This window comes from Chromobacterium sp. FG22 (genome assembly GCF_057809415.1).
Genome location: NZ_JBMDJX010000017.1, coordinates 1 through 57,671 on the forward strand (window position 1 = coordinate 1; position 57,671 = coordinate 57,671).

47 protein-coding genes (1 of these 47 running past the window's edge) are annotated in these 57,671 nt (G+C 64.7%); 25 read left to right on the forward strand and 22 right to left on the reverse strand.

The features are described from left to right. From dnaX to hrcA, 3 genes are all read right to left on the reverse strand, one after another. Positions 1 to 1,165: DNA polymerase III subunit gamma/tau (dnaX, locus tag ACODSD_RS16375; protein WP_488877836.1), on the reverse strand; the 1,165-nt coding region annotated here is incomplete at its 3' end. Between the two features lie 73 nt (positions 1,166 to 1,238). Beyond that, positions 1,239 to 2,249, reverse strand: a complete 1,011-nt coding sequence (gene mltB, locus ACODSD_RS16380) for a lytic murein transglycosylase B (RefSeq protein ID WP_488877837.1) — start codon at positions 2,247 to 2,249, stop codon at positions 1,239 to 1,241. Between the two features lie 131 nt (positions 2,250 to 2,380). Next, complete coding sequence (gene hrcA, locus ACODSD_RS16385; protein ID WP_107799013.1) at positions 2,381 to 3,403, reverse strand: heat-inducible transcriptional repressor HrcA; 1,023 nt, start codon at positions 3,401 to 3,403, stop codon at positions 2,381 to 2,383. Between the two features lie 310 nt (positions 3,404 to 3,713). Here hrcA and recA point away from each other — a divergent pair, with 310 nt between their 5' ends. The 4 genes from recA (at position 3,714) to alaS (ending at position 8,401) form a co-directional block, all read left to right on the forward strand. Further along, complete coding sequence (gene recA / locus ACODSD_RS16390; protein WP_043591738.1) at positions 3,714 to 4,766, forward strand: recombinase RecA; 1,053 nt, start codon at positions 3,714 to 3,716, stop codon at positions 4,764 to 4,766. A gap of 8 nt (positions 4,767 to 4,774) precedes the next feature. Further along, positions 4,775 to 5,230, forward strand: coding sequence for a recombination regulator RecX (gene recX, locus ACODSD_RS16395; RefSeq protein WP_235089538.1), 456 nt, complete (start codon positions 4,775 to 4,777; stop codon positions 5,228 to 5,230). Positions 5,231 to 5,232: 2 nt separating this feature from the next. Next, entirely contained in the window at positions 5,233 to 5,691 is a 459-nt protein-coding gene (locus ACODSD_RS16400; RefSeq protein ID WP_107799011.1) for an SRPBCC domain-containing protein, read from the forward strand. A 76-nt stretch (positions 5,692 to 5,767) separates the two neighbouring features. Further along, on the forward strand, positions 5,768 to 8,401 hold the full coding sequence (gene alaS / locus ACODSD_RS16405) for an alanine--tRNA ligase (RefSeq protein WP_488877838.1): 2,634 nt from the start codon (positions 5,768 to 5,770) through the stop codon (positions 8,399 to 8,401). A 409-nt stretch (positions 8,402 to 8,810) separates the two neighbouring features. On the opposite strand, the gene ACODSD_RS16410 is transcribed toward alaS, so the two are convergent. Then, on the reverse strand, positions 8,811 to 9,581 hold the full coding sequence (locus ACODSD_RS16410; RefSeq protein ID WP_107799009.1) for a sulfite exporter TauE/SafE family protein: 771 nt from the start codon (positions 9,579 to 9,581) through the stop codon (positions 8,811 to 8,813). A gap of 307 nt (positions 9,582 to 9,888) precedes the next feature. On the opposite strand from ACODSD_RS16410, the gene ACODSD_RS16415 reads away from it, so the two are divergent. The 7 genes from ACODSD_RS16415 to kdpE all read left to right on the forward strand — a co-directional run bounded on the left by ACODSD_RS16415 (position 9,889) and on the right by kdpE (position 18,644). Next, a complete protein-coding gene (locus tag ACODSD_RS16415) occupies positions 9,889 to 10,080 on the forward strand; it encodes a hypothetical protein (protein WP_146176613.1) in 192 nt (63 codons plus the stop codon). Between the two features lie 452 nt (positions 10,081 to 10,532). Continuing rightward, entirely contained in the window at positions 10,533 to 10,622 is a 90-nt protein-coding gene (gene kdpF, locus ACODSD_RS16420) for a K(+)-transporting ATPase subunit F (protein WP_019103745.1), read from the forward strand. Between the two features lie 2 nt (positions 10,623 to 10,624). After that, positions 10,625 to 12,448, forward strand: a complete 1,824-nt coding sequence (kdpA, locus tag ACODSD_RS16425) for a potassium-transporting ATPase subunit KdpA (protein ID WP_488877839.1) — start codon at positions 10,625 to 10,627, stop codon at positions 12,446 to 12,448. 22 nt (positions 12,449 to 12,470) lie between these two features. Further along, positions 12,471 to 14,591: a potassium-transporting ATPase subunit KdpB gene (gene kdpB / locus ACODSD_RS16430; protein WP_304502854.1), complete on the forward strand. Its 2,121-nt coding sequence runs from the start codon at positions 12,471 to 12,473 to the stop codon at positions 14,589 to 14,591. 20 nt (positions 14,592 to 14,611) lie between these two features. Continuing rightward, positions 14,612 to 15,184: a potassium-transporting ATPase subunit KdpC gene (gene kdpC / locus ACODSD_RS16435; protein WP_488877840.1), complete on the forward strand. Its 573-nt coding sequence runs from the start codon at positions 14,612 to 14,614 to the stop codon at positions 15,182 to 15,184. A 53-nt stretch (positions 15,185 to 15,237) separates the two neighbouring features. After that, entirely contained in the window at positions 15,238 to 17,928 is a 2,691-nt protein-coding gene (locus tag ACODSD_RS16440) for a sensor histidine kinase (protein ID WP_107799006.1), read from the forward strand. 20 nt (positions 17,929 to 17,948) lie between these two features. Next, positions 17,949 to 18,644, forward strand: coding sequence for a two-component system response regulator KdpE (gene kdpE / locus ACODSD_RS16445; protein ID WP_488877841.1), 696 nt, complete (start codon positions 17,949 to 17,951; stop codon positions 18,642 to 18,644). A 52-nt stretch (positions 18,645 to 18,696) separates the two neighbouring features. Here kdpE and ACODSD_RS16450 read toward each other — a convergent pair whose 3' ends face one another. The 9 genes from ACODSD_RS16450 to ACODSD_RS16490 all read right to left on the reverse strand — a co-directional run bounded on the left by ACODSD_RS16450 (position 18,697) and on the right by ACODSD_RS16490 (position 31,856). Beyond that, positions 18,697 to 19,365: a response regulator gene (locus ACODSD_RS16450; RefSeq protein ID WP_107801745.1), complete on the reverse strand. Its 669-nt coding sequence runs from the start codon at positions 19,363 to 19,365 to the stop codon at positions 18,697 to 18,699. Positions 19,366 to 19,434: 69 nt separating this feature from the next. Further along, positions 19,435 to 21,369, reverse strand: coding sequence for a type IV pili methyl-accepting chemotaxis transducer N-terminal domain-containing protein (locus ACODSD_RS16455; protein ID WP_107799005.1), 1,935 nt, complete (start codon positions 21,367 to 21,369; stop codon positions 19,435 to 19,437). A 10-nt stretch (positions 21,370 to 21,379) separates the two neighbouring features. Further along, on the reverse strand, positions 21,380 to 22,354 hold the full coding sequence (gene moaA / locus ACODSD_RS16460; protein WP_235089544.1) for a GTP 3',8-cyclase MoaA: 975 nt from the start codon (positions 22,352 to 22,354) through the stop codon (positions 21,380 to 21,382). 237 nt (positions 22,355 to 22,591) lie between these two features. Continuing rightward, on the reverse strand, positions 22,592 to 24,571 hold the full coding sequence (locus tag ACODSD_RS16465; protein WP_235089545.1) for a methyl-accepting chemotaxis protein: 1,980 nt from the start codon (positions 24,569 to 24,571) through the stop codon (positions 22,592 to 22,594). Positions 24,572 to 24,714: 143 nt separating this feature from the next. Continuing rightward, positions 24,715 to 25,041 (reverse strand): YMGG-like glycine zipper-containing protein, encoded by a 327-nt coding sequence (locus ACODSD_RS16470; protein WP_107799002.1) that lies wholly within the window; start codon positions 25,039 to 25,041, stop codon positions 24,715 to 24,717. A 204-nt stretch (positions 25,042 to 25,245) separates the two neighbouring features. Then, a complete protein-coding gene (gene narI / locus ACODSD_RS16475; protein ID WP_107799001.1) occupies positions 25,246 to 25,932 on the reverse strand; it encodes a respiratory nitrate reductase subunit gamma in 687 nt (228 codons plus the stop codon). Between the two features lie 22 nt (positions 25,933 to 25,954). Continuing rightward, positions 25,955 to 26,596 (reverse strand): nitrate reductase molybdenum cofactor assembly chaperone, encoded by a 642-nt coding sequence (narJ, locus tag ACODSD_RS16480; RefSeq protein WP_235089547.1) that lies wholly within the window; start codon positions 26,594 to 26,596, stop codon positions 25,955 to 25,957. Between the two features lie 11 nt (positions 26,597 to 26,607). Further along, positions 26,608 to 28,158, reverse strand: coding sequence for a nitrate reductase subunit beta (gene narH, locus ACODSD_RS16485; protein ID WP_107798999.1), 1,551 nt, complete (start codon positions 28,156 to 28,158; stop codon positions 26,608 to 26,610). Beyond that, positions 28,155 to 31,856: a nitrate reductase subunit alpha gene (locus tag ACODSD_RS16490; RefSeq protein WP_227107448.1), complete on the reverse strand. Its 3,702-nt coding sequence runs from the start codon at positions 31,854 to 31,856 to the stop codon at positions 28,155 to 28,157. The genes narH and ACODSD_RS16490 overlap by 4 nt, the downstream gene beginning before the upstream one ends. A gap of 310 nt (positions 31,857 to 32,166) precedes the next feature. Between ACODSD_RS16490 and zigA the strand changes: the two genes are divergently transcribed. The 5 genes from zigA to ACODSD_RS16515 all read left to right on the forward strand — a co-directional run bounded on the left by zigA (position 32,167) and on the right by ACODSD_RS16515 (position 39,039). Then, a complete protein-coding gene (zigA, locus tag ACODSD_RS16495) occupies positions 32,167 to 33,408 on the forward strand; it encodes a zinc metallochaperone GTPase ZigA (protein ID WP_488877842.1) in 1,242 nt (413 codons plus the stop codon). Then, positions 33,405 to 34,289 carry a GTP cyclohydrolase FolE2 gene (gene folE2, locus ACODSD_RS16500; RefSeq protein WP_488877843.1) on the forward strand — a complete coding sequence of 295 codons (885 nt, stop codon included), beginning with the start codon at positions 33,405 to 33,407 and terminating at the stop codon, positions 34,287 to 34,289. Before zigA ends, folE2 begins: the two co-directional genes overlap by 4 nt. A 151-nt stretch (positions 34,290 to 34,440) precedes the next feature. Beyond that, the gene (locus tag ACODSD_RS16505; protein WP_166451759.1) at positions 34,441 to 35,001 is read left to right on the forward strand and encodes an LbetaH domain-containing protein; all 561 of its coding nucleotides are present in this window, start codon (positions 34,441 to 34,443) and stop codon (positions 34,999 to 35,001) included. Further along, positions 35,002 to 36,339 carry a dihydroorotase gene (locus ACODSD_RS16510; protein WP_488877844.1) on the forward strand — a complete coding sequence of 446 codons (1,338 nt, stop codon included), beginning with the start codon at positions 35,002 to 35,004 and terminating at the stop codon, positions 36,337 to 36,339. Positions 36,340 to 37,050: 711 nt separating this feature from the next. Continuing rightward, a complete protein-coding gene (locus ACODSD_RS16515; RefSeq protein ID WP_488877845.1) occupies positions 37,051 to 39,039 on the forward strand; it encodes an exotoxin A binding domain-containing protein in 1,989 nt (662 codons plus the stop codon). A gap of 254 nt (positions 39,040 to 39,293) precedes the next feature. Here the strand turns inward: ACODSD_RS16515 and ACODSD_RS16520 are convergent, their stop codons facing one another. Continuing rightward, complete coding sequence (locus ACODSD_RS16520) at positions 39,294 to 41,102, reverse strand: carbon starvation CstA family protein (protein WP_488877846.1); 1,809 nt, start codon at positions 41,100 to 41,102, stop codon at positions 39,294 to 39,296. 207 nt (positions 41,103 to 41,309) lie between these two features. Between ACODSD_RS16520 and ACODSD_RS16525 the strand changes: the two genes are divergently transcribed. Genes ACODSD_RS16525 through ACODSD_RS16535 form a run of 3 tightly spaced genes read left to right on the forward strand, consistent with a single transcriptional unit; the run spans position 41,310 to position 43,020 of the window. Continuing rightward, complete coding sequence (locus tag ACODSD_RS16525; RefSeq protein WP_235089557.1) at positions 41,310 to 41,897, forward strand: PAAR domain-containing protein; 588 nt, start codon at positions 41,310 to 41,312, stop codon at positions 41,895 to 41,897. An 11-nt stretch (positions 41,898 to 41,908) separates the two neighbouring features. Beyond that, entirely contained in the window at positions 41,909 to 42,535 is a 627-nt protein-coding gene (locus ACODSD_RS16530; protein ID WP_488877847.1) for a hypothetical protein, read from the forward strand. Next, entirely contained in the window at positions 42,532 to 43,020 is a 489-nt protein-coding gene (locus tag ACODSD_RS16535; RefSeq protein ID WP_253315330.1) for a hypothetical protein, read from the forward strand. The genes ACODSD_RS16530 and ACODSD_RS16535 overlap by 4 nt, the downstream gene beginning before the upstream one ends. A gap of 28 nt (positions 43,021 to 43,048) precedes the next feature. On the opposite strand, the gene ACODSD_RS16540 is transcribed toward ACODSD_RS16535, so the two are convergent. From ACODSD_RS16540 to ACODSD_RS16560, 5 genes are all read right to left on the reverse strand, one after another. Further along, positions 43,049 to 43,825 carry a type 2 periplasmic-binding domain-containing protein gene (locus ACODSD_RS16540; RefSeq protein WP_146176666.1) on the reverse strand — a complete coding sequence of 259 codons (777 nt, stop codon included), beginning with the start codon at positions 43,823 to 43,825 and terminating at the stop codon, positions 43,049 to 43,051. A 71-nt stretch (positions 43,826 to 43,896) separates the two neighbouring features. Next, positions 43,897 to 44,631, reverse strand: a complete 735-nt coding sequence (gene btsR, locus ACODSD_RS16545; RefSeq protein WP_227107435.1) for a two-component system response regulator BtsR — start codon at positions 44,629 to 44,631, stop codon at positions 43,897 to 43,899. Beyond that, positions 44,628 to 46,346, reverse strand: coding sequence for a LytS/YhcK type 5TM receptor domain-containing protein (locus ACODSD_RS16550; RefSeq protein ID WP_488877848.1), 1,719 nt, complete (start codon positions 46,344 to 46,346; stop codon positions 44,628 to 44,630). The genes btsR and ACODSD_RS16550 overlap by 4 nt, the downstream gene beginning before the upstream one ends. 284 nt (positions 46,347 to 46,630) lie before the next feature. Then, entirely contained in the window at positions 46,631 to 48,157 is a 1,527-nt protein-coding gene (locus tag ACODSD_RS16555) for a fumarate hydratase (protein ID WP_081551201.1), read from the reverse strand. A gap of 195 nt (positions 48,158 to 48,352) precedes the next feature. Further along, the gene (locus ACODSD_RS16560) at positions 48,353 to 49,294 is read right to left on the reverse strand and encodes a GlxA family transcriptional regulator (protein WP_488877849.1); all 942 of its coding nucleotides are present in this window, start codon (positions 49,292 to 49,294) and stop codon (positions 48,353 to 48,355) included. Positions 49,295 to 49,614: 320 nt separating this feature from the next. Here ACODSD_RS16560 and ACODSD_RS16565 point away from each other — a divergent pair, with 320 nt between their 5' ends. Further along, positions 49,615 to 50,760 carry an aromatic ring-hydroxylating oxygenase subunit alpha gene (locus tag ACODSD_RS16565; protein ID WP_488877850.1) on the forward strand — a complete coding sequence of 382 codons (1,146 nt, stop codon included), beginning with the start codon at positions 49,615 to 49,617 and terminating at the stop codon, positions 50,758 to 50,760. A 15-nt stretch (positions 50,761 to 50,775) separates the two neighbouring features. Next, entirely contained in the window at positions 50,776 to 51,714 is a 939-nt protein-coding gene (locus ACODSD_RS16570) for a PDR/VanB family oxidoreductase (protein WP_488877851.1), read from the forward strand. A gap of 314 nt (positions 51,715 to 52,028) precedes the next feature. Here ACODSD_RS16570 and ACODSD_RS16575 read toward each other — a convergent pair whose 3' ends face one another. The 3 genes from ACODSD_RS16575 to ACODSD_RS16585 all read right to left on the reverse strand — a co-directional run bounded on the left by ACODSD_RS16575 (position 52,029) and on the right by ACODSD_RS16585 (position 54,333). After that, positions 52,029 to 52,439, reverse strand: coding sequence for a type II toxin-antitoxin system HicB family antitoxin (locus ACODSD_RS16575; protein WP_107799897.1), 411 nt, complete (start codon positions 52,437 to 52,439; stop codon positions 52,029 to 52,031). A 9-nt stretch (positions 52,440 to 52,448) separates the two neighbouring features. Beyond that, positions 52,449 to 52,631, reverse strand: a complete 183-nt coding sequence (locus ACODSD_RS16580) for a type II toxin-antitoxin system HicA family toxin (protein ID WP_107799898.1) — start codon at positions 52,629 to 52,631, stop codon at positions 52,449 to 52,451. A gap of 283 nt (positions 52,632 to 52,914) precedes the next feature. Beyond that, entirely contained in the window at positions 52,915 to 54,333 is a 1,419-nt protein-coding gene (locus ACODSD_RS16585; protein ID WP_488877852.1) for a sigma-54 interaction domain-containing protein, read from the reverse strand. 490 nt (positions 54,334 to 54,823) lie between these two features. Here ACODSD_RS16585 and ACODSD_RS16590 point away from each other — a divergent pair, with 490 nt between their 5' ends. The 4 genes in view from ACODSD_RS16590 to ACODSD_RS16605 are tightly spaced (at most 40 nt apart) and all read left to right on the forward strand, a layout consistent with a single transcriptional unit that may run on beyond the window. Next, a complete protein-coding gene (locus ACODSD_RS16590) occupies positions 54,824 to 55,615 on the forward strand; it encodes an ABC transporter ATP-binding protein (RefSeq protein WP_235089566.1) in 792 nt (263 codons plus the stop codon). Between the two features lie 18 nt (positions 55,616 to 55,633). Then, positions 55,634 to 56,404, forward strand: coding sequence for a transporter substrate-binding domain-containing protein (locus ACODSD_RS16595; protein WP_488877853.1), 771 nt, complete (start codon positions 55,634 to 55,636; stop codon positions 56,402 to 56,404). A gap of 40 nt (positions 56,405 to 56,444) precedes the next feature. After that, positions 56,445 to 57,158 (forward strand): ABC transporter permease, encoded by a 714-nt coding sequence (locus ACODSD_RS16600; RefSeq protein ID WP_205465673.1) that lies wholly within the window; start codon positions 56,445 to 56,447, stop codon positions 57,156 to 57,158. Positions 57,159 to 57,171: 13 nt separating this feature from the next. After that, positions 57,172 to 57,671 carry the 5' portion of an ABC transporter permease gene (locus ACODSD_RS16605; protein ID WP_488877854.1) on the forward strand. It continues 196 nt past the right edge of the window, so 500 of the gene's 696 nt are visible here — the first part of the coding sequence; its start codon is at positions 57,172 to 57,174; the stop codon falls past the right edge of the window.

The window sequence follows — 57,671 nt, forward strand, 5'->3', positions numbered from 1 at the left end:
GGACCGGCTGCGCTTGCGGCGGCTGCGGGCGAGCCGGCGCGCCAGCGGCCGGGCGCGGAGGCGCGGCTTCGGCCCGGGCGTTGGCCGGATGGAAGGCCAGCATGCGCAGCAGGGTCATATTGAAACCGGCGTGCTCGTCCGGCGCCAGCGCCAGGTCTTTGCGGCCGTGGATGGCGATCTGGTAATACAGCTGCACGTCCTGCGGCGCGATGGCGTCCGCCAGCGCCTGCAGCGCGTCGCGCTCCGGCTCGTCCTGGGCAACCGCCTGCGGCACGGTCTGCATCAGCGCCAGCTGCTGCAACAAGACCGCCAGTTCGCTCAAAGCGCCTTCGAAGCTGACCCCGCGCTCGGCCAGGCCGTCGGCCTCGGCCATCAGCTGCGGGCCGTCGCCGGCGGCCAAGGCCTGCAGCAAGGCGAACAGATAGCGGCGGTCCACCGCGCCCAGCATCGCGCGCACGCCGTCTTCCTTCACCTCGCCCAGACCGTAGGCGATGGCCTGGTCCAGCAGCGATTGCGCGTCGCGCATCGAACCGGAGGCGGCGCGGCCCAGCAAGGCCAGCGCCGGCGTCTCGTAGGCGATGCCTTCCACGTCCAGCATGTGGGCCAGATGGCCGGCCACTTGCTGCGGCGTCATATTGCGCAAGGAGAACTGCAGACAGCGGCTCAACACCGTGACCGGCACTTTCTGCGGATCGGTGGTGGCCAGAATGAATTTGACGTGGGCCGGCGGCTCCTCCAGCGTCTTCAGCATCGCGTTGAAGGCGCTCTTGGACAGCATGTGCACTTCGTCGATGATGTAGACCTTGAAGCGGCCGGACGTCGGTGCGTACTGGGCGTTTTCCAGCACTTCGCGGATATTGTCGATGCCGGTGTTGGACGCGGCGTCGATCTCCAGCAGATCGACGAAGCGGCCGGTGTCGATCTGACGACAGGCCGAACATTCGCCGCAGGGTTCGGCGGTGGTGCCGGTTTCGCAGTTCAGGCTCTTGGCCAGAATCCGGGCGATGGTGGTCTTGCCCACCCCGCGCGTCCCCGTCAGCAGATAAGCGTGATGCAGACGCTGTTCTTTGAGGGCGTTGGTCAAGGCGCGCACCACGTGCTCCTGGCCGACCAGATCGGCAAAGCGCTTGGGACGCCACTTACGGGCAAGGACTTGATAGCTCATGGGGGCGGATTTTAATGGCAATTGCCGCGCGTGGCGACAGGTTTCGCGCCGCCGCGGCGGGCGGCGCGCGGCGTCACGGCTGGGCCGCGGCCTGGCCCGCCAGATAGCGCTGGCGCAGCTGATCCGCGATTTCCTGCACCGCCTTGGCGTACAGCGTGCTGCGGTTGTAGCGGGTGATCACGAAGAAGTTGTTGAGGCCCAGCCAGTATTCGGTGACGCCGGGCGCCGTTTCCAGCGGCACCAGCACCGCCGGCACGTCGTCGGCCACCGGCGACTGCGGCGTCACGCCCATTTTCTTCAGCTCGCCCACGGTGTAGTGCAGATTGAATTTGTCGGCGATCAGCTGATCGATCTGCGGCCCCGGCTGCACGCTGGCCGGCAGGATCACGTCGTCGCCGTGGCGCCAGCCGTGGCGCTGGAAGTAATTGGCCACGCTGCCGATCGCGTCGTCCGGATCGCTCCAGATGTCGCGGTGGCCGCTGCCGTCGAAATCCACCGCCCATTTGCGGAAGCTGGACGGCATGAACTGCGGCCAGCCCATCGCGCCGGCGTAGGAGCCCTTCAGCGTCAGCGGGTCCTTGCCCTCCTCCTTGGCCAGCAGCAGGAACTCGGTCAGCTCCTTGCGGAAGAATTCCGCGCGGCGCGGGTAATCGAAACCGATGGTGGACAAGGCGTCCACCAGACGGAACGATCCGGTGTTGCGGCCGTAATGGGACTCCACGCCCAGGATGGCGACGATGAACTCGGGAGCCACGCCGTATTGCTGCTCGGCCCGCGTCAGCGCGGCCGCGTTGGCGCGCCAGAACGCCACGCCGTCGGCAATGGTCTTTTCCCCCACCGTGGAATTGCGGAACTGATACCAGGGGCGCGAGGTGGACGGCTTGTCCAGAATCTTGATGATGTTGGGCTTGAGTTCGACATTGGCGAACACCGCCTCCAGCTCCGGGCGGTTGAACTGGCCGCCGGCCACTTGCTCGTCGATGTAGCGCTGCACGTCCGGACGCGCCAGAAAGGCCGCGTCGGCCTGCGCCAGCTGGAAGGAGAACAGAGCCGCCAACGGGGCCAGTTTAAGCAAAGATTTCATGGGCTGGTTTCTGAATAAGCGTTTTTGACTTAGCCGCGCTCCTCGAACGAACGCGGCGCGAAAACTATAGCCGCAGACCTCGCGTCAAGCCTTGCGGCGGCCAAAACCGGCGCACGGCCGGCGCACGGGCGTTAGGCCCGGAACGACAAGGCGCTGGACACCAGGCGCGCGGTAATGTCGACGATAGGGATCACCCGCTCGTAAGCCATCCGGGTGGGACCGACCACGCCCAGCGCGCCGACCACCTGGCCGTTGATCCGGTAAGGCGCGGTCACCACCGAGCATTCGTCCAGCGTCATCACGCCAGACTCCTCGCCGATGAAAATGTTCACGCCCTGCGCCTCCCGCCCCTGGTTCAGCAGCTTTAGCAGCTCGGTCTTGCGTTCGAACACGCTGAACAACTGACGCAGCCGCGACAAGTCCTCGGACAGGTCGCTCACCTCCAGCAGCCGGCTGCCGCCGGCCACCACCACCGCGGCGCTGCTGGCCGCCATCGAGCTCTGCCCCAGGCGGATCGCCGCCGACATCAATTCGGCGATGTCGCCCTGCAGCTGACGCAACTCGTCCGCCACCCGGCTGGCGATGCGATCCAGCCCCTGGCCGGCGTAATGCTGGTTGATGAAATTGCCGGCCTCTATCAATTCCGACGGCGTGTAATCGCGTTCAGTGGTCAGCAGATGGTTCTGCACGTCCCCGTCCAACGTCACCAAGATCATCAGCACCCGCCGCTCGGACAGGCGCAGGAATTCGATCTGGCGAAAAGCGATGTCGGAGCGCTGCGGCGTGACGATCACGCCGGCGAAATGCGTCAGCTCGGACAGCAAGGAGGACGCGGACTGGGCGATGCGCTGCGGGCTGTCCGGCTGCAGATTCAGTTCCAGCTCGTGCAGCGCCGCCTCTTCCAAAGGCCGGATGGTGAGCAGACGATCGACGAACATGCGGTAGCCGCGCGCGGTGGGCACCCGGCCGGCCGAGGTGTGCGGCGCCGCGATCAGCCCCATCGCCTCCAGCTCCGCCAGCACATTGCGGATGGACGCGGACGACAGCTCGACGCCGGGCAGCATGGACAGGGTTTTGGACCCCACCGGCTGGCCGTCGACGATGTAGCGTTCGATCAGGACCTTGAGCAGGTGTTGCGCGCGTTCGTTCATCATGATGGCTTCATTGTACACAGGGTGGACACTTGTAAAAGTGGTCGCAATCACAACTTTTTCAAGCGAGATCGCGGTTTCCCGTCCCGAAGGACGGTATCGCCGGCAAGCGGCTCTGCCGTTGGCCAAGGCTTTATGAGATAATCGACGGCATCTTTTCGGCTATCGGCGCGGCAAGCGCGAGCGCGACGGGGCAAGCCCGCCGGCGCCGCGCAAACCCCTGTCCGGCATCGGGTTTTCCCCGCCGCCATGGACACGGCCCGCCGCTGGCCGAGCATTCATTTTGTTTAGCGCCCCCCACACTGGAGACAGCATGGCATCCGAAGACAAGAGCAAAGCGTTGGCCGCGGCCCTTGCCCAAATTGAAAAACAGTTTGGCAAGGGTTCGATCATGCGCATGAGCGACAACCAGATCAACGAAAACCTGCAAGTGGTCTCCACCGGCTCGCTGAGTCTGGACCTGGCGCTGGGCGTCGGCGGCCTGCCGCGCGGCCGCGTGGTGGAAATCTACGGCCCGGAGTCGTCCGGTAAAACCACCCTGTGTCTGCAAGCGGTGGCCGAGATGCAAAAATTGGGCGGCACCTGCGCCTACATCGACGCGGAAAACGCGCTGGACCCGCAATATGCGCAAAAGCTGGGCGTCAAGGTCGACGACCTGCTGATCTCGCAGCCGGACACCGGCGAGCAGGCGCTGGAAATCTGCGACATGCTGGTGCGCTCCAGCGGCGTCGATCTGATCGTGATCGACTCGGTGGCCGCCTTGGTGCCCAAGGCTGAAATCGAAGGCGAAATGGGCGACAGCCACGTGGGCCTGCAAGCCCGCCTGATGAGCCAGGCGCTGCGTAAGCTGACCGGCAACATCAAGCGCACCAACACCCTGGTGATCTTCATCAACCAGATCCGCATGAAGATCGGCGTGATGTTCGGCAACCCGGAAACCACCACCGGCGGCAACGCGCTGAAGTTCTACGCCTCCGTGCGCCTGGACATCCGCCGCACCGGCGGCATCAAGAAGGGCGAGGAAGTGATCGGCAACGACACCCGCGTCAAAGTGGTGAAGAACAAGGTGTCGCCGCCGTTCCGCCAGGCCGATTTCGAAATCCTGTACGGCGAGGGCATCTCGCGTCAGGGCGAGATCATCGAACTGGGCGTCAAGCACGGCTTCATCGACAAATCCGGCGCCTGGTACGCCTACAACGGCCAGAAGATCGGCCAGGGCAAGGACAACACCCGCGAATGGCTGAAGTCCAACCCGGAAATCGCCGCTGAAGTGGAACGCAAGATCCGCGACGCGGTGGGCATCAAAGTGGAAATCACCGAAGGCCAGCCGGACGAAGAGTTCGCCGACGACGCGCTCGACGCCTGATTCCCTGAATGGAAAAAAGCCTGAGGGCGCGAGCCGTCGATCTCCTGTCCCGCCGCGAATACACGCGGCGGGAGCTGGAGCGGCGGCTCGCTCCGTTTGCGGAGAGCCCGGAACAATTGACGGCCTTGCTGGATGATCTGGCCGAACACAGCTGGCAGTCCGATCAGCGTTTCGCCCAGCAGTTCGCCGACAGCAAGGGCCAGCGCTACGGCAGCCGCCGCCTGCAACAGGAAATGCGTCAACGCGGCGTGGACGCCGAACTGATCCGCGACGCCTTGCAAGGCCGCGACGACCTTGCCGCCGCCCAGGCGCAATGGCGGAAGAAGTTCGGCCAGCTGCCGGACACGCCGCAGGAGCGCGCGCGCCAGATCCGCTTCCTGGCCGGACGCGGCTTCCCGATGTCCGTGATCGGCAAGGTGCTCAGCGGCGCCGCCGACGACGACTTTCCCGCCGACGAGGACTGAGCATGCAAACGCGCGGCATCGCCACCCATATCGACATAGACGCCGCGCCGTCCGCGGTCTGGCGCGTGCTGTGCGACTGGGCAGCCTACCCGGAATGGAACCCCTTCATCGTCGGCCTGCACGGCCGCCAGCAGATAGGGTCTCGCCTGGTGGTCAGCATCCATCCGCCCGGCCGGCCGCGGCTGACCTTCCGCCCGCGGCTGGAAGTCTTGCAAACGGCGGAGGAGCTGGTGTGGCTGGGGCGCGCGCTGCTGCCCGGCCTGCTGGACGGCCGCCACAGTTTTCGCCTGGAAGCGCTGGAAAACGGCGGCACCCGCCTGCATCACGGCGAAACTTTCAGCGGCCTCTTGCTGCCGCTGTTCGGCCAGACGCTGCTGGCCGACACGCGCAAGGGTTTCGAATTGATGAACCAGGCGCTCAAGCGCCGCGCCGAAACCCTTGCCAGCGCCGGCGCGGCTTGACACAATCAGCTGTCCGCGCCGCTCTGGGTTCAAGCCCCCAAAGCGGCCCAGAATTCGCAATCTTACGAAATCAAACATGAAAACCTCTGAAATTCGCCAGAAATTCCTGGATTTCTTTGCCGGCAAAAACCATCAGGTGGTGCCCTCCAGCAGCCTGATCCCCGGCAACGACCCCACGCTGATGTTCACCGTCGCCGGCATGGTGCAGTTCAAGGACGTGTTCCTGGGCTTTGAAAAACGCGATTACACCCGCGCCACCACCAGCCAGAAATGTCTGCGCGCTGGCGGCAAGCACAACGACCTGGAAAACGTCGGCTACACCGCGCGCCACCACACCTTCTTCGAAATGCTGGGCAACTTCAGCTTCGGCGATTACTTCAAGCAGGACGCCATCACCTTCGCCTGGGAATTCCTGACCGGCGAGCAATGGCTGAACCTGCCCAAGGACAAGCTGCTGGTCACCGTCTACGCCTCCGACGACGAAGCCTACGACATCTGGCACAAGAGCGTGGGCCTGCCGGCCGACAAGATCATCCGCATCGGCGACAACAAGGGCGCGCCGTACGCCTCCGACAACTTCTGGACCATGGGCGACACCGGCCCCTGCGGCCCCTGCACCGAGATCTTCTACGACCACGGCCCGAGCGTGGCCGGCGGCCCTCCGGGCAGCCCGGACGAAGACGGCGACCGCTTCATGGAAATCTGGAACAACGTGTTCATGCAGTTCAACCGCGACGAGTCCGGCACCCTGCATCCGCTGCCCAAGCCGTCGGTCGACACCGGCATGGGTCTGGAGCGCCTGTCCACCGTGCTGCAACACGTCAAGTCCAACTACGAGACCGACGCGCTGGCCTGCCTGGTGCGCGCCGCCGCGCGCGAAACCGGCATGGCCTACAGCCAGGACGTGCCGTCGCTCAAAGTGATCGCCGACCACATCCGCGCCTGTTGCTTCATGGTCGCCGACGGCATCTTGCCGTCCAACGAAGGCCGCGGCTACGTGCTGCGCCGCATCGCCCGCCGCGCCATCCGCCACGGCTACAAGCTGGGCCAGAAAGGCCTGTTCTTCCACAAGATCGTCGCCGACCTGGTGGCCGAGATGGGCGACGCCTATCCGGAACTGCGCGAGAAGCAGGCGCATATCGAAGACGCGCTGCGCGCCGAGGAGATCAAGTTCGCCGAGACGCTGGAAATCGGCATGGGCCTGGTGGACTCCGCGCTGGAAGGCGGCAAGACCAAGCTTGACGGCGACACCATCTTCAAGCTCTACGACACCTTCGGCTTCCCGGTGGACCTGACCGCCGACATCTGCCGCGAACGCGACATCCACGCCGATCTGGAAGGCTTCGAGCGCGCGATGGAAGCGCAGCGGGAGCGCGGCCGCGCCGGCTCCAGCTTCAAGATGACCGGCAAGGTCAGCTACAGCGGCGCCGACACCTGCTTCCACGGCTATGATTCCGCCAGCACCGACGCCAAGGTCCTGGCGCTGTTCAAGGGCACCGAGGCCGTCGCCGCGCTGGAAGCCGGCGAAGAAGGCATCGTGGTGCTGGACGACACCCCCTTCTACGCCGAAGGCGGCGGCCAGGTCGGCGACGTGGGCGAGATTTCGCTGCAAGGCGGCATCGGCGCGCTGTTCGACGTCAACGACACCCAGAAGATCCAGGCCGCGGTGTTCGGCCACAAGGGCAAACTGGCCCGCGGCCGCCTGGCCGTCGGCGACAGCGTGACCGCCACCATCGATCTGCACGCGCGCGCCGCCAGCGCCCGCAACCACTCCGCCACCCACCTCTTGCACGCGGCGCTGCGCCACGTGCTGGGCGACCATGTCGCGCAGAAGGGCTCGCTGGTGAATCCGGAGCGCACCCGCTTCGACTTCGCCCACGGCGAACCGGTCAGCGCAGAACAGATCGCCGAGCTGGAGCGCGTGGTCAACCGCGTGATCAGCCACAACTTGCCGGTCAAGGCCGAAGTGATGAGCATGGAAGCCGCGCAGAAATCCGGCGCGATGATGCTGTTCGGCGAAAAATACGGCGATGAAGTGCGCGTGTTGACCATGGGCGACTTCTCCGCCGAACTGTGCGGCGGCACCCATGTGCAGCGCACCGGCGACATCGGCCTGTTCAAGATCGTGGCGGAAAGCGGCGTCGCCGCCGGCGTGCGCCGCGTCGAAGCCGTCACCGGCGAAGGCGCCATCGCCCACATCCAGGCGCAGGACGCCCTGCTCAAAGAGGCGGCCGGCGCGCTGAAAGCGCAGACGCTGGACGAGGTGGCCGCCAAGATCGGCAGCTTGCAGGACAACGTCAAGACCCTGGAAAAAGAGCTGGCCAAACTCAAAGGCCAACTGGCCGCCTCCGCCGGCGACAGCCTGGCCGACGGCGCGGCCGACGTCAACGGCGTCAAGGTGCTGGCGGTGGAACTGCCGGGCGCGGACAACAACGCGCTGCGCGAAACCCTGGACAAGCTGAAGGACAAGCTGGGCTCCGCCGCCATCGTGCTGGCCGCCAAGGGCGACGGCAAAGTGGCGCTGGTGGCCGGCGTCACCGCCGACCTGACCGCCAAGCTCAAGGCGGGCGAGCTGGTCAACTTCGTCGCCCAGCAAGTGGGCGGCAAGGGCGGCGGCCGTCCGGACATGGCCCAGGCCGGCGGCACCCAGCCGGAAAACCTGGCGGCGGCCTTGGCCGGCGTACAGGCCTGGGTGGCGGCTAAGCTGTAAGAACGTGTTTGCGATCTCGCGAGCTAAGGCAAGACAAGGAGAAAACGGCTGAGAAAGCGGAATGTACGCGTGGTACATGAGCATTTCGAAAACGTTTTCAACGCCGTATCGCCGACGCGCAGCAGATCGGAAACAGGTTCTAAGCCTCCCAACTCTCATCAACAGACCGCGCGCTGCGCGGTCTTTTTTTGTCTTCCACGCCGTCGGCCTTGGCTGCCGCCGCTTTCTTGCTCCAGGTCAAGGGCATCAGGATTACGAAATACTAATATTGAGAGGCTTAATGATGGCTTCTCCTTTTGTTGTTTGCATTTCAGCCCTGCTCGCCTCTCCGATCAGGGCGTTTTTTTTTGCGCGCGGCCATGAAAAAAGGCGGCCTGAGCCGCCCTGTCCCTTCATGCCGCGCCGCGGCTCACAACACCAGCTTGCCGCCTATCACCGCCAGCATCACCGCCAGCGCCGGCCGCAACCAGCCCTCCGCCAGCCGCCGCGTCAGCTTGCTGCCCAGCCAGATGCCGGGCAGGGAGCCCGCCAGCAGATTGAGCAAGAGCGGAAAATCCACATTGCCGAGCCCGGCGTGTCCCAGACCGGCCACCAGGGTCAAGGGCACCGCGTGGGCGATTTCGGTGCCCACCAGCCGCGAGGTCGGCAAGGCCGGATACAGCAGGAACAAGGCCAGGGTGCCCAGGGCCCCGGCGCCGATGGAACTGAGCGTGACCAAAACGCCCAACACCACGCCGGTGGCCACGGTCAAGCCTATCCGCGGCTCGAACGACGGGCTGGCCGCGCCGGCGCGGCCCAGCCAGCGCAAGAGCAAGGGTTTGCCCAGGATGGCCGCGGCGGTCAGCAGCAAGGCGACGCCCAGCACCAGCTTGAACAGGGTGTCCAACATTTTTTCCGGCAGATGCAGATAGGACAGACCGGCCAGCACCAGCAGGGCCGCCGGCACGCTGCCGGCGGTCAGCCAGCCGGCGATGCGCCAATCGACATGGCCTTGGCGATGATGCACCGTCACTCCGCCCATCTTGGTCAAGGCCGCGTATAAGAGATCCGTGCCCACCGCGGTGGCCGGAGAGATGCCGAACCACAGCAAGATGGGCGTCATCAGCGAACCGCCGCCCACGCCGGTCAGACCAACGATGAAGCCCACCGCCAAACCCGCGATCGCATACCCCCACTCCATAAAACCGCTCCTTGGCCGCGCCATTCGATAGCGGCATGCTACGCCAGTTTCATATAACGATTTATACCGTTTCGAAACAACATTATTCGAAAAGTGATTTACCTCAAAGACTTGCCCCGGACGCCCGCTCCATCATGCTGCGGTAACATCGCGCCGGTAGCGTGGGCGGAGTCCGCTGGAATGCCCAAGTCCGATTTGCTCCTAATCACAAGCAAACAGGGCTTTACAAATCGCGAAAATAGCGTCAATGTCAAAGGGTCAGGGTTTGCCCTGGCCTCACACAAGTACGTGACCGAGAGGTGCAAGGATGATGACTTCCCGTATTCCTCTGAGTGTTCGCAGAAAGCAGGCTAGAGACCAGCACGAGAGTTTTCTCTATGCGGTCGCCAAGCCTCAGTTGAGTGATGCTGAGAGGTCGCGCCAGCAGAAAGTGCGCCAGCGCGCGCACGATCGGGACGATGCCCGATTCCTGGCCGACCGCTGCGACGACCTGTTCTGAACACCTTGCCCACTGGCGGCTTGCCGCCTGTTGACGGTTAGCGGCCCAGCCATACGCCACGCCGCAACCTCCCTGCCTTGAAGCGGACAGCGCGCTTGCCGCCTGTGCCGAGCCGCCCGTTTCGTTTCCCGCCGCCGCGCCCGCGTCCAGCGACGCCGGTCGTCCGCCCGTTGTCCTCTGCGTCTCCGCCTCCGCGCGCATAAAGAAAATTCCTTTTCCCGCCGAAATCCGTCCGAATTTGCGCCAAACGGCGATTTCCCATCGATTTTTACGCGATTTTTATCTCTATCCAACGGCTTTTATCGGGTTTTTGACGCCGGCTTCAGTACCTTTCCATTACTGATTCAAATGGAGATTTTCATGATGGATGTCGTCTATCTGGGACTCGTCCTGTTGTTCGGCGCGCTGGCCTGCGGCTTCGTCGCCGGCTGCCGGAAACTGGGAGAAAAGGAATGAGCGTCTGGTATCTGCTCAGCGCGCTGATCGCGCTGGGCCTGCTTGGCTATCTGATCTACGCACTGCTTAAGCCGGAGAATTTTTAATCATGTTCGCCAATTTCATCGGCTCGGCCGCACCCTTGCAGCTGGGCTTGTTCCTGCTGGTGCTGCTGGCGCTGGCCTGGCCGCTGGGCGCCTATATCGCCCGCGTGATGCAGGGCGACAATGTCGGCCCCCTGCGCCTGTTCGCGCCGCTGGAGCGCGGCTTTTACCGGCTGGCCGGCATCAAGCCGGACGAAGACATGGGCTGGCGCGGCTACGCCGTCGCCTTGCTGTTGTTCAATGTGCTGGGCGCGCTGGCCTTGTATCTGCTGCAACGCTTGCAGGGCTGGCTGCCGTTCAACCCGCAAGGCATGGGCGCGGTGGCGCCGGATTCCGCGTTCAACACCGCGATCTCCTTTGTCACCAACACCAACTGGCAAGGCTATGGCGGCGAATCCACCATGGGCTATCTAGTGCAGATGCTGGGCCTGACGGTGCAGAACTTCCTGTCCGCCGCCACCGGCGCGGCGGTGGTGCTGGCCCTGGTGCGCGGCTTTGTCCGTCACGGCTCGGCCAAGATCGGCAACTTCTGGGTGGATGTCACCCGCTTCACTCTCTACGTATTGCTGCCGCTGTCCTTCGTATTCGCGCTGGCCTTCAGCCAGCAAGGCATGATCCAAAACCTGTCCGCCTATAAAAACGCACAGACGGTGGAAACCACCCATTATCAGCAGGCCAAGACCGATGCTCAGGGCAACGCGGTCCTGGGCGCCGACGGCAAGCCGGTGATGGCGGACGCCAGCACCCAGCAGCAAACGCTGCCCATGGGGCCGGTGGCCTCGCAAGAAGCGATCAAGCTGCTGGGCACCAACGGCGGCGGCTTCTTCAACGCCAACTCGGCGCACCCGTTTGAAAACCCCACCCCGCTGAGCAACTTCCTGCAAAGCCTGGCCATCTTCCTGATCCCCGCGGCGCTGTGCTTCGTGTTCGGCCGCATGGTGGGCGACCAGCGCCAAGGCTGGGCCATCATCGCCGCGATGACGGTGATGTTCGTCTGCGCGGTCGTAACGGCCACCGGCGCGGAGCAGGCCGGCGTGCCGCAGCTGAGCGCAATGGGCGTGGATCAGCAGGCCAGCCATTTGCAGGCCGGCGGCAATATGGAAGGCAAGGAAACCCGCTTCGGCGTCATCGACACCTCGCTGTTCATCGCGGTGACCACCTCCGCCTCCTGCGGCGCGGTCAACGCCATGCACGATTCTCTGACCCCGATCGGCGGCCTGGTGCCCACCTTCCTGATGCAATTGGGCGAGGTGGTGTTCGGCGGCGTCGGCTCCGGCCTGTACGGCATGCTGATCTTCGCCATCCTGGCGGTGTTCATCTCCGGCCTGATGGTGGGCCGCACCCCGGAATACCTGGGCAAGAAGATAGAAATCCATGAGATGAAAATGACGGCGATCACCATTCTGGTCACCCCGGTTCTGGTGCTGACGCTGACCGCCATCGCGGTGCTGGCCGCCTCCGGCAAGGCCGGCGTCCTCAACCCCGGCGCCCACGGCTTCAGCGAGGTGTTGTACGCCTTCACCTCGGCCGCCAACAACAACGGCAGCGCCTTCGCCGGCCTGTCCGCCAACACGCCCTTCTACAACGTCGCCACCGCGGTGGCCATGTTCTTCGGCCGCTTCTTCATGATCGTGCCCATCCTGGCCATCGCTGGTTCCTTGGCCGCCAAGAAGCGGCTGGCCGTCACCGGCGGCACCCTGCCCACCCATGGCCCGCTGTTCGTGGTGCTGCTGATCGGCACCGTCTTGCTGGTGGGCGCGCTCAACTATGTTCCCGCGCTGGCGCTGGGCCCGGTCGTCGAGCAATTGCAGATGATCAGCGGTCGCTGAACCTTGCGGGAGGACTCATAAAATGAACGATATCAATCATTCCAAACTGCCGGCCGCCCAGCCCGTTCAAGCGGGCCACAGGAGCGCGGCCAAATCCATGCTGGACCCCAGCCTGGTGAAACCGGCCATCGTCGACTCCTTCAAGAAGCTGTCGCCGCGCGCCCAGTGGCGCAACCCGGTGATGTTCGTCGTCTACATCGGCAGCATCCTGACCAGCGCGCTGTGGGTTCAGTCCCTGGCCGGCCAGGGCGAGGCGCCGTCCGGCTTCATCCTGGCGGTGGCGCTGTGGCTGTGGTTCACCGTCTTGTTCGCCAACTTCGCCGAAGCGCTGGCCGAGGGCCGCAGCAAGGCCCAGGCGGCCAGCTTGCGCTCGGCCAAGAAAAACGTGGTGGCCAAGAAGCTGTCCGGCCCCAGCCACGACGCCGGCAAGACCGTGATCGACGGCAGCAGCCTGCGCAAGGGCGACTATGTGCTGGTGGAAGCCGGCGACGTGATCCCGGTGGACGGCGAGGTGATCGAAGGCGTGGCCTCGGTGGACGAGTCCGCGATCACCGGCGAATCCGCGCCGGTGATCCGCGAGGCCGGCGGCGATTTCTCCTCGGTCACCGGCGGCACCCGCGTGCTGTCCGACTGGATCGTGGTGCGGATTTCCGTCAACCCGGGCGAAACCTTCCTCGACCGCATGATCGCCATGGTGGAAGGCGCCAAGCGCCAGAAAACGCCGAACGAGATCGCGCTGACCATCCTGCTGGTGGCGCTGACCATCGTCTTCCTGGTGGTCACCGTCACCCTGCTGCCCTTCTCGCTGTTCAGCGTGGAAGCGGCCAAGGCCGGCTCGCCCATCGGCATCACCACCCTGGTGGCCTTGCTGGTATGCCTGATCCCCACCACCATCGGCGGCCTCTTGTCCGCCATCGGCGTGGCCGGCATGAGCCGGATGATGGGCGCCAACGTGATCGCCACCTCCGGCCGCGCGGTGGAAGCCGCCGGCGACGTGGACGTGCTGCTCTTGGACAAGACCGGCACCATCACCCTGGGCAACCGCCAGGCCTCGGCCTTCATTCCGGCGCCCGGCGTCAGCGAACAGGCTTTGGCCGACGCCGCCCAGCTGGCCTCGCTGGCCGACGAAACCCCGGAAGGCCGCAGCATCGTGGTGCTGGCCAAGAAGCAGTTCAATCTGCGCCAGCGCGAGCTAGCCAGCCATGAAGCCGCGTTCATCCCCTTCACCGCGCAAACCCGGATGAGCGGCATAGACTACGACGGCCGCCGGATCCGCAAGGGCGCCATCGACGCCATCCGCCGCCACATCGCCGAACTGGGCGGCCAGTTCCCGGACGCGCTGGCGAAAAGCGCCGATGAAGTGGCCCGCCGCGGCTCCACCCCGCTCTTGGTGGCGGAAGGCAATCGCGCCTTGGGCGTGATCGAACTGAAGGACATCGTCAAGGGCGGCATCAAGGAGCGTTTCGCCGAGCTGCGCCAGATGGGCATCAAGACGGTGATGATCACCGGCGACAACCCGCTGACCGCCGCCGCCATCGCCGCCGAGGCCGGCGTGGACGACTACCTGGCCGAAGCCACGCCGGAAGCCAAGCTCAAGCTGATCCGCAGCCATCAGGCCGAGGGCAAGCTGGTGGCGATGACCGGCGACGGCACCAACGACGCGCCGGCGCTGGCCCAGGCCGACGTGGCGGTGGCGATGAACACCGGCACCCAGGCGGCCAAGGAAGCCGGCAATATGGTGGACTTGGATTCCAATCCCACCAAGCTGATCGAGATCGTGGAAATCGGCAAGCAGATGCTGATGACACGCGGCTCCTTGACCACCTTCTCCATCGCCAACGACGTGGCCAAATACTTCGCCATCATTCCGGCCGCCTTCGCCAGCACCTATCCGCAATTGAACGCGCTGAACGTGATGGGCCTGAACAGCCCGGCCTCGGCCATCATGTCGGCGGTGATCTTCAACGCCGTCATCATCGTGTTCCTGATCCCGCTGGCGCTGAAGGGGGTCAAGTATCAAGCCAAGAGCGCGGCGGAGCTGCTGCGCGGCAACCTGCTGATCTACGGCCTGGGCGGCCTGCTGGTGCCCTTCGCCGGCATCAAGCTGATCGACATGCTGCTGGGCGCGCTGAGCCTGGCATAAGCACTGAAAGGACAAAGCAAATGAAACTGTTACGCCCGCTGCTGGTGGTGTTCGGCGGCCTGACCCTGATCACCGGCCTCGCCTACCCCTTGCTCACCACCGGGGCCGCCCAGGCGCTGTTCCCTTTCCAGGCCAACGGCAGCCTGATCGAACGCGACGGCAAGATCGTCGGCTCGCGGCTGATAGGCCAGAACTTCACCGGCCCGCAATATTTCTGGGGCCGCCCGTCCGCCACCAGCCCAATGCCGTACAATGCCGGCGGGTCCGGCGGCTCCAACCTGGGCCCCACCAACCCGGCGCAGCTGGACGCGGTGAAGGCCAATGTGGAACGCATCCGCGCCGCCCATCCGGGACAGACCGGCCCGGTGCCGGTGGACCTGGTCACCGCCTCGGCCAGCGGCCTGGACCCTGAAATTTCCGCCGCCGCGGCTTTCTACCAGTTGGAGCGCGTCGCCGCCGCCCGCAATATGGAGCCGGCCGCGCTGCGCAAGCTGGTGGAGAGCCGGGTGATAGGCGAAACCTTCGGCCTGCTTGGCGAGCCGCGCGTCAATGTGCTGGAATTGAACCTGGCGCTGGACCAGCGGCGCGGCTGATAAGAACGAGCTGCGGAATCCCCGGTTTCCGCGGCTAAAAAACAGGACAAGCCATGCCCGACATCCGTCCCGATCCGGACGCGCTGCTGGATGAACTGAAACGCGAAGAACTGGACGCCCAACGTGGCCGGCTGAAGATATTCTTCGGCGCCTGCGCCGGGGTCGGCAAGACCTACGCCATGCTGGCGGCGGCCCGCGCCCGGCGCCAGGAAGGCGTGCAAGTGCTGGTGGGCGTGGTGGAAACCCACGGCCGCAAGGAAACCCAGGCGCAACTGGCGGACCTGGAATTGCTGCCGCCGCGGCGGATCGCCTACAAGGGCCACGAACTGTCCGAGTTCGATCTGGACGCGGCGCTGGCGCGCCGGCCGCAGCTGATCCTGATGGACGAATTCGCCCACTCCAACGCGCCCGGCTCGCGCCACCCCAAGCGCTGGCAGGACGTGGAGGAGCTGCTGGCCGCCGGCATCGACGTCTACACCACCCTCAATGTCCAGCATCTGGAAAGCCTGAACGACGTGGTCGGACAGATCACCGGCATCGTGGTGCGCGAAACCCTGCCCGACCACGTGTTCGACCGCGCCGACGAAGTGGCGCTGGTGGACCTGCCGCCGGACGAGCTGCTGGGCCGGCTGGCCGCCGGCAAGGTCTATCTGCCGCAGCAGGCCGAGCGCGCGGTGAAGAACTTCTTCCGCAAGGGCAATCTGCTGGCCTTGCGCGAACTGGCGCTGCGCCGCACCGCCGACCGCGTGGACGCGCAGATGCGCGCCTACCGCGCCGACCAGTCCATCAACCCCGTCTGGCACGCGCGCGAGCGCTTGCTGGTGTGCGTCGGCGCCAGCGCCGGCATCGACAAGCTGATCCGCAGCGCCAAGCGCCTGGCCGCCAATCTGGACGCGGACTGGATCGCCGTCTACGTGGAAACGCCGCGCCAGCAAAAACTGTCCGAGGAGCAGCGCGCCCGCGTGCTCAAGGGCCTGAGGCTGGCGCAGGAATTGGGTGCGGAAACCACGGTGCTGGGCGGCAACGAACTGGCGCCCACGCTGCTGGCCTACGCCCGCAGCCGCAACGTCTCCAAGCTGGTGGTGGGCAAATCCGTCCGCGGCCGCTGGTCGCGGCTGTGGCGCCCTACCCTGGTCAACGAGCTGAGCCGCCGCTCCGGCGACATCGATCTCTACGTGGTGGCCCACGACTTGGAAGCGGAAGACGCCGGCGCCGCCAAGACCGGCGCCAGCCTGTTGTTCGAAGAGCAGGACAGCCCGCGCTCCCGCGCCGGCTACATCGCCGCCGCCGTCGCCTGCCTGCTGACCACGCTGCTGGCCGGCCTGCTGATTCCCCATGTGGCGCTGGCCAACGACATCATGATCTACCTGCTGGTGGTGGTGCTGGTGTCGGTGCGCTACGGCCGCGGCCCCGGCATGCTGGCCTCGCTGCTGTCGGTGGCGGCCTTCGACTTTTTCTTCGTGCCGCCGCAGATGTCCTTCGCCGTCACCGACACCCAGTACCTGATGACCTTCGTGGTGATGTTGCTGGTGGCCGCCATCATCAGCCAGCTCACCGCCCGGCTGCGCTTCGCCGCCAATATCTCCACCTATCGCGAACGCCGCACCCGCGCGCTGTACGATCTGGGCCGCGAACTGGCCGGCGCGCTGACCGCCGCCCAGATCGTGGACACCGCCGTCGGCCGGCTGGAGCCGCTGTTCGCCGCCAAGGTCAACCTGTTCCTGCCCAATAGCGGCGACGAACTGCGCCTGGCCGGCGAAGACCGCGGCCATGCCGACATCGGCGTCGCGCAATGGGTTTACGATCATCAGCAGCCGGCCGGCCTCGGCACCAACACCCTGCCCGCCAACGCCGCGCTCTACGTGCCGCTGCGCGCGCCGATGCGCAACCGCGGCGTGATCGCGCTGCTGCCGGAAGTCACCGATCAGGCCTTTCTGCCGGAACAGCAAAGACTGCTGGAAACCTGCGCCGCCCAGATCGCGCTGGCGCTGGAGCGCGTGCATTACGTGGAAGTGGCGCAGGACGCCATCGTGGCGATGGAGTCCGAGCGGCTGCGCAACAGCGTGCTGTCCGTGGTGTCCCACGATCTGCGCACACCGCTGACCACCATGGCCGGCCTGTCCGAGCGGCTGTGCTCGCCCAATGTGGACGACGATCAGCGCGCCGAGATCGCCGCCGCCATCCAGGACGAAGCGCTGCGCATGAACAAGCTGGTGACCAATCTGCTGGACATGGCGCGGCTGCAATCCGGCGTCAAGCTGAACAAGGAATGGCAGATGCTGGACGAGGTGGTGGGCAGCGCGCTGCGCGCCGCCGAACGCGGCCTGCGCGGCCGGGAACTGAAGCTGGAACTGGACCCGGACCTGCCGGTGCTGGAATACGACGCCGTGCTGCTGGAGCGGGTGCTGGTCAACCTGCTGGAAAACGCCGGCAAATACACGCCGCCGGGCAGCCGCATCACGCTGGCGGCGCGGCGCGAAGGCGCGGAGGTGCTGGTGTCGGTCAGCGACGACGGCCCCGGCCTGCCGCCCAATATGGAACAGCGCGCCTTCGACAAATTCTCGCGCGGTGCGGCGGAGTCCAGCACCCCCGGCGTGGGGCTGGGCCTGGCGATCTGCCGCTCCATCGTGGAAATCCACGGCGGCCGCATCAGCGCGCGCAACCGCTCGCCGCACGGAGCGGAATTCCGCTTCAGCCTGCCGGCCGGTCAAGCGCCGGCGCTGCCGCCGGATGAGACGCCCTAACTCAAAAGAAAACCATGACCATGCAAGACGCACCGATCAGCATCGTCGTCATTGAAGACGAGAAACCGATACGCCGCTTTCTGAGCACGGCGCTGGAAGAAGAAGGCCTGACCGTCCACGAGGCGGAAACCGGCAAGCAAGGCCTGATCGAAGTGGCCACCCGCAAGCCGGACCTGGTGATCCTGGACCTGGGCCTGCCGGACATGAACGGCCAGGACACCATCAAACAGCTGCGCGAATGGACCGATCTGCCCATCCTGGTCTTGTCCGCGCGCACCCAGGAAACCGAGAAGGTGGCCGCGCTGGACGCCGGCGCCGACGACTATCTGACCAAGCCCTTCGGCGTGGCCGAATGCCTGGCGCGCGTCCGCGTGCTGCTGCGCCGCCGCACCCACGGCAGCGCCGCCGCGCAACAAGTGTTCCAGTTCGGCGACATCAAGGTGGACCTGGTCAACCGGCAGGTGGCCAAGGCGAAAACGGCGGTGCATCTGACGCCGATAGAGTACCGGCTGCTGTCCACCTTGATACGCAGCGCCGGCAAGGTGATCACCCATCGCGAGCTGCTGCTGGCGGTATGGGGGCCGTCGTTCTCTGAGCACAACCAGTATCTGCGCGTCTATATGGGCCATCTGCGGCAGAAGCTGGAAGACAATCCGGCGATGCCGCGCCACATCCTCACCGAGACCGGAGTCGGCTATCGGCTGGTGGAGGGCTGAGCGGACCGCCGCTTAGAAGCTGTTCATGGGGGCCAGGGCCGCGCGCAGCCGCTCACGCGCTGCGCCCCACCCCGTTCTCCACCGCGAACACCGCCGCCTGCACCCGGCTGCTGAGGCTGAGCTTCTTCAGGATGTTCTGCACATGGATCTTGACCGTGCTCTCGGCCAGATCCAGGCTGCGCGCGATTTCCTTATTGCTCTTGCCCTGAGCCAGAAAGCCGAGGATTTCGCGTTCGCGCGGGGTCAGCCGGTCCAGTTCCTGTTCCGCCGGCTCCACCGGCGCGGCCGCGCCGTGGCGGAACTGGGCCATCAGCTTGGCGGTCATCGAATCGCTCATCACCGATTCGCCGGCGGCGGCGCGCGCCACCGCCTGGGTCAGGAAGTCGGCGTCGATGTTTTTCAATAGATAGCCGCGCGCGCCGGCCTTCAAGGCCGCGGTCAGATCGTCGGCCTCCTCGGACACCGTCAGCATCACCACCGCCCGTTTGGGCTGGTCCTGCAGCATCAGGGTCAGCGCCTCCACGCCGGAAATGCCCGGCATGTTCAGGTCCAGCAACACCACGTCCGGGTCCAGCTGCTTGGCGAGCTTGACGCCCTCGGCGCCGTCGGCCGCCTCGCCGACAACGTCGAAAGCCGCCTGGCGCGCCAGCAAGGCCTTGATTCCGCTGCGGAACAAGGTGTGATCGTCCACCAGCAAAATGCGTATGGTCTGTTCAGACATCATCGAGTCCGGGTCTTTCGAATTCAGATATAGACAGTATGAGAGCTGTCTAGCCGCCGCGCCAGTGGCTCAAGCGGCCATGCGCCGCGCGCGCGGCAGCAGCAGGCTGACCAGGGTGCCCGCCTCCGGAGTGGATTCGATGTCCAGTTGCAGGCCGGCGCGCTGCGCGCGCTCCTGCATGATGGACAGGCCGAAATGGCCGTCGCCCTTGTTGCGCACGGTATCCAGATCGAAACCGACGCCGTTGTCCAGCACGCTGAGCACGAAGACCTCGCCGTCGTCGCTGAGGCTGACCGTGACCTGGCTGGCCTCGGCGTGCTTGCGCACATTGGACAGCGCCTCCTGCAAGATGAACAGGATCTGCAATTGCTGTTCCGGCATCAGCGGCGCGCCGGCTCCGGTGGAGCGCAGCTCCACCCGCATCCCGGTCTGCTTGCGGAATTTGTCCAGCAGGCTGCTCACCGCCTGGCTCAGGCTTTCCGACAATTTGGAACGGAAGTTGTTGAGCAGCTCGCGCACATCGTCGTAGCTTTCCTTGACCCCGGCCTCGAACAAGGCCAGCGTGTCGTCCACCAGGCCCGGGTCGCCGCTGTCCAGCGCCTGGCGCATGATCTGGGTTTGCAGATTCAGGAAGGACAGGCCCTGGGCGATGCTGTCGTGCAGGCCCTGGGCCACCAGATTGCGCTCCTCCAGCACCGCCAGTTCGCGCTCCTTGGCCGCCAGCCTCAGGTTTTCTATCGCCACCGCCAGGTGCTGGCCCAGCATCTCCAGTTGCCGCACCTGCTGCGGCGGCAGGATGCGCGCCTGTCGGAAATGCAGATTGAAAATGCCCAAGGTGCGGTTTTGCGTCGCCACCGGGAAGGCGCTGACCACGCGGAAGCCTTCGCGGCTGCACTGCTTGTCCGGCAGGCCGCGCATATTCTCCACCCGGCTCTCGGCCTTGGCGGCGGCTTCGCCGCACAGGCAGTCGCCCACTTTCAGGCAATGCTCTTCGCGCAGCAGCCCTTCCGGCAAGCCGTCGTCGGCCACCACGAACACCATGCCCTGGCCGTGATCGGTCAAGCGCACCGCGCCGCCGTCGGCGTCGAAGGCGCGCATCACCCGGGCGAGGAAGCCCTTGCACAGCGCTTCCAGCGGCTGGGATTGATTGCAGAAGGAGGTGATTTCGTACAACAGCGCCAATTCCTGGTTTTTCTGCTGCAGGCTGGCGGTCTTGCCGCGCACCCGCTCTTCCAGCGTGGCGTGGGATTCGGACAGACAGGCCGCCATCAGATTGAAGCCGGTGCTGACCTGGCCGAATTCGTCGTCGGTCTCCACCGGCACCCGCACGCTGTAATCGCCAGCCGCCAGCCGGCGTATGCCCTGGTGCAGCTTGTCCAGCGGCCGCAGCACGATCAACAGCATCAGATAAATCAGCGCGACGGTGCCCACCACCGCCATGCTGGCGAGCAAGAGCTGCAGCAGGCGCAGATAATCGGTGTTGCGCGCGTTGTAGGCCTCCATGCCGCTGACGAAGGTGTTGATGTCCGCCACGTAGAGCGCCACGCGCTCGGCGAAACGGGCGGCCTCCGCCGCGTTGTCGCCGGGCCGCGTCAGCGCGTCCTGCAACACCGGTTTCAGTTGCTCGCGCCACTGCGTTTCCACCTGGGTCAGCGCCTGCTGGATGTCCGCCTGACGCGGCACCAGCAGCGGGCGCGCCGGGTCGCCGCGGCGCAGCCGCTGCAAGATGGCTTCGTAATTGACCATGTCGCGGCGCAGCGCGTCGGCGCGCGCGCCGTCCTGGCCGCTAAGCTGCAAATCCAGCGCCAGCCGGGTGACGCGCATGCGCAGGCTGCCGGCGTCGTTGATCGCCGCCGCGCCGCCCTCCTGCTGCCAGGACAGCCACAGCGTGGCGCCGATGGAACCCAGCGCCACCAAGAGAAAAATCGCCAGCACGCCGACGATCTTGGCGCTGAGCCGCTGGCCCAGCGGGCCGCCCAGCACCGGGGACACGTTCAGCCGCATCGCCGTCGCCCTAGCCACCGGTCATCGACATGAAGCGCACCAGCTTTTTCGGCTTCTCGCTGAATTCATGTCGCTCCGGTTTCAGTTCTATCGCCGCGCGGATCGCCGCTTCCAGTTCGGCGTCGCTGACGCCGGCGCGCAGCAGAGGGCGCAACTCAAAGCTTTCTTCCTGGCCCAGACACATGTAGAGCGTGCCGTCCACGGACAGCCGCACCCGGTTACAGGTGGCGCAGAAATGTTGGGAAATGGGCGTGATCAGGCCCAGCGAGAAACCGCCGTCCCGGGTTTTCCAGTAGCGGGCCGGGCCGCCCCCCAGGGTGGCGGCCTGTTCGACCAGGTCGAATTCGGTTTGCAGCTGACGCAGCACCGGCTGCAAGTCCAGGTAACTGGCGGCGCGGCCGGTGTCGCCCATGGGCATGGCTTCGATCAGCCGCAGCACGAAGCCATGCTGGATACAGAAGGCGACCATGGCGCCGATGTCGGCGTCGTTGACGTCCTTCATCGCCACCATATTGATCTTGATCGGGGAAAAGCCGGCCTCCTTGGCCGCCATCAGCCCTTCCATCACCCGCGGCAGGCTGTCGCTGCCGGTGATGTCGTGCACGCAATCGCGGCGCAGCGAGTCCAGGCTGACGTTGACGCGGCTGACTCCGGCGGCGCGCAGCGCCTGGGCGTGGCGCGCCAGCTGAGTGGCGTTGCTGGTCAGCGACAGGTCGTTGAGGCCGGGCAGCGCGGACAGGCGCGCCGCCAGCTCCGGCAGATTGCGGCGCAGCAGCGGTTCGCCGCCGGTCAGCCGCAGCCGCCGCGTGCCCAGGCGCGCGAAAGCCGCCACCACGCGTTCTATCTCGTCGAAGGTCAGCCAGTTGGCCGGCTCTTCGAAGCCTTTGAAGCCTTTGGGCAGGCAGTAATTGCAACGCAAGTCGCAACGGTCGGTCACGGACAGACGCAGGTATTCGATGGAGCGCCCGAAGCGGTCGGTAAGCATGAGTTCCTCCATGGCAGCCAATGATACCGCTTAGTCGCAACCAAGTGGCCCGGCTGTCGCCGCCAATCTGATATTTCCTGATTCCATTTTACTAGCTAGCCCAACAATTCGCAGTCCAACCAAAGCACGCCGGCCCCTAGTCACTTGTGACTAGGGGCCGGCCGGCGAAATGCGAGCGCAGGATGAAGGGAACAGGCGCGTCCGGCGATCAGGAGCGACCCCGTGGTAAATCGGCGCTCAGGCGTGTTTGAACTTGTCCACCAGATCCACCAGCTCGCTGGCCGAGGCATTGAGGCGGTCGGACAAATCCGCCACCTCCTGCACCAAGCCGGAATTCTCCTCCGCCAGCGAGGCGATCACACTGATATTGTTGGCCACCTCGCCGCTAGCCGCGGTCTGCTGCGCCATCGCCACCGCGGTGCCCTGGCTCTTGGCCGCGGCTTCGCTGGCTTCCTGGTGGATTTCATCCAGGTCGTGCACGGTCTGCCCCACCAGCTCCAGGCCGGACTCCATGCGCTGGCGCGCCTCCTGCATGTGGTGGGCGGCGGTCTGAGTCTCGCCGCGGATATCCTCGATCAGCGATGTGATGTCCAGCGTCTCCTTGCCGGTGCGCTCGGCCAGTTTGCGCACCTCGTCCGCCACCACGGCGAAGCCGCGGCCCATCTCGCCGGCGCGCGCCGCCTCGATCGCCGCGTTCAAGGCCAAGAGATTGGTCTGGTCGGCGATCTCGCGGATGGCGGTGATGATGGAGCGGATGTCTTCGGACTTCTGCTGCAAGGATTCTATCCGGCCGCCGGCGTCGTCCAGCACCGTCGAGGTCTGATTCATCGCCTGCGTGGTGCTCCGCATGCGTTCGCGGCCGTCGCTGACGCTGCTCTGCATCTGCTGCGCCACGTTCAGCGACAGCCGGGTGTTGGCGCTGACCGACTCGATGCCCGCGCTCATCTCCTCCACCGCCGCGGCGATGCCGGCCGCCGACTGGCTCTGGGTTTCAGAAGCCTTGGCGGCGCGATGGGAAATCGCCAGCATCGCGTGCGCCGCCTCCACCAGGCTGTGGGCGTTGTGATTGACTTGGTTCAGGGTGCGGGCGAAGGCCTCCACCAAGTGGTCGAAAGCCTTGCCCATGCGCGCGATTTCATCGTGACCGCGGATGTCGGCGCGCGGCCTCAGGTCAAAATCCCGGCTCATCGAGGTCATCAGCAGTTCCAGCCGCTGCACCGGCACATGGATGCCGCGATAGATGGCGAAACCCAGGCCGCCCAGGGCCAGAATCACCAGGGCGGAGCCGCCCAGCGTCACCCACAGGTCGACGCGGGCCTGGGACACCTTGGCCGCCACCAGGCCGGCCAGATCGGACAGCAGCTTGTCCTGCAGCGTTTTCAGCGCGCCGATGCGCTGGGTCGCCGCCTGAAACCACGCCGCCGGCGCCACGCCTGCCGGCTGGCCCAGGGCCTGGCCCAAGAGTTTGTCGCGCAGCGCCTGCAAGGCCTTGGCCTCGTCGCCGCCTTCCACCGCGTCCATCTGGGCGCGCAGCGTATCGTCCGCCATCAGCCGCAGCTGTCCGGCGCAGGCGTCCTGCTTGGCCTTGAGGCCCACCGCCTGGGCAAAGCCTTTTTGATCGAACACGCCGCCGTTGAGCACGCCGTTGACGTAGCCGCGCTCGCGGCCGGCGAACTCCTTCTCGCATTGCAGGCTGAGCAAGGCCGCGGTGCTGCGTAGCAGATCGCCGTCGCTATTGGCCTGCGCCAGCTTGGCGATCAGGCCGATCAGGGCGTCGATGCGGCCGGAATAGGCGGCGAAGGCCTCGGCCGCCGGCGTCGCGCGTTTTTCCACGCTGTCGCGCAGCTGGGGCAGACCGTCCAGCTGACTGCTCAGGGCGGACAGATCGCCGGCCAGGCTGCTGGCGGCGTGATTGGCCGCCTCGTCGCGGAAGGCGGCCAGGTCCTTGTCGCTGACCGCGCGCGCCTGCTGCAAGGGCGGCGGCAAGCCGGCGGCCTGGCCGCTGAGGAAGCCGTTGCTCAGGCCGCGTTCGGTCTGCAAATCGTGGATCAACTGGCTGGAACGCGCCGCCACCTGGATCAGGCGATCCGAGCGTTGCAGTTCCGACAGGGTCTGGAAGCGATCGACGGCCAGCACCGAGGCGAGGCCGATCAGGGCGGCGGAAAATGGCAGCAGCAGCAATAGCAGCTTGCTGGCGAGGGATAGCCTGGACAGCATGGCGGGCTCCGATCTCTATCGACTGTTTCTCTTGATTTTCCATGACAATGGAAACCAACATCCATCAATATAGATCAAGCCCGGCTCATGCTGAATACTGCAATGGGTTTAATGCCAATGGCCGGCTGGACAGCCGCGGCGGCTCAGCAACGGCCTTTCTTGGCCTGGCCCGGCGGGCAGAAATAGCCTTTGTCGCGATGATGGCGATGGCGGTGCTTGCGATAGCGGCGGCCGTCGTCGTCGCGGCGTTCCGACGCCGCCGGCTTGCCGTAGTCGTGGCCGATGGCCGCGCCGGAAGCGCCGCCCACCGCGCCGCCGATGATGGCGCCGTTGCGGCCGCCCACCGCCTCGCCCACTGCCGCGCCGGCCGCGCCGCCCAGCGCGCCGCCAACGATGGTGGAGGTGTCCGCCAGGGCGGTGGAGGCCAAACCGGCCAGGCTCAGCGATAAGATGACAAGTGCGCGTTTCATGCGGCTAACTCCTGAATTTAAACGGATGAGGCAGCTTAACCGTTTGGTTGACAGCCGGCTGTTTCGAATTGTTAGGAATTGTTCTCTCTTGTTATCGCTTCACAACTTATCGAATTTATATGTAGCCGGACGGCATGAAAAACGGCGGAGCATCCAAAGATGCCCCGCCGCGACCTCATGCTGAATCTTGGCAAACCCGCCGGATCAACCCCGCGGCCGCACCAGCTGCCAGGCCCGGCCCAGATAGGTCACCGCGCCGAAGCCGCTCCACACGTGCACCAGACGGGTGAACGGGAAGATCACGAACAAGCTCATGCCCATGAACAAGTGCGCCTTGAACACCGGCGAGGCGCCGACGATGAAGATGGCCGCATCGCCGCGCAGGGTGACGATGTGCTGGGCCCAGCTCATCAGCAACACCATCTCGTGGCCGTCCAGATGCTGCGCCGACACCGCGATGGTGCTGAGGCCCAGCAGCAAGGTGGCCAGAATCCACAGCAACACCAGCTTGTCGCGCCAGGTGGTGTTGGCCGCCAGCCGGTCGCAAGTGAAGCGGCGGTGCAGCAAGATCAGGATGCCGATCAGGCACAGGCCGCCCATGATGCCGCCGGCCGTCATCGCGAACACTTGCTTGAAGCTGTGGCTGACGCCCAGCGCGTCCCATACCGCCACCGGCGTCAACAGGCCCACCAGATGGCCGAAGAACAGGCCGATGATGCCGAGGTGGAACAGGATGTTGCCCAGCCGCAGCTGGCCGCGGTACAGCAGTTGCGAGGATTCGCTCTTCCAGCTGTATTGCTCGCGGTCGAAGCGGATCAGGCTGCCCAGCAGGAACACCGCCAGCGCGATGTAGGGGTAGATGCCGAATACGAATTGGTGCAGATAGTTCATGTTGCTCTCCTGGCAGCGGGATTCAGCCCTGCGGCCGCTGCGGGTAAAAGTTCACCGGAGCGATGGCCGGCCGCGCCGGCTTCAGCAGCGGCTCCACGCCGTCCGCGCCGGGGCCGAAGGTCTCCAGCATCTCGTCCATGTCGCGTACCGGCGGCACGGTCAGCGCTTCCGGCTCCACCGGCGACAGCAGCACCAGCCCCTGCAGCACGCCGGCGTAGTGGGAATGGCTGTCGGCCAGCTTGCCGGCCACGTGGGCGATCACATGCACCGCGTCGGAGAGCAGCCGGGCGGCCTCCTCCGGCTGGCACTGCGCCAGGAACTCCAGGAACAGCGGCAGATAGTCCGGCAGCTCGTTCGCCGCCGGCTCCAGGCCCTGGGCCTGGTATTCGGCCAGCAGATCCACCATGGCCTGGCCGCGGGCGCGGTCCTCGCCGTGGATATGCTCGAACAGATGCAGCGAATGGCTGGGGTTGCGATCGAAGGTCTGCACATAGCGTTCTTGCAGCGTGATCAGATCCTCGCCCTCCAAGGACAGCAGCAAGGGCTCCAGTAGCCGGGCGATGCGCGGCTCGGCCGCCACCTCGGCGCGGATGTCGTCCGCCGCCGCGATCAGATCCGGCTCCGGGTAGCACAGCAGCGCCGATAAGGCCTGATAGATGCGCATGGCGTTCTCCTTCACTGACCGGAATTGGACTTGCGGTCGCGCCGCATGTCGTGGAACACGATGGGGGTGGCCTTCTTCTTGCCGAACAAGCTGGCCTCGGACTCGCCGCCGGAGCAGCCGTTGCCGAAGGTGAAGCCGCAGGACGCCTTGTCCTCGAAGGTGTTTTCCACCAGCTCCTTGTGGCTGGACGGAATCACGAAGCGGTCTTCGTAATTGGCGATGGCCATCACCTGATACATCTCCTCCACCTGGGCCGGGTTCAGATGCGTGCCCTTGAGGGTGGCGGGGTCCGACACCTTCTCCACGCTCTTCTTGCGCATATAGCGCCGCATCGCCACCATGGTTTCCAGCGCCTTCACCACCGGCTCTTCCTTGCCGGCGGTCAGCAGATTGGCCAGGTACTGGATGGGGATGCGCAGATCCTTGACGTCCGGGATGATGCCGTTCTCGCCGATCAGGCCGTTTTCCATCGCGGACTGGATGGGAGACAGCGGCGGGATGTACCACACCATGGGCAGGGTCCGGTATTCCGGGTGCAGCGGGAAAGCCACTTTCCACTCCATCGCCATCTTGTAGACCGGGGAGCGCTGCGCGGCGTCGATCCAGCTTTGCGGAATGCCCTGCTTCTGCGCCTCGGCGATCACTTCCGGCGCGTTCGGGTCCAGGAACACGCCCAGCTGCGCCTCGTACAGGCTCTTCGGGTCTTCCACCGCGGCGGCTTCGTCTATCTTGTCGGCGTCGTACAAGAGCACGCCCAGGTAGCGGATGCGGCCGACGCAGGTTTCCGAGCACACCGTCGGCTGGCCGCCCTCGATGCGCGGGTAGCAGAAGGTGCACTTCTCGGCCTTGCCGGAGGTCCAGTTGTAATAAATCTTCTTGTACGGGCAGCCGGACACGCACATGCGCCAGCCGCGGCATTTGTCCTGATCGATCAGCACGATGCCGTCGTCTTCGCGCTTATAGATGGAGCCGGACGGACAGGAGGCGACGCAGGCCGGGTTCAGGCAGTGTTCGCACAGGCGCGGCAGATACATCATGAAGGTGTTCTCGAAAGCCGAGTACATTTCCTTCTGGATGCCCTCAAACAGGGCGTCCTTGCTGCGCTTGGAGAATTCGCCGCCCAAATCGTCCTCCCAGTTCGGGCCCCATTCGATCTTGTTCATCTTCTTGCCGGTCAGCACCGACACCGGCCGCGCGGTGGGCGGCGTCTTCATCTCCGGCGCGTTCTGCAGATGTTCGTAGTCGTAGGTGAACGGCTCGTAGTAATCGTCTATCGCCGGCATATTGGGGTTGGCGAAGATATTGCCCAGGATTTTCAGCCGGCCGCCCTGGCGCGGCTCCAGCTTGCCATTGGGCTTGCGCACCCAGCCGCCCTTCCACTTCTCCTGGTTTTCCCATTCCTTGGGATAACCGATGCCGGGCTTGGTTTCCACATTGTTGAACCAGGCGTATTCGACGCCGTCGCGGCTGGTCCAGACGTTTTTGCAGGTGACCGAACAAGTGTGGCAGCCGATGCACTTGTCCAGATTCAACACCATGCCGATTTGAGCGCGGATTTTCATTGTTGCTCTCCTGCCGGACTATCCATCCAGTCCACTGAGTTCATCTTGCGCACCACCACGAATTCGTCGCGGTTGGCGCCCACGGTGCCGTAGTAGTTGAAGCCCCAGGACAGCTGCGCGTAGCCGCCTATCATGTGGGTGGGCTTGGTCACCGTGCGGGTCACCGAGTTGTGGATGCCGCCGCGCTTGCCGGACACTTCCGCGCCCGGCACGTTCACGATCTTCTCCTGAGCGTGGTACATCATCGTCATGCCCTGCGGCACCCGCTGCGACACCACGGCGCGGGCGGTCAGCGTGCCGTTGGCGTTGAACACCTCGATCCAGTCGTTGTCCACGATGCCGGCCTTCTTGGCGTCGTCCTCGGACAGCCACACGTTCGGGCCGCCGCGGCTCAGCGTCAGCATGCGCAGATTGTCGGAATAGGTGCTGTGGATGCCCCACTTCTGGTGCGGGGTCAGGAAGTTCAGCACCAATTCGTGATTGCCGTTGCCGTGCTTGCCCAGCACCGCCTGGGTGGTTTTCAGATCCACCGCCGGCTTGTACACGCACAGGCCTTCGCCGAAGGCGCGCATCCACTGGTGATCCTGGTAGAACTGCTGGCGGCCGGTGATGGTGCGCCAGGGAATCAGCTCGTGCACATTGGTGTAGCCGGCGTTGTAGCTGACTTCTTCGCTTTCCAGGCCGGACCAGGTGGGCGAGGAAATGATCTTGCGCGGCTGCGCCTGCACGTCGCGGAAGCGGATGCTGTCGTGCTCGCGCGGCTTGGCCAGATGGGTGTGGTCGCGGCCGGTGATCTTGGACAGCGCGTCCCAGGCCTTCACCGCCACGTGGCCGTTGGTTTCCGGCGCCAGGGTCAGAATCATCTCGGCGGCGTCGATCGCGGTTTCCAGCTTGGGCTGGCCCTTGCCGGCGCCCTGGCTCGCCACCTGGTTCAGGCCGCGCAGGATGTCCACCTCATGGCCGGTTTTCCAGTTGATGCCCTTGCCGCCGTTGCCGGCTTTTTCCAGCAAGGGGCCGATGGTGGTGAACTTGTCGTAGATCGCGCCGTAGTCGCGCTCCACCACCGTCATCTTGGGCATGGTCTTGCCCGGCACCGGCTCGCACTCGCCTTTTTTCCAGTCCTTGGGATCGAAGGGCTGGCCCAGTTCTTCCGGGGTGTCGTGCATCAGCGGGGTCAGCACCAAGTCCTTTTGCACGCCCAGATAGTCCTTGCCCAGCTCGGACAGTTTCTTGGCGAAGCCCTTGTAGATCTCCCAGTCGGTGCGGGACTGCCACAAGGGCTGCACCGCTTCGGACAGAGGGTGGATGAAGGGGTGCATGTCCGAGGTGTTGAGGTCGTCCTTCTCGTACCAGGTGGCGGTGGGCAGCACGATATCGCCGTACAAGCAGGTGGTGGACATGCGGAAGTCCAGCACCACCAGCAGGTCCAGCTTGCCTTCCGCCGCCGGGCGCACGGTGATTTCGGTCGGCTTGATGCAGTCGTCTTCCGAATTCAGCACCGCGTTCTGGGTGCCCAGCAGGTATTTGAGGAAGTATTCGTGGCCCTTGCCGGAGCTGCCCAGGATGTTGGAACGCCACACGAACATATTGCGCGGGAAGTTCTGCGGGTTGTCCGGGTCGTTGCAGGCCAGGTCCAGCTTGCCGGACTTGAGGCCGTCCACCACGTAGGCGGCGGCGTCCTGGCCGGCGGCGGCCGCGGCGCGGGTCACCTCCAGCGGGTTGGCGGACAGCTGCGGCGCGGACGGCAGCCAGCCCATGCGCTCGGCCTTGGCGTTGTAATCGATCAGCGCCATGCCGGCCATGCGGCCGTCGGCGGTGGGCGCCAGGATTTCGCCTACGCCCAGTTTTTCATGCCGCCACTGGCTGGTGTGGGCGTAGAAGAAGCTGGTGCCGTTCATCTGCCGCGCCGGGCGGTTCCAGTCACCGGCGAAGGCCAGCGGCGCCCAGCCGGTTTGCGGACGCAGTTTTTCCTGGCCCACATAATGGCACCAGCCGCCGCCGGACTGGCCGATACAGCCGCAGAGCATCAACATATTGATGATGCCGCGGTAGGTCATGTCCATGTGGTACCAATGGTTCAGCGCCGCGCCGACGATGACCATGGATTTGCCCTGGGTCTGATCGGCGTTCTGCGCGAACTCGCGCGCCACCTGGATCACCAGTTCCGGCTTCACGCCGGTGTGCTTCTGCTGCCAGGCCGGGGTGTAGGGCACGTCGTCCATGTAGTCGACGGCGACGTTGCCGCCGCCCAGGCCGCGGTCTATGCCGTAGTTGGCCGCCATCAGGTCGAACACCGTGGCCACCAGGGTTTCGCTGCCGTCGGCCAGACGGATGCGCTTGGCCGGCACATTGCGGGTCAGCAGTTCATCGTGCTCGGCGCCGAAGTAAGGGAAGCCCACGCCCACCACCGCGTCGCTTTCTTTGATCAGCGACAGCTTGGCGGACACCTCGCGGCCGTTGCCGCCGTCCTTCTGCTCCAGGTTCCACTTGCCGGCCTTGCCCTCGGCCTGGCCCCAACGGAAGCCGATGGAGCCGTTGGGCGCGACGATGTCGCCGCTGGCTTCGTCGATCAGCAGGGTTTTCCAGTCCGGGTTGTTGTCTTCGCCCAAGCCGCCTTCCAGATGGGAGGCGCGCAGGAAGTAGTCCGGAATGTAGCGCTCGCCGTCTTGCTTCAGCGCCACCAGCATCGGCATGTCGGTATAGCGGCGGATGTAGTCGGTGAAGTAGCCGGACGGATTATCGAGGTGGAATTCCTTGAAGATCACATGGCCCATCGCCATTGCCATCGCGGCGTCGGTGCCCTGCTTGGGCGCCATCCAGATGTCGCCGAACTTGGCCATTTCGCCAAAGTCGCTGGACACCGCCACCGTCTTGGTGCCCTTGTAACGCACCTCGGTATAGAAGTGGGCGTCCGGGGTGCGGGTCATCGGCACATTGGAGCCCCACACCATCAGATAGGTGGAGTTGTACCAGTCCGCGGATTCGGCCACGTCGGTCTGCTCGCCCCAGGTCTGCGGGCTGGCCGGCGGCAAATCGCAATACCAGTCGTAGAAGGACAGCGGCACCCCGCCGATCAGGCTGAGGTAGCGGCTGCCGGCGGCGTAGGACACCATGGACATCGCCGGAATCGGCGAGAAGCCCACCACGCGGTCCGGACCGTATCGCTTGATGGTAAAGGCGTTGGCGGCGGCCACGATCTCATTGGCCTCGTCCCAGCTGGCGCGCACGAAACCGCCCTGGCCGCGCTTGGACTTGTACTGCTTGGCCAGTTCCGGCGTCTGGCTGATCTTTTCCCAGGCCTCCACCGGGCTCAGGGTCTGGCGCGCCTCGCGCCACAATTTGGCCAGCCGGCCGCGGATCATCGGGTATTTGACGCGCTGGGCGGAGTAGACGTACCAGCTATAGGACGCGCCGCGCGGACAGCCGCGCGGTTCGTGATTGGGCAGGTCCGGCCGGGTGCGCGGGTAATCGGTCTGCTGGGTTTCCCAGGTGATCAGGCCGTTCTTCACATACACCTTCCAGCTACAGGAGCCGGTGCAGTTCACGCCGTGGGTGGAACGCACCACCTTGTCGTGCTGCCAGCGCTGGCGGTAGGCGTTTTCCCAACCGCGATCCTCGTTGACGACGGCGCCGTGACCATTGGCAAAGGTGGAGCGGGTCTTGCCCAGGAAATTCAAACGGTCGAGAAAGTGACTCATCTTGCCTCCAAATATCGGGGTCCGCGCCGCACGGGCCGGCGGCTCCAGCCACCGGGGGAAACGGACCTTTTCACTTGATTGCAAGCTTAGAACGCGGCGGCAAGCGCCGACATTCGCCGAAGGTTGGCGCGTGGCGGCGCATTGGCACTAGTCACGGTTAGTACTTTGGCGAGACGGACTAGCCAGAAAGAACTAGTGGCGATATTCGACCCTTGCCGCCGAAAAATAAAATGTTATAACATAACAAAAACTGCGAACAGCCAAAGGCCTTCGCCACCCGCATCGCCCTCACTTAATCGGACCCCATGCCATGACGCCCACGCCCTCCTCCTCCGCCGCGCTAGACGCCAGACTGCCGGTCACCGTGCTGTCCGGCTTCCTCGGCGCCGGCAAGACCACCTTGCTCAACCACATCCTCAACAATCGCGAGGGCCGCCGCGTGGCGGTGATCGTCAACGATATGAGCGAGGTCAATATCGACGCCGCCCTGGTGCGCGAAGGCGGCGCCGCGCTGTCGCGCACCGAGGAAAAGCTGGTGGAGATGAGCAATGGCTGCATCTGCTGCACCCTGCGCGAAGACCTGCTGCTGGAAGTGTCGCGGCTGGCGGACGAAGGCCGCTTCGATCAGCTGGTGATCGAATCCACCGGCATCGCCGAGCCGCTGCCGGTGGCGGAAACCTTCACCTTCGCCGACGAGCAGGGCCGCAGCCTGGCCGACTCCGCGCGGCTGGATACCATGGTCACCGTGGTGGACGCCTGTCACTTCCTGCGCGACTACGCCTCGCGCGATCAACTGCGGCAACGCGGCGAATCCCTGGGCGAGGCCGACGAGCGCACGGTGGCGGACCTGTTGATCGAACAAGTGGAGTTCTGCGACGTGATCGTGCTCAACAAGACCGATCTGATCGACGCCGCGGACAAGGAACGGCTGGCCGGCATCCTGCGCCAGCTCAACCCGCGCGCCCGCATCGTCGAAGCCCGCTTCGGCCAGGTGCCGCTGGACGCGGTGCTCAACACCGGCCTGTTCGACTTCGACGCCGCCGCCGACGCCCCCGGCTGGCTCAGCGAGCTGCGCGGCGAGCACACGCCGGAAACCGAGGAATACGGCATCGCCAGCTTCGTCTACCGCGCGCGCCGCCCCTTCCATCCGCAGCGCTTCTTTGAACTGGCGCAGCGGGAATGGCCGGGCGTGCTACGCTCCAAGGGTTATTTCTGGCTGGCCAGCCGCCCGGCCCACGCCCAGCTGTGGTCTCAGGCCGGCGCGGTGTGCCGCCACGAACTGGCCGGCCAGTGGTGGGCCGCCACCCCGCGCGAACACTGGCCGCAGGACGAAGACAGCCTGCGCCAGATCGAAAGCCACTGGCGGGACGGCATCGGCGACGCGCGCCAGGAACTGGTGTTGATCGGCATCGCCATGAACGAAGCCGAACTGCGCCGTCAATTGGACGCCTGCCTGCTGGACGAGGCCGAAATGGCCGCCGGTCCGGCCGCCTGGGCGCTGCTGCCGGACCCCTTCCCGCCGCTGGAAACCCTTGCCGAGGACGCTGCATGAACGCCCCACTGCCCGATATCGCGCGCAGCGGCGCCGCCGCCGCGCTGCTGCCCTTGAACTGGGTGGGCATGGACGGCATCGCGCTGCCGCTGCGGCTGGCGGACGCCGCCCACGGCTGCGTCGCCGCCCGCGCCAGCGTGCAAGTCAACCTGCCCCGGCCGGCGATCAAGGGCATCCACATGTCCCGGCTCTACCGGCTGCTGCAGCCCCACGCCGACGCCGCGCCGCTGAGCCCGGACGCCCTAAGTCGGCTGCTGCGGGCTATGGCGGACAGCCACGCCGACTGCGGCAGCGACGCCGCCCGCGCGGAATTCCGCTTCGAACTGCTGTGCCAGCGCCCGGCGCTGGCCACGCCGGGCCTGTCCGGCTGGAAGGCCTACCCGGCCGCGCTGGGCGCCGAACTCGATGGCGACGGCTGCCGACTGTGGGCCGAAGTGGAAATCGCCTACTCCTCCACCTGCCCCTGCTCCGCCGCGCTGGCGCGGCGGCTGATCGCCGACGCCTTCCGCCAACAGGAGCGCGCGGCCACGCCGGACGCGGTCTACGACTGGCTGCTGGAACACGCCACCCTGGCCACCCCGCACAGCCAGCGCAGCCAGGCGCGGCTGCGCTTCGACATCCCCGCCGACGCCGCCGGCTGGGAGCTGGCGATGCGCATAGACCTGGCCGAACAAGCGCTGGCCACCCCGGTGCAAACCGCGGTCAAGCGCGCCGACGAACAAGCTTTCGCCGCCCTCAACGGCGCCAATCTGATGTATGTGGAAGACGCCGCGCGCCGGCTGCAAGCGGCGCTGGCCGGCCACGGCCTGAGCCGGGTCGACGTCCGCCACCAGGAAAGCCTGCACCCGCACGACGCGGTGGCGGCCAGCCAACTCTCATAAGCTATCCACGATCTCGCGAGCAAGAGCGAGACAAGGCGAGAACAGCTGAAAAAGCGGAATGTACATTCGGTACCTGAGCATTTCGAAGATGTTCTCAACGCCGTATCGCCGCAGCGCAGCAGATCGTGAACACTCTCTCAGGGAGCAGCGCTTGATACGCAAAAACCCCTCCGGCCACCTGCCGGTGATCGCCGAATCCGCCTACGTCGACAAGACCGCCATCCTCTGCGGCAAGATCATCGTCCACGACCATGTCTTCATCGGCCCCTACGCGGTGATCCGCGCCGACGAAGTGGACGCCAACGGCGAGATGGAAGCCATCGTCATCGGCCCCCACTCCAATATCCAGGACGGCGTGGTCATCCACTCCAAGGCCGGCGCCGCCGTCGCCATCGGCGCGCACACCTCCATCGCCCACCGCTCCATCATCCACGGCCCCTGCGCCGTGGGCGAACGCGTCTTCGTCGGCTTCAACAGCGTGCTGTTCAACTGCCGCGTCGGCGACGGCTGCGTGGTGCGCCACAACGCGGTGGTGGACGGCTGCGAACTGCCGGCCGGCTGCTACGTGGCCTCCACCGAACGCATAGGCGCGGCCAGCGACACCGCACGCCTGCCCAAGGCCAGCGTGTCCGCCGCCGAATTCTCCGAAGACGTGCTGCGCGCCAATAGCGAACTGGTACGCGGCTACAAAGCGCTGCAAAACGAGTTCTGAATGAGCGACATCCTGATCCGCAACGCCCGCCTGGTCAGCGACGGCCGCGAGTGGGAAGCCGACCTGCGCGTCGGCAACGGCCGCATCCGCCGCATCGATGCCAGCCTGCCCGGCCGCCCCGGCGACATCGACATCGACGCCGCCGGCCAATGGCTGCTGCCCGGCATGATCGACGACCAAGTCCACTTCCGCGAACCCGGCGCGCCGCACAAGGGCAGCATCGCCAGCGAATCCCGCGCCGCGGTGGCCGGCGGCGTCACCAGCTTCATGGACATGCCCAACACCCGGCCGGCCACCACCTGCCTGGACGCGCTGGCGGACAAGGAAAGCCGCGCCGCCGCCGGCTCGGTGGCCAATTACGGCTTCCACCTGGGCGCCACCCGCCACAATCTGGCGCTGATCGCCGCGCTGCCGCCCAACCGCGCCGCCGGCGTCAAAGTGTTCATGGGCGCCAGCACCGGCGACCTGCTGCTGGACGACCCGGCCGCGCTGGAACGGCTGTTCGCCGCTTGCCCGCTGCCCATCCTCACCCACTGCGAACACACGCCGCGCATCCGCGAGCGCGAAGCCGCCTGGCGGCTGCGCTTCGGCGACGACATCCCGCCGGACCAGCACCCTCTGATCCGCGACGCCGAAGCCTGCTACCAATCCACCCGGCTGGCGGTGGAGCTGGCGCAACGCCACGGCAGCCAGCTGCACGTGCTGCACCTGAGCAGCGCGCGCGAACTGGAGCTGTTCCGGCCCGGCCCCGTCGCCGGCAAGCGCATCACCGCCGAAGCCTGCGTCCACCACCTGCTGCTGGACGACGGCGACTACGCCCGCCTGGGCCACCTGATCAAATGCAATCCGGCGATCAAAAGCCGCGCCGACCGCGACGCGCTGCGCCAGGCGCTGCGCGACGGCCGCATCGACCTGATCGGCACCGATCACGCGCCGCACGCCTGGGAGGAAAAACAGCAGCCCTACGCCCAGGCCCCGGCCGGCCTGCCGCTGGTCCAGCACGCGCTGCCGGCGCTGCTGGAACTGGTGGCCGACGGCGAACTGACGCTGCCGCAACTGGTGGACAAGACCAGCCACGCGGTGGCCACCCGCTTCGCCATCGCCGAACGCGGCTATCTGCGCGAAGGCTATTGGGCCGATCTGACGCTGGTGGAACGCCTGCCCGCGCCGCGCCCGGTCTGCCGCGACGCCCTGCTGGCTCATTGCGGCTGGACCCCCTTCCCGCATCTGGCCTTCCGCCACGCGGTCAGCGCCACCATCGTTTCCGGTCAATTGGCTTGGTTCCAGGGCCGCATCCAGCCGGACTGCCAGGGCCTGCCGCTGCGGTTTGTGCGCTGAGGGCCGGTTCAAGACCGGCTGTCGGCGGGCTCCCGAAGCCGCTGCCGGTGGGTATCGCCGATGGCTCCACCCACCCTACGGACTAACGCCTCGCGCAGCGTCCCCTGGGTAGGGTGGGTGGAGCGCAGCGATACCCACGCGGAGAAAGCCGACGGCCCTATCCTAGCCACACGACGGCTGACAGAATCGGTTGGCAAGCCAGGCGGATACCTCAAGACAACGCAGAATGGAGGCGGCAGACGCCTAACAGGGTTGACAGACCGGCATATCGGAACCGGCAGCCCGTGAGAGCTCCCCGCCAGCGCCCGCCATTAACACTTATGCCGATACCGACCATTCCGCGCGATAGCATGGCGAAAAGGGTTGGCTAAACGGCCAAATACGTCAAGCCAAGGCGGTTTAATTGAAACCGCATCGCCATTCCACCCCCTCCCCTCAATAAAAACCCACGGCCAATAAAATGCCACCCACATTTAAATACCAATCCGTCACGGCAATAGAAACAACGATAAAGTTCTTATAAAACCATCTTTATTTAATACTTTCCTAAAAAACAATTTAACAATCAAAATCAATGACATAGAACTGTAATTATTTACCATTGACCTCAAAAAACAAACACCGGAATACTGTAAATATAAAATTCAATCATTTACAAAAATGATCACAACAATGGCTCGCTCGCTTCATTCCATCACTTAGGAGCGCCATATGCGATTGTATAAAAGCCTTGCCCTTGCCGCGGGCCTGATGCCCTTATTGTCCGCGTGCGAAACTGACGAAGCCAGCCCCTTTTCCGCCGGATCGGTACAGACCGCCAGTTTCAAACAGGCCGCCAGTTCCGTCATCAAAACCGACTTCGAAATTTTCAAGCAATGCGCGGACAACTGCATTCTCTCGCCGGCGGAACCGGGTAAATTCATCAGCACCTCATTGCCGCTGCAAATCACCCCGTCGCCAGACGAAAGCGTGCTGTATTACTCGATGTTCGTGCAAGACCGTCTCATCGCCGCGGCCAATAATAGCGCCACCATCAAGATCGACGACTTCGCCAAGGTCCGGATCAACGACGGCCAAAGCACCGGCCACGCGCCGGGCACTTTGACCATTGAACTGGCAGCCCCGGACGGCAAGGTCAAGACATTCACCCATAAGCGCCGCACCGAATGGTTCACGCTGAATTGGGTGGTGCCCATCGGCAAAGACGCGCCCACCAGCATCAAGCTGTTCATCATGGACATGGACAGCAATAAGAAGATCGTCGATCACTCGCCGCTGTACAGCGTGGACCTGGACAACGCCGCGCTGGCGCGCTGGCCGGACAAGGCCAAGCTGGCGTTCAGCTCCGCCAATCCAAGAAACGACATCATCCTGTCTTGGCCGGGCGTGGGCTACACCGCCGCGCCCACGCAGCACAACCGGCAAAAGCGCTGGAGCGAATGGCATAGCGGCGTCCTGCTGTGCTGGCTGGACCCGCTGGACGCCATCTACAACTATGTCACCCAAAACCGCTGCCAGTTGAACAAGACCTGGGAAGGCAAGCTGTACCAGGTGGTGGCCGGCAAGCCGCAGATCAACGAATTCAAACCGCTGGCCAAAGCGCCCATCCAGCACCGGGTGCACTTCAGCAAGGAAAACGCCTTGGGCGCGCTGTCCGCCCACCGCGTCTGCGGCATCCCGCTGGAATCCCTGGCCCGCAGCCGCCAGCCCAGAGGATGGGAAGAGCTGTCCGCTTGCGGCTTCCGGGTGGAAAACATCGTCGGGCTGTACATCGCCACCCGGCTGTCCTTCGACCGTTTCCGCCAGGTGGTCGATGACTTGATCCATTCCCGCCCGGTCAGCGGCGCGCAAGATCCGGAGGCGCTGGAGCAATTGGGCACCGCGGTGCGCGAAACGCCGGAACTGGCCCGCGAAGGCCTGGCCGAGGCGGAAGCGCGCTTGAACGCCTATCGCGCCAACCACGCCGGCGCCAGCGCCGACGACGCGCAAAGAGCGGACGTGCTGTCCCTGACTTGCCCGGCCGACAGCGAGCCTTGCGCCGCCGCCAACGCCGACGGCGCTCACGTCAACCGCGAGTACCACCCCGGCTCAAGCTTCTTCGCGCAGGGCGAGCCGGTGGAATTCCTCGCCAACGGCACCACCGGCAACTGGAGCCAGGAGCGCCTGCTGGCCACCCACCAGCGGCTGCTGGACCAGGGCTATGTCTTCGCCGGCTATCACGGCGGCTCCCGCGCCGCCGCCACAAGCATCGTCACCGCCGGCATCACCCGCCGTTCCCAGGATCTGCAGCCGATCTGGCGCGGCCTCTATATCGCCGGCGATCCGAACGTCGCCTACGGCTACGCGCTGGACAACGACTCCGGCGCCACCGGCATCATGATGCGCGTCTACGTGCCCAGAACCGCCCTCTCCCGCCTGTTCCGCACCAGCCAGCCGCTCAGCGACGAGGCCGCGGCGCTCAGGGAGATCAGCCGCTTACTCGGCCGCAACGTCACCTTGAACAGCCTCTTGGGCTATGAGTCGATCACCGGGCCGCAAGACCCCGGCGAAGCGGATGAAACCATTCTGGGCTGGGATCTGGCGGAACACGCGGTGGCGATTCCGTCGATGATTCAGGGCAACAACAGCGTGCGGCCCATCAATGTGCCGGACTACGAGAAGAAGATCAGCGGCCTGCCTGACTACGTCACCAAGCGCTGACCACCACCAGGCCCTGGGAAAGCGCCCTCCGGCTTTCTCAGGGCCTGTTTACGATCTGCTGCGCGTCGTGGAGCGTTACACGGTGAGTACCTCTTCAGAATGCTCCTGTACCGTATGTACATTCCGCTTCTTCAGCCGCAACGCCTTGTCTCGCTCTTGCTCGCAAGAACCTAAACAGACTCTCACAGCCCTGGCGCAAAAAAAGCCCGCTGTTTCCAGCGGGCCAAGTCTTACCCCAATTTTAATCAAGCGGCTCAAGCCTCCGTGGCGGCCAGTTCGCGCCGCGCATCCGGCGCCGGCCGCACCAGCAGCTCCATCCACTTGCGGCAGGCGGACAGCAGGATCACCAGGCCCAGCGCCAGCATGGCGATGGAGATGGCGGCGTTGAACAGGTTGTAGCCCTTGGCCGCCGGGTTCAGGTAAACGTGCTTGATCATCCAGTAGCCGGCGTAATTGACGGTGACGTAGAGATAAGCCAACGGCAGCAGGCAGGTCATCATGTAGGCGCGATTGTGCGACAGCCGCAGGATGATGGTGGCGCCGATGATCAGGCCGATGGACGCCATCAGCTGATTGGACACGCCAAACAGCGCCCACACCGAATTAATATCGCCGGAGTTCAGCAGATAGCCCCACAGCAGACAGGCCACCACCGAAGCGCCGATGGCGCCGGGCATCCAGTCGGTACGCTTGAGCGGCGCCCAGGCGTCGCCGACGAAGTCCTGGATCAGATAACGGGCGACGCGGGTGCCGGAATCGATGGCGGTGAGGATGAACACCGCTTCGAACATCACCATGAACTGGAAGAAATAGGACGCCAGATTATGGAACCAGGGAATGCGGGTGAAGATGTCCGCCATGCCCACCGCCAGCGTCACCGCGCCGCCGGTGCGGCCGTACAGGTCCAGGCCGATCTCCTGGGACAGCTGCGGCAGGTTCACCACCTGCATGCCCAGCTTGGCGAAGGTGTCCGGCGCGGAGTTGATGGCGAAGTAATCCGCCGGGTGCAAGGCGGTGGCAGCGATCAAGGCCATCACCCCCACCACGCATTCGGCCAGCATCGCGCCGAAACCCACCGGCAGGATGTCGCTCCAGCGGTCTATCTGCTTGGGCGTGGTGCCGGAGCCGATGAAGGCGTGGAAGCCGGAAATGGCGCCGCAGGCGATGGTGATGGAGATGAACGGCCATACCGGGCCGGCCAGCACCGGGCCGCCGCCGTGGATGAACTGGGTGACGGCCGGGAACTGGATCTGCGGGTTGATGAACACCACGCCCACCACCAGCAGGCCGAACACGCCTATCTTCATGAAGCTGGACAGACAAGCGCGCGGGGTCAGCAACATCCACACCGGCAACGCGGTGGCGAAGAAGGCGTAGACGGGCAGCAGCAGGGACACGGTGGACGCCTTCAGCGTCAGCAATTCGCCCAGCGCGGTGCCCTGGATGTAGGGGCCGGCGAACACGCAGGCCATGATGGCGGCGACGCCGACATAGCTGGCGTTCTTCATGCTGCCGGTGACGCGCTCCCACAGGCCGACGGCGATGGCGATGGGAATGGTCATGCTCACCGCGAACGCGCCCCAGGGATTGCGCTCCAGCGCATGCACCACCACCATGGACAGGCCGGCCATGGTGATGGTGATGATGAACAGCATGGCCAGGCCGGTGCACCAGCCGGCCCAGGGACCCAGCTCGGTCTTAGCCACTTCCGACAGCGATTTGCCGTGATGCTTCATCGAGGCGAACAACACCACGGTGTCGTGCACCGCGCCGCCGATCACACAGCCTATCAACAGCCACAACATGCTGGGCAGATAGCCGTACTGGGCGGCCAGCACCGGTCCCACCAGCGGACCGGCCGCCGCAATGGCGGCGAAGTGGCCGCCAAACGCCACCCACTTGCTGGTGGGCACATAATCCTTGCCGTCCTTTAACTCATGCGCCGGGGTCACGGCGCTATCATCGACACCCAATACCTTGCGCGTGAAGAACACCCCGTACAGGCGGTAGCAGATGGCAAGTATGCAAAGGGTGGCGATCACGAAGGTCAATGCGTGATCCATTTTTGTCAGCTCCGGTGATAGTCTCACCCGGAACTTACGCGCGGGCGCGGTCTCCGTGGGGCGGAAAACGGCTCAGCGGCCGAATGGCGTCGCCAGCGGCGGCCAGAGCGGGGCGAGCGGCACAAGGCAGGCGTCAGCTCACGAACTCGCGAGCATATGAGCGCAGCTCAAAAACGAGTCAAAAGGCCAGCAGATTAATCAATAAAAATGATCTATGGTTTTTGCTTCATTAACCATATTGACGGTATGGCTATGAAGAGAGTGATTCGCTTGGGCGACCCGACAGATCATGGCGGTTTTGTCACGGGCGCAGCGCCCACAACGACTTTCTTTGGGAAGCCTGTCGCTCGGATTGGCGACCCAGTAAGCTGCCCACAGCAGGGACATACTGGCTGTGTCATTGTTGAAGGGGATCCCTCATGGATCATCGACGGTAAAGCAACGGCACTGGAAGGACACAAAGTTAGCTGTGGCGCTACCTTGATCTCAACACTGGGTGAGGTTGGGCGTAGTTATGAAGCCAGCGGTGCGGCAAGCGTTGGAGGGACAGCTCGTGCTGTTGTACTTGTAGCGACGGCTGCTGCCGCAGCTTTGGAAAATGAGATTATCGAGCATTGGTACACACTTGAAGATGAGTCCGGTCATCCCGTTGAAGGCTATCGCTACGATCTTTATCAAAACAAAGAGCGCGTCACTCATAAAGGAAGCTTCAACTCAGGCAAGACAAACGCGATCCAAGGAGGGAACTCGGACTTCGTCATGTGGCTGGAGCGTGATTCCGCTAAACGTGATTAGGGACTCAAATCATGACAGCTATAGCCAAACCGAGGATAAACCCGGAGGTTCGCCTGTTAGCCGCCATGGCGTATGGCGAAGCATCTCTGGCGGATAGCCCCGATGAAATGTACGCCCTGGCCAGCGTGCTAAAGCGTCAAAGAGATGCTCGGGGTTATTCCAGCATGGCCGCGTTTGTGGCAGGTGAACCATCTTTTTCATTTGTAGTCGGGAATGGCAATAAGCGTTATGTCCACTTTAAAAAGACAAAAGACGAGGACATACTGGCCAACGCCGGGATGAAAATCGCTATAGCCGCCGCAGAAAATGCGCTGGCAAATGGCCCTGACAAATCTAATGGCGCTTGGTTTTGGGATGGCGCCGATATTAAATCCAACTACAAAAAACATTTCAAGGTAAGGGTCGGCATTCGTTTTACCGACCCATCGCACAACATTTATGATATCAATGAGTCGTCAAAGCTGGTTATAAAACACAAAGTCACCAAAAAGAAAGCAAACGGAAAAATAGAAACTTACAAGGAGGAGCTTTATCGCTACGATCACGTCTATGAGTCCACGGCTGCCCATGGGGGAACAATCTTTTGGAAGCAGAACACGGACTATTTGCGGTTTACCAAGGCGAAGGAATATAAATGAAATCGCTTGGCATTGCATTGGCTTTAATTTCAACCGCACTATTCGCAGCGCCATCTGCCAATGTGATCAGTAGTTGCCTAGAAACACAGGCTAGAGGTGGCATAAGCTCGGTTGAAATACGGACAAATGAAATTATTCAAGAAGATGGCTATAAGCCAGGGTACACTGCTGAGTATGTAAAACACGAGGGTATTGACATTGGCTTTGCCACCTCGCCAAAGGGAGGCGCGGTACTTTACATGGGCAAACTCTGGCCTATTAATCGCTCGACACTGCTTCCAGGAGTAGCAAAGGTGAGCAAGCCGGTGGTTCATGTTGAATTAGCTTATTGGGCATTACTTGAGGAGGGTCCGAAGAAATATCTTTGCATAACGGATAATTTTGATGGCATAGGCCGCAGTGGTAGCTTTCAAAAGAGCAAATATGCATACATTCTTGAGCTAACAGGCAAGCGTATTTTGTATTTTATCGTAGGCAGAACATAAAGATGCAGCGTCTTTAGTCTACAGGCCCTCAGGGCTGCCAGTCCTGATAGGGCTTATGCACCTTGGCGTAGGCTTTTTGCAGTTCGCCGCTGGCGCGCGCGGCGCGGATGGCCCGGTTCAGCGCCTGATGGACGAAATCGCCGCGGCGGTTGCAGTTGAGGAAGAGCACGTCCGGGTAGTCGTCGAAACGGGCGCGGCGGATATTGTTCAGCTTGAACTTGCGCACCAGATAATCCGCCTCCTCCTGCGCCCACAGCACCCCGTCCACCCGGCCCAGATTCAGCTTTTTCAGCGATAGCTCCAGATTGACCACGCTCTTGCTGGGAAAGCCCCAGTTCACCGGCGGCGCCTCGATATTGTATTTGGCCAGATTGGCCATGCGCAGCACGTCCTCTTTGTCCAGCGGCTTGGTCTTGTGGGTGTAGAGCACGAAGGTGACCTTGCCCAGCATCTCCTTGGTGAACTGATAGGGCGTGGCGTCGTCCGCGCCCTCCCTCACCTTCATGATGGGAAAGCGGAAGTCCGCGTTCTTGTCGCTGGCGTCCAGATAGACGCGCTTGACCGGCTCTATGCTGAAACTGATCTTGCCTTCCTTGTAATGTCTGGCCACCACTTGCAGCAGTTCGGCGAACGGGCTGTTCTGGTTGTTCTCCAGCAATTGCGGCAGAAACACGGCGATGCCGTGCAGATCCGGCCGGTTGATGTCCGGCGAGCTGTCCTGGGTTGCCGTGCCGTTGCAGGCATGAAGCAGGCCGGGCGCGCAGCCCAGCGCCCAGGCCGCGCACAGCAGCATTTGTTTTGTCATCGAATGTCTCCCCCTGGACTGAGGTTTAGCACAGCGGAGGGGGATGCGCGGCGCATTTGGACGGGCGGCCGCTAGCTCGCGATGCCCAGCGCGTCCTTCAAGGGCTTCAGATAGCGGCGGCTGACCGGCAGGCTGTGACCATCCAGCGTGTGGATGGTGGCGACGCCGTTGTCGCCGAACAGGATTTCCCGGATCGCCGACAAGCGCACCAGGTATTGCCGATGGCAGCGGAACAGATCGCTGCGCTCTTCCAGCGTGCGCAGCGTCAGCTCGGTGAAGCGCTCCACGCCGGCGGCGTCCACCACGTAAACGCCGCTGAGCCGGGAGCAGACATAGGCCACCTCCTCCAAACGGCACAGCACGATGCGGTTGACGCCCTGGCAGGGAATCAGGCTGAGCGGCGCCAAGGCGCATACCGCCGCCGGCGGCGACGCGGCGCGCTGGCGCAGCCGCGCCAGGGTCTTGGCCAAGCGCGCCGGGTCCACCGGCTTCAGCAGGTAGTCGCAGGCGTGTTCTTCAAAGGCCTGCAGCGCGTACGCGTCGTAGGCGGTGACGAACACCACTTGCGGCATGGCCTCCGGGTCCAGCATCGCCAGCATTTCCAGGCCGCTGATGCGCGGCATCTGGATGTCCAGGAACACCACGTCCGGCTTGCGGCGATGGATGAAGGCGATGGCCTCCACCGCGTTGCCGCACTCGCCGACGATGTCCAGTCCGCCGGCGGCCTGCAGCAGCTGGCGCAATTCGTCGCGCGCCAGCGGCTCGTCGTCCACCAGCAGCGCGCTGGGCAGGCCGGCCGCGCTCACGCCGCCGCTCCGGCGCGGCGCGCGTCCGCCTGCGGGCAACGACAGGGCAGCAGCAGGCTGACCCGGGTGTAAAGCTCAGGCGCGCAATCCACCGCCACCCCGTAGGCCTCGCCGTAACGGGCGCGGATGCGGCGGTCCACCAGGGACATGCCCAGGCCGTCGCTCTGTTCCGGCTTGCGGTAGAGCCCGGCGTTGTCCTCCACCGTCACCCGCAGGCCTTGCGCGTCGCAACGGGCGGAGATGCGGATGCGCCCCGGCTCCAGCAGTTGGGAGGTGCCGTGCTTGATCGCGTTTTCCACCAGCGGCTGCAGGGAAAACGCCGGCAGCTCGGCCCGGCGCGCCGCCTCCGGCGCGGCTATCTCCACCTGCAGCCGGCCGGCGAAGCGGGCCTCCTCGATGCGCAGATAGGCGCTGACGTGGTCGATCTCGTCGCCCAGCGTGGCCATCTCGCTGGAGCGCTTCAGGTTCTTGCGGAAAAAGGTGGACAGGTATTGCACCAGCTGGCGCGCATGCTCCGGGTTGCGGCGTATCACCGCGGACAGGGTATTGAGCGCGTTGAACAGGAAATGCGGGTTGACCTGGGCGTGCAGCAGCTTGATCTCGGTCTGGGCCAGCAGCTGTTTCTGCTGCTCGTACTTGCCTTGCAGGATCTGGTTGGACAGCAGCCGGGCAATGCCCTCGCCCAGGGTCAGGTTGATGCCGGAAAACAGCTTATTGCGCGTCTCGTACAGCTTGATGGTGCCGATCACCCGCTCGTCCTCGCCGCGCAAGGGGATCACCAGCGAGGAGCCCAGCTTGCAAGCCGGGCTGATGGAGCAGCGGTATGGCGTCTCATTGCCGTCGGCGTACACCACTTGGTTGGCGGCGATGGCGCGCTGGGTCAGCGGCGAGGTGATGGGCGTGCCCGCCAGATGGTGGTCGGCGCCGGCGCCGATGAAGGCCAGCAGCCGCTCGCGGTCGGTCAGCGCCACCGCGCCCACGCCCAGTTCCTCGTACAGGATGCGCGCCATGGTCATGCAGTTGTCGCGGTCGAAGCCGTGGCGCAGCACGCCCTCGGCGCGGGCGGCGATCTGCAGCGCCTTGGAGGAGAAGGCGGAGGAATACTTCTCCGCCAGCGCGCGCCGGTCCAGCAGGATGCGCATGAACATGGCCGCGCCCAGGGTGTTGGCTATCATCATCGGCAGCGCGATGCTGCGCACCAGATGCCAGGCGGCGGCGAAGGGCTTGACCGCCGCCAGCAGGATCAACATCTGCATGCATTCGGCCAGCAGCGCCACCGCGGCCACCGCCAGCGGGTCGAACACCCGCCCCAACTGGCCGCGCCGCACGAAATAACGGTGCACCAGCCCGCCCAGCAGGCCTTCGGCCATGGTGGACGCCATGCAGGCGCCGGCGGTGACGCCGCCCAGCGAATAACGATGCAGGCCGCCGGTGAAACCCACCGCCAGCCCCACCCACGGCCCGCCCAACATGCCGCCCAGCACCGCGCCGGTGGCGCGGGTGTTGGCGATGGAATCGTCGATGTGCAGGCCGAAATAAGTGCCCATCACGCAGAACACCGAGAACACCAGATAGCACACCAGCTTGTGCGGCAGGCGGATGGTGACCTGGGTCAGCGGGATGAACAGCGGCGTCTTGGACAAGAGATAGGCGATCACCAGGTAAACGCACATCTGCTGCAACAAGGTCAGGATCAATGAGAACTCGGTCAACATGCGGGCAGCACAATAAGGGTGTGCAGCCGAGCATAGGCGACGGCTCACCGCCCGACCTTGGTCTGGATCAAACCGTTTTCAGGCGCCGCCGGCGCAAACAAAAACGGCCACCGAAGGCGACCGTTTCTTTCATGCGGACTCAGAACGTGTTTACGATCTCGCGAGCTAAGGCGAGACAAGGCGTTGCGGCTGAGAAAGCGGAGTGTACACACGGTACATGAGCATTTCGAAGCCGTACTCACCGTGTAACGCTCCACGATGCGCAGCAGATCGTAGGCAGGTTCTCAGACGGGGATGACCGGAATCTTGCCTATCTTCACGCGCCACTCGGCCGGGCCGGTGTTGTGCACGCTGGATCCACAGGAATCCACCGCCACCGTCACCGGCATGTCCTTGACCTCGAACTCGTAAATGGCTTCCATGCCCAGGTCTTCGAAGGCCACCACTTTGGACGCCTTGATCGCCTTGGACACCAGATAGGCGGAACCGCCTACGGCCATCAGATAGACCGCCTTGTTGTCCTTGATCGCCTCGATCGCGGTGGGGCCGCGCTCGGCCTTGCCTATCATGCCCAGAAGGCCGGTCTGCTCCAGCATCTGGCGGGTGAACTTGTCCATGCGGGTGGCGGTGGTGGGGCCGGCCGGGCCCACCACTTCGTCGCGCACCGGATCCACCGGGCCCACGTAGTAGATGAAGCGGTTGGTGAAGTCCACCGGCAGCTTCTCGCCCTTGTTCAGCATGTCCACCATGCGCTTGTGCGCGGCGTCGCGGCCGGTGAGGATCTTGCCGTTGAGCAACAGCACGTCGCCCGGCTGCCAGCTTTGCACCTCTTCCGGGGTGATGGCGTCCAGGTTGACGCGCTTGCCGTTGGAGTTGTCGTAAGTGATGTCCGGCCAGTCTTCCAAGCGGGGCGCTTCCAGCGAAGCCGGGCCGCTGCCGTCCAGGTGGAAGTGCACGTGGCGGGTGGCCGCGCAGTTGGGGATCATCGCCACCGGCAGGCTGGCCGCGTGGGTGGGGTAATCCAGAATCTTCACGTCCAAGACCGTGGTCAGGCCGCCCAGGCCCTGGGCGCCGATGCCCAGCGCGTTGACCTTTTCAAACAGCTCCAGGCGCAGTTGCTCCACGCGGCTCAGTTCCGCGCCGCTGTCGGCCTTGGCCTTCAAGTCCTGGATGTCCACATGGCTCATCAGGCTTTCCTTGGCCAGCAGCATCGCCTTTTCCGGCGTGCCGCCGATGCCGATGCCGAGAATGCCCGGCGGACACCAGCCGGCGCCCATGGTGGGCAGGGTCTTCAGCACCCAGTCCACGATGGAATCGGACGGATTCAGCGCGTAGAACTTGGATTTGTTCTCCGAGCCGCCGCCCTTGGCCGCACAGGTCACTTCCACGCCGTCGCCTTCGACGATCTCGAAATGCACCACCGCCGGGGTATTGTCCTTGCTGTTCTGGCGTTTGCCGGCCGGATCCAGCAGCACCGAGGCGCGCAGCTTGTTGTCCGGGTTCAGGTAGGCGCGACGCACGCCTTCGTTCACCATCTCCTGCACCGACAGCTCGGCGTCCCACTGCACCTTCATGCCCACCTTCAGGAACACCACGGCGATGCCGGTATCCTGACAGATCGGGCGCTTGCCTTCCGCGCACATGCGGCTGTTGATCAGGATCTGGGCCATGGCGTCCTTGGCCGCCGGGCTCTCTTCCTTCAGATACGCCTGGTACAGCGCGTCGATATAGTCTTTGGGATGGTAATAGCTGATGAACTGGAAGGCGTCGGCAATGCTTTGCACGAAGTCTTCCTGACGGATGATGGCCATTTTCGGGTTTCTCCAGCGTAGGGCTATTTGGGGTTTGCCCTGTTATTTTATGGAGGCGCGCCGCCCGCGCCAATCCAAACCCTCAACAGTACCCGATAAAACCGTCCGCGGCCAGCCAATGCCCCCCGGCTCCGGACCGGTCCAAAGCCTCGCGAGCAAGCGCGAGACAAGGTGAAAACCGCTGAGAGCAGCTTCTCAAGCGCCGCTGCGATCCTCGCGATCCTCCCTCGGACTGCGGTCGAAACGCTTGCGATAGGCGCGGGAAAAATAAGACGGCGACTCAAAGCCGCAGACCACGCTGATTTCCACCACGCTCAGCTCGGTCTGGCGCAGCAGCCAGCGAGCGCGATCCAGCCTCAGCGCGCGGTAGAACTCCGCCGGCGAGGCCTTGAGATGCGCGCGGAACAAGCGCTCCAGCTGGCGGCGGGTGGTCCCGCAACGCGCGGCCAGCTCCTCCGGCGGCCACGGCTCCTCCAGTTGCGCCTCCATCAGCCGTATCGCCTGCGCCAGCTTCTTGTTGTGCACCTGGTAGCGGCTGGCCACCTGCAGGCGCTGGTGCTCGGACGGGCTGCGCATCTGCCCCTGCACCAATTGCTCGGACACCGCCAGCGCCAGCTCGCGGCCGTGACGGCGCGCCAGCAAGGCCAGCGCCAGATCCAGCCCGGCCGCCGCGCCGGCGGAGGTGGGCCGCCGCTCGGTCAGGAACAGCTCCTGGCTGGCGGTCACTTGCGGGTAGCGTTCCCGGAAGGCCGGAATCGCCTCCCAGTGCAGCGTCACCGTCTCCCCGCGCAGCAGGCCGGCCTCGGCCAGGATGAAACAGCCGGTGTCTATCGCCCCCAGGGTCACGCCCCCGCGCTCCAGCCGCCGCAGCGCCGCGCCCAGCTCCGGCGTGTAATGCCGCAGCGGATGGAAGCTGCTGACCACGAACAGACAGGTGCACGGCCCGGCCTCCGCCAGCGCGCCGTCCACCATCAGCGCGATACCGTTGCTGGCCGCCACCGCCTGGCCGTCCACGGACAACAGCCGCCAGCGGCTGGCGCCGGGCTGAAAGCGATTGGCGATGCGGAAGGGCTCCATCAGCGCGGCGAAGCCGATGAAGGAAAACTCCGGCAACAACAGGAAATGGTATTCGTCCACCGCGCTTTCCCCTCCCAGTCTAAGAACCTGTTTACGATCTGCTGCGCGTCGTGAGACGTGGCACGGTGAGGGCGTCTTCGAAATGCTCATGCACCACTTGCACATTCCGCTTTCTCAGCCGCAACGCCTTGTCTCGCCTTAGCTCGCGCGATCGTAAACACGTTCCAAGGCCCAGCATAAGCGCGAGCGCCCGGTTCGCGCCAATGCAAATTGTCGCGCAATGAAAAGTAAGCGTCGCGGCCATCCGCTCCGCCGCCGCCGGCACACCGTTAAATCATCAACAGCCGTCCCCCACTCAAGGCTTTTGAAGGAGCCCCGCCATGCAACAGCACGCCGTCATCCAGCCCCCGCCCGCCGCGCCGCGCCTGCCCGCCGACTTCTGCAGCGACATCGAGCGCGCTCACACCCTGCCGGCGCGCTGCTACACCGCCGACGAGGTGTTCCAGTACGAAAAAGAACAGATCTTCGCCAAATCCTGGCTCTGCCTGTGCCACGGCAGCGAGCTGGCCCGGCCCAACGATTACGTCACCCGCCGGGTGATAGGCGAGAACATCCTGCTGCTGCGCGACCGTGACGGTGAGCTGCGCGCCTTCTACAACGTCTGCCCGCACCGCGGCCATGAGCTGCTCAGCGGCAGCGGCCAAGCCAGGAATGTGATCACCTGTCCCTATCACGCCTGGGCCTTCAAGCTGGACGGCCAACTGGCGCACGCGCGCAACTGCGAGCAGGTGGCGGATTTCGACCGGGCCGGCAGCCATCTGAGCCCGTTGCGGGTGGCCGAATACTGCGGCTTCGTCTTCGTCAACATGGACCCGGACGCGCCGGACATCGACGTCGAATACGCCGGCCTGCGCGAGCACTTCATGCAAGTGTGCCCGCAAGTGGCGGACTTGAAGGTGGCCGAACGCGTGGTCACCACCACGCCGGCCAACTGGAAAGTCATCGTCGACAACTACATGGAGTGCTACCACTGCGCGCCGGCCCACCCCAGCTTCTCGCAATCGGTGACCACCGACGGCTACACCCACAGCCTTCACGGCCGCTGGACCTTGCAGCGCGGCGCCGCCCAATCCAGCGACAGCAGCTACGCCTTTGACGGCGAGGCCGCCAACCAGGCTTTCAACGGCTACTGGCTGTGGCCCGGCGTGATGTTCAATGTGGTGCCCGGCGACGCGGCGATGACGGTGATCTACGAGTTTCCGGAGTCCGCCGGCGTCACCGTCCAGCATTACGAAATCCTCTTCCTCAACCAGGATTTGAGCGAGGAGCAACGCCGCTTCGTCAGCTGGGCGCGCGACGAATTCCGCCCCGAAGACCTGCGGCTGGTGGAAAGCGTGCAACGCGGGCTGCAATCGCGCGGCTACCGCGGCCAGGGCCGCATCATGGCGGACAGCCAGCGCAGCGGCATCAGCGAGCACGGCATCGCCCATTTCCACCAGATGGTGGCCGCCGCCTACCGCGGCTGAACCGGAGCGCCGCGCATGCCCGCCATCGTCACCGAAGTCTGCGCCATCGAAGAAGTGGCCGCCGGCGTCAAGGCCTTCACCCTGCGGCCGCTGGACGGCCCGGCCCCGCCCTGCCCGTCCGGCAGCCACATCGTGGTGGACATGCCGCCGCCGGGCCGGCCGGCGGCCTACTCGTTGCTGGATCCCGGCGGCGGGGTCTACCGCATCGCGGTCAAACACGAGCCGGATTCGCGCGGCGGCTCGCGTTATCTGCACGCGCTGGCGCCGGGCAGCCGCCTGCGGGTGCAAGCGCCTGCCAACCGTTTCCCGCTGGCCGCCGTGCCCGGCCCGCGGCTGTTCATTGCCGGCGGCATCGGCATCACGCCCTTCATCGCCCATATGGCGGCGCTGGGCAATGACGCGAACTACCAGCTGCACTACGCCTTCCGCGACGCCGCCGGCGCCGCCTTCGCCGCCCAGCTGGCCGAGCGAAGCGAGCGCGGCGACGCCAGAATCCGCCTGTACGAGAGCCGGGCCGGCCGCAGGCTGGATCTGGACGCGCTGATCGCCGCCGCGCCGGCGGACAGCCAGGTGTATGTCTGCGGGCCGGAACGGCTGATCGCGGCGACGGCGGACGCCTGCGCGCGGCGCTTGCCGGCCGGCCGGCTGCACTATGAGCGCTTCAGCGCCGACACGGCGGCGGCGAGCGCCAGCTTTGAGGTGGAACTGGCCCGCTCCGGCCTGCGGCTGCGGGTGGACGCCGACGAATCCATCCTGGCGGCGATAGAACGGCAGACCCCGCTGCGGCCGGACTGTCTATGCCGGGAAGGCTATTGCGGCAGCTGCGAAACCAGGCTGCTGGCCGGCGACGCCGAACACCGCGACCAATACCTGAACGAGGCGGAGCGGCGGGAGCGCATCATGATCTGCGTGTCGCGGGCGGCGGGGAGCGGACCGCTGGTGCTGGATTTGTAACTAAGAACCTGTTTACGATCTGCTGCGCGTCGGCGATACGGCGTTGAAACCGGATTCGAAATGCTCATGTACCGTATGTACACTCCGCTTTCTCAGCCGTTTTCGCCTTGTCTCGCTCTAGCTCGCGAGATCGTAAACACGCTCTAAGGCCCGCTAACAAAACCCCTGATCCTGCGTTGCGCCTCCTGGTCGTACCACTTGTACTGCCTGCGTCGGCGCGCCTTGGCTCAGGTACGCTGCGCGGTTTTGTTAGCGGGCCTAGGCTGAGTGCGCTCCGCGGCACATCCATGCTCAAACAGTAAAATTAACCGCTTTTACGGCCGACACAACAGCTTTTCTAGCGCGGTCTTGGCCAGGAAACCGCTGCGGCTATCGTATTCCGGGTGGGAAGCGACATATTCATCGATACGGTGCAGAAGGTTGGCCGGCAACGTGACATTGATCTTGGTCGCTTTACCCAGATAGCGGGTGATATCCACATCCACCAGCGCCCAGAGATGGCCGGCAAACTCGGGTTTACCGACATGAGCCTGCGCGCTGCTGGCCAGAGGGATAACGTCCAGGTCGTCCACCAGCCCTTCCAGATGTAGCTCAATGGCTTCTCGGGCGTTCCGGATGGCCTCATCCAGAGTGTCCCCGGCGGAGAAGCAGCCGGGCAGATCCGGCACGATGACGCCGTAGGCATGTTGGTCGTCACCGGGTTCAACTGCAATCGGGTAGTACATAATGGTTCCTTACTGGAGACCCGCTTGTTTCTTGATGCTGTTCAGCGTGCCTATCGGTATGTCCTTCTTGGGGTGAGGCACCGTCACCCGGCCGGTCTTGATCGGGTGTTTGAACTGTTGATGGCTGCCCTTGGCGGCAACCAGATACCAGCCGTCGGCCTCTATCATGCTGATGACTTCTTTGCTGGTCACGGTGTCGCCCCTGCGCTTAGAGTCTGTTTACGATCTGCTGCGCTTCGTGAACACGGTACGGTGAGAACAGCTTCAGAATGCTCATATGGCATTTCTACATTCTGCTTTTGTTTTCACCTTGTCGCGCCCTTGCGCGCACGACATTTGAGCAGACTATCGGACAGAGCTTATTGTAGCTTCTACAACAGGCCAGTCAATAACCCTGGGGTTATTGAGCAGACAGCCCAGCGCTCTGGCTCCCAATCAGCGACTCAGCTACGAGGGACGCCATGCCCCGCCCCGCTCATCCCAACACCGTGCGCGCCAGCTGTATCCCGTGCTTCTTCAACTTGTACTGCAAGGTGGCGCGCGGCAGGCCCAGCCGGCGCGCCGCCTCGGTCAGATTGGCGCAGCCCTCCAGGCAATCCACCAACAGCCGGCGCTCATAGCGCGCCATCCGCTGCTCCAGCGTGCCCTCGCCGTCCGGCGGCGGCGCGGCCGGCGCCGACGGCCGGCGTTCCTCCGCGCGCCGCTGCGCCGTCTCGCCCTCTTCCTCCAACAACAGGAAGTCCAGTTCGTCCCCGCCCTCGCACAGGATCAGGCTGCGCAGCAGCACGTTCTCCAGCATGCGCACATTGCCCGGCCAGTGATAGCGCAGCATGCGCTCCATCACCGCATGGCTGATGCGCTGCACGCGGTGGCCGGTGACCTTGCCGTGCTTGCGCAAGAAGGACTGCGCCAGCAGCGGGATGTCCCGCAGCCGCTCGCGCAGCGGCGGCACCGCCAGACAGCCCACGTTCAGCCGGTACAGCAGGTCCGGCCGGATCTTGCGCTCGTCCAGCATCCGTTGCGGCGACTCGTTGCTGGCCGCCACCACCCGCACGTCCACGCGCACCTCCGCGCCGGAGCCCACCCGGCTGAACGTGCCCTCCTGCAAGGCGCGCAGCAGCTTGCCCTGGATGGACAGCGGCAGCGAGTTGATCTCGTCCAGAAACAGGGTGCCGCCATGGGCGGACTCCAGCACCCCGCGCCGGTCCTCGGCCCCGGTGAAGGCGCCGCGCACGGTGCCGAACAAGGTGCTTTCAAACAGCGGCTCCGGCAATGCCGCGCAATTGAGCACCACGAAGGGGCGCTCGGCGCGCGGCCCTTCCTGATGCAGCAGCCGGGCGAACAACTCCTTGCCGGTGCCGGTTTCGCCGTGGATCAACACCTGCACATCGGCGCGCGCCAGCCGCCGGGCCTGGTGGATCAGCTGCTTCATCGCCGCGTCGTCGGTGATGATGCCCATCAGCCCGCCGTCGGCCTCCTCCTCCACGTTCTGCTGCAAATCCACCAGCGCCTGATGCAGCGGGCTGACCACGGTCAGATCGCGGGACAGCTCCACCGCGCCGACGATGCGGCCGTCGGCGCGCTTCAGCGGCAGCGTGGTGTGCACCTGATGCACCGCCTTGCCCCTGGGATTGCGATAACGCTGGTAATGATTGCGGTAGCTGCGGCCCTGCCGCAGCGCCTGCAACAGCGTGCTGCTGTTCTCGTCCAGTTCCGGGTACAGCTCCAGCAGATAGGCCCCCAGCGCCTGCTCCGCGGTGTATTCGTCCAGCTGCGAGCACTCCTGGTTGTAATAGGCGTAGCGCCCGTCCTGGTCGATGATGGCCACCGACAGGCCGATCGCGTCGAAAAAATCGCCAAACAGCGCAATGCCTTGGCTCAGATCTGCATCCATGTCTCCCCCTTCCCCTTAAGAACCTGTTTTCGATCTGCTGCGCGTTGTGGAGCGTTACACGGTGAGTACGGCTTCAGAATGCTCATGTACCACCTGTACATTCCGCTTTCTCAGCCGCAACGCCTTGTCTCCCCTTAGCTCGCGAGATCGTAAACAGGTCCTTAGCTGCTTCAAGCACGGGTGCCGAAAATTCGGCGTTTTTATGAATAGTTGCAGTATTGACGGTTTTTGTCGCCGCGAGCAAGCGCAAAAACCTTTTAAATTCATGCAATTAAAAAACAGACCCGCTGGCATGGATGTTGCCACGCCTACACTGTCGCGCTAAGAGCGGCTAACAAAATCAGTTTCACGTCTGAGGCAAGGCGCGCCGACGCAGGCAGTACTTGAGTACGGCAAGTCGGCGCAACGCAGCATCAGGAATTTGTTAGCCACACTACAGGCGCGGCACACAACTACAGCAGGCTGCCACAGCCGCAAGGAGGAGAGCCCCATGCATCACCCCACCCCCGCCATCCACCCTCCCCCCGCGCCCATCGTCGCGGTGGAAAACCTGCGCAAGCGCTTCGACGGCCAAGTCGTGCTGGACGGCGTCTCCTTCGCCGCCTCCGCCGGCGAGGTGGTGTCGCTGATAGGCGCCAGCGGCTCCGGCAAGAGCACCTTGCTGCGCTGTCTCAACCTACTGGAAGTCCCGGACGATGGCCGAGTGCTGATCGCCGGCGAGGAGATCGCCCTGCGCACCGACAAACGCGGCCGGCGCGCGCCGGCCGACCCGCGCCAGGTGGACCGGCTGCGCTCGCGGCTGGGCATGGTGTTTCAGAACTTCAATCTGTGGCCGCACATGACGGTGCTGGAAAACCTGATCGAGGTGCCGGTGCGCGTCCTGCGCCAGCCGCGCGCCGAAGCGGTGGCGCTGGCCGAGGCGCTGCTGGAGAAAGTGGGCATGGCGGACAAGCGCCAGGCCTATCCGGCCTTTTTGTCCGGCGGCCAGCAACAGCGGGTGGCCATTGCCCGCGCGCTGGCCACCCGGCCGGCGGTGATGCTGTTCGACGAACCGACATCGGCGCTGGACCCGGAACGGGTGGGCGAAGTGCTGCGGGTGATACGCCAGCTGGCCGATGAAGGCTGCACCATGCTGCTGGTCACCCATGAAATGGCCTTCGCCCGCGAAGTGTCCAGCAAAGTGCTGTTCCTGCATCAGGGCCGCATCGAGGAAGCCGGCCCGCCGGAACAGGTTTTCGCCGCGCCGCGCAGCGAACGCTGCCGCCAGTTTGTCAACGCCTGACACCCAGGGAGAAACCCCATGAACCGATTCCGCGTCCTCATCGCCGCCTTCGCCGTCCTGTTCTGTACCGCCGCGGCCGCCAACCCGCTGCGCATCGGCATCGCCGCCGAACCCTACCCGCCGTTCACCATCAAGCAGAGCAACGGCCAATGGAGCGGCTTTGAAGTGGAGCTGGTGCGCAAGCTGTGCCAGCGCCTCAAGCAAAGCTGTCAGATCGCCGAAGTGTCCTGGGACGGCATCATCCCCGCGCTCAACAGCAAGAAGATAGACGTGATCTTCAACTCCATGTCCATCACCCCGGAGCGGGAAAAAGTCATCGCTTTCAGCCTGCCTTATTACTACACCGCCTCCGAGTTCGTCGGCCCCAAGGGCCAGAAAGCCGTCCTCAGCCCGGCCGGCCTCAAGGGCAAGACCCTGGGCGTGCAATCCGCCACCACCAACGCCAACTTCCTGAAAAAATATTACGGCGCCGGCTCCCTCATCCGTTATTACAACACCCAGGACGAACTGAACGCCGACCTCGTCGCCGGCCGCGTGGACCTGATGCTGCTGGACGCGCTGGCCGCCAGCGATTTCCTTGGCGGCAAGGACGGCGCCGGGCTGGAATCCAAGGGTCTGGCGCCCAAGGACCCGCTGTTCGGCCCCGGCATCGGCGCCGGCCTGCGCAAGGCCGACGTCGCGCTCAAGCAGCAGTTCGACCAGGCCATCCTGCAACTGCGCACCGACGGCAGCTTCGACGCCATCCAGAAAAAATACTTCAAGGTCAACATCTCGCCGGACGCCAAGTGACAGCGACCCGCCCGCCTGAGCCGCCCCAGGGAGAGCCTATATGCTGGATGCACTGCAACAAGCCTACGACGCCGTAGTCCGCGACTGGGGCCCCGCCCTGCTGCAAGGCGCCGTGGTCACGCTGGAGATCTCGCTGGGCGCTTTCGCGCTGGGCCTGCTCATCGGCCTGGCCACCGCTCTGGTCAAACTGGGCGGCCACCCGCTGCTCAAACGGCTGGCCAACGCCTACACCAGCGTGTGCCGCTCGCTGCCGGAGCTGCTGCTGATCCTGCTGCTCTACTACGCCGGCGGCGACGCCATCAACGCGCTGGCGGCGCTGCTGGGCCAGCCGCAGGTGGAGGTGAACGGCTTCGCCGCCGCCATCGTGGTGCTGGGCATCGTTCAAGGGGCTTACGCGGCGGAAATCATGCGCGGCGCGGTGCAAGCGATCCCGCACGGCCACATCGAGGCCGCGCGCGCCTTCGGCTGCGGCCGCTGGCTGACCGCCCGCCGCGTGATCCTGCCGGAAATGATGCCCTACGCGCTGGCCGGCCTGGCCAATCTGTGGCTGGTGCTGATCAAGGACAGCGCACTGATCAGCGTGGTGGGCTACAGCGAACTGCTGTTCACCACAAAACAGGCCGCCGGCTCCACCCGCCAATACCTGCTGTTCTATCTGACCGTGGCCGCCATCTACCTATTGATGACCCTGCTGTCCAACGCCGGCTTCAGCCTGATTGAACGCCGCTTCCGCCGCTGGCAACCGGCGCTGTGAACGGGAGACCCGCATGAACTTCCAATGGCTGCAAGACTACGGCCCCATGCTCTGGCGCGGCGTCGCCGTCACCGTGCAATTGCTGCTGCTCTCCGGCAGCCTGGGCTTCGCGCTGGCGGTGGCGGTGGGCTTTGCCCGGCTGTCCCGCCAGCCCTTCCTCGCCTGGCTCAGCCTGTCCTTCACCAACCTGATCCGCGGCACCCCGCTGCTGGTGCAGATCTACGTGCTCTATTACGGCCTGGGCAGCCTGTTCGCCGGCTTTCCGGCGCTGCGCGACAGCCTGCTGTGGCCTTACCTGCGCGAAGGCTTCTGGTACGTGGCGCTGGCGCTGGCGCTGAGCGTGGCCGGCTATGTGGGCGAAGTGGTACGCGGCGGACTGGCCGCCGTGCCCAAGGGCGAACTGGAGGCCGCCCGCGCGCTGGGCATGTCGCGGCTGACCACGGCACGGCACATCTGGCTGCCGCGCGCGCTGCTGATCCTGCTGCCGTCCTTGGCCGGCGAAACCGTGCTGCT

Coding starts and splice junctions, on each gene's coding strand:
- ACODSD_RS16585 (WP_488877852.1), bottom strand. CDS start 54,333: ATGGATGCAGATCTGAGCCAAGGCATTGCGCTGTTTGGCGATTTTTTC.
- moaA (WP_235089544.1), bottom strand. CDS start 22,354: ATGCTTACCGACCGCTTCGGGCGCTCCATCGAATACCTGCGTCTGTCC.
- kdpB (WP_304502854.1), top strand. CDS start 12,471: ATGAACGATATCAATCATTCCAAACTGCCGGCCGCCCAGCCCGTTCAA.
- ACODSD_RS16455 (WP_107799005.1), bottom strand. CDS start 21,369: ATGCGGCTGAACGTGTCCCCGGTGCTGGGCGGCCCGCTGGGCCAGCGG.
- narJ (WP_235089547.1), bottom strand. CDS start 26,596: ATGCGCATCTATCAGGCCTTATCGGCGCTGCTGTGCTACCCGGAGCCG.
- ACODSD_RS16400 (WP_107799011.1), top strand. CDS start 5,233: ATGCAAACGCGCGGCATCGCCACCCATATCGACATAGACGCCGCGCCG.
- alaS (WP_488877838.1), top strand. CDS start 5,768: ATGAAAACCTCTGAAATTCGCCAGAAATTCCTGGATTTCTTTGCCGGC.
- ACODSD_RS16510 (WP_488877844.1), top strand. CDS start 35,002: ATGAGCGACATCCTGATCCGCAACGCCCGCCTGGTCAGCGACGGCCGC.
- ACODSD_RS16525 (WP_235089557.1), top strand. CDS start 41,310: ATGATCTATGGTTTTTGCTTCATTAACCATATTGACGGTATGGCTATG.
- ACODSD_RS16450 (WP_107801745.1), bottom strand. CDS start 19,365: ATGTCTGAACAGACCATACGCATTTTGCTGGTGGACGATCACACCTTG.
- ACODSD_RS16575 (WP_107799897.1), bottom strand. CDS start 52,439: ATGTACTACCCGATTGCAGTTGAACCCGGTGACGACCAACATGCCTAC.
- ACODSD_RS16520 (WP_488877846.1), bottom strand. CDS start 41,102: ATGGATCACGCATTGACCTTCGTGATCGCCACCCTTTGCATACTTGCC.
- ACODSD_RS16550 (WP_488877848.1), bottom strand. CDS start 46,346: ATGTTGACCGAGTTCTCATTGATCCTGACCTTGTTGCAGCAGATGTGC.
- ACODSD_RS16540 (WP_146176666.1), bottom strand. CDS start 43,825: ATGACAAAACAAATGCTGCTGTGCGCGGCCTGGGCGCTGGGCTGCGCG.
- ACODSD_RS16415 (WP_146176613.1), top strand. CDS start 9,889: ATGATGACTTCCCGTATTCCTCTGAGTGTTCGCAGAAAGCAGGCTAGA.
- kdpF (WP_019103745.1), top strand. CDS start 10,533: ATGAGCGTCTGGTATCTGCTCAGCGCGCTGATCGCGCTGGGCCTGCTT.
- ACODSD_RS16515 (WP_488877845.1), top strand. CDS start 37,051: ATGCGATTGTATAAAAGCCTTGCCCTTGCCGCGGGCCTGATGCCCTTA.
- hrcA (WP_107799013.1), bottom strand. CDS start 3,403: ATGATGAACGAACGCGCGCAACACCTGCTCAAGGTCCTGATCGAACGC.
- ACODSD_RS16530 (WP_488877847.1), top strand. CDS start 41,909: ATGACAGCTATAGCCAAACCGAGGATAAACCCGGAGGTTCGCCTGTTA.
- ACODSD_RS16535 (WP_253315330.1), top strand. CDS start 42,532: ATGAAATCGCTTGGCATTGCATTGGCTTTAATTTCAACCGCACTATTC.
- folE2 (WP_488877843.1), top strand. CDS start 33,405: ATGAACGCCCCACTGCCCGATATCGCGCGCAGCGGCGCCGCCGCCGCG.
- ACODSD_RS16490 (WP_227107448.1), bottom strand. CDS start 31,856: ATGAGTCACTTTCTCGACCGTTTGAATTTCCTGGGCAAGACCCGCTCC.
- recA (WP_043591738.1), top strand. CDS start 3,714: ATGGCATCCGAAGACAAGAGCAAAGCGTTGGCCGCGGCCCTTGCCCAA.
- ACODSD_RS16595 (WP_488877853.1), top strand. CDS start 55,634: ATGAACCGATTCCGCGTCCTCATCGCCGCCTTCGCCGTCCTGTTCTGT.
- ACODSD_RS16410 (WP_107799009.1), bottom strand. CDS start 9,581: ATGGAGTGGGGGTATGCGATCGCGGGTTTGGCGGTGGGCTTCATCGTT.
- ACODSD_RS16465 (WP_235089545.1), bottom strand. CDS start 24,571: ATGCTGTCCAGGCTATCCCTCGCCAGCAAGCTGCTATTGCTGCTGCTG.
- narI (WP_107799001.1), bottom strand. CDS start 25,932: ATGAACTATCTGCACCAATTCGTATTCGGCATCTACCCCTACATCGCG.
- ACODSD_RS16570 (WP_488877851.1), top strand. CDS start 50,776: ATGCCCGCCATCGTCACCGAAGTCTGCGCCATCGAAGAAGTGGCCGCC.
- ACODSD_RS16565 (WP_488877850.1), top strand. CDS start 49,615: ATGCAACAGCACGCCGTCATCCAGCCCCCGCCCGCCGCGCCGCGCCTG.
- kdpA (WP_488877839.1), top strand. CDS start 10,625: ATGTTCGCCAATTTCATCGGCTCGGCCGCACCCTTGCAGCTGGGCTTG.
- narH (WP_107798999.1), bottom strand. CDS start 28,158: ATGAAAATCCGCGCTCAAATCGGCATGGTGTTGAATCTGGACAAGTGC.
- recX (WP_235089538.1), top strand. CDS start 4,775: ATGGAAAAAAGCCTGAGGGCGCGAGCCGTCGATCTCCTGTCCCGCCGC.
- ACODSD_RS16470 (WP_107799002.1), bottom strand. CDS start 25,041: ATGAAACGCGCACTTGTCATCTTATCGCTGAGCCTGGCCGGTTTGGCC.
- zigA (WP_488877842.1), top strand. CDS start 32,167: ATGACGCCCACGCCCTCCTCCTCCGCCGCGCTAGACGCCAGACTGCCG.
- mltB (WP_488877837.1), bottom strand. CDS start 2,249: ATGAAATCTTTGCTTAAACTGGCCCCGTTGGCGGCTCTGTTCTCCTTC.
- ACODSD_RS16440 (WP_107799006.1), top strand. CDS start 15,238: ATGCCCGACATCCGTCCCGATCCGGACGCGCTGCTGGATGAACTGAAA.
- ACODSD_RS16600 (WP_205465673.1), top strand. CDS start 56,445: ATGCTGGATGCACTGCAACAAGCCTACGACGCCGTAGTCCGCGACTGG.
- kdpC (WP_488877840.1), top strand. CDS start 14,612: ATGAAACTGTTACGCCCGCTGCTGGTGGTGTTCGGCGGCCTGACCCTG.
- kdpE (WP_488877841.1), top strand. CDS start 17,949: ATGCAAGACGCACCGATCAGCATCGTCGTCATTGAAGACGAGAAACCG.
- ACODSD_RS16555 (WP_081551201.1), bottom strand. CDS start 48,157: ATGGCCATCATCCGTCAGGAAGACTTCGTGCAAAGCATTGCCGACGCC.
- ACODSD_RS16590 (WP_235089566.1), top strand. CDS start 54,824: ATGCATCACCCCACCCCCGCCATCCACCCTCCCCCCGCGCCCATCGTC.